The following is a 46335-nucleotide window of genomic DNA, read 5'->3' as shown; positions in this document are numbered from 1 at the left end:
CAACCCTCAACGCTATGGTGCGCACCAACAAACCCTGGAATCCGGCTTCCGTTTGAAGCACGGTTGCTCAACCGTCTTGGCGCTGCGCGCCAATCCACCTTCTCCCACAAGGGGAGAAGGGAAAGCAAAGCCGCGCAAACCTTGTCTTGTCATGCCGGCCATGGTAGCGAACGCCCGATTTCAATCCGGTCAGCAACGCTGCCGAGGCAAAAGGACAAAGGCTTATGGCCAGCAAAGACGACGCGCCGACCGGCGCGGCCAGTGGCAACGGCGACGCGACGCAGCCTTCGCTCAACGTGCTTGCCCAATATGTGAAGGACCTTTCCTTCGAAAGCCCCGGCGCGCCGAATTCGCTGCGCGGCCGCGACAAGGCTCCCGGCATCGCCATCAACGTCAATGTCAACGCCAACCCGCTTTCGGATAAGCAGTTCGACGTCAATCTGACGCTGAACGCCAAGGCGTCCTTCGACAAGGAAGTGCTGTTCAACGTCGAGCTGGTCTATGGCGGTGTGTTCGCCATCAGCGGCTTCCCGCAGGAGCACATGCTGCCGTTGCTGTTCATCGAATGCCCGCGGCTGCTGTTCCCGTTCGCCAGGCAGATCATCGCCGAGGCGACGCGCAATGGCGGCTTCCCGCCGCTGATGCTCGATCCGATCGATTTCGCGCAGATGTTCCAGCAGAAGCTGGCCGAGGACCAGGCCGCCAGCAAGGTCAAGGCGAGCTGAGGCGAGTGCTCGGTGACGTTTGAAAAACCCGGCCTCGCGCCGGGTTTTTCTTTGGGATGCGGCGGGACAGCGAAGGATCGTACGGGTCGGCTGATCCTGAACGCCCCTGCCGCTCCGCCAAAATCGCTATGCCGCAGAACTCGCTTCCCGGGCGACGCGCAGCCAGAGCGCCTTTTCGCCTAATGTGCCGACCATGCTCGCGTGCGCGGCGCGCTCTGCTTCGGTCAGGCGAGACGGCAGCGCTATCGGCCGCGCACCGATGCTGATGTCGATGTCGTCGACGTTTCTCCTGCCGCCGGCCGGCGCCGTGGCGCTGTCGAGGATGAGCGCCGCCTGCTTGCCGCCGATGAGCTCGATATAGACCTCGGCCAGCAATTCCGAATCGAGCAACGCGCCGTGCTTGGTGCGGCGGGCATTGTCGATGCCGTAGCGCCGGCACAGCGCGTCCAGCGAATTGGGCCCCATCGGATGCTTGCGGCGCGCCAGCGCCAGCGTGTCGACGACAAGTCCGGGGTCAACGACCGGGTGGCCAAGCCGGCCGAATTCGACATTGAGGAAAGCGATGTCGAAAGTCGCATTGTGGGCGACCAGCTTGGCGCCGTCGATGAAGGCAAGGAACTCCTCGGCGATGTCGCTGAAGGTCGGCTTGCCCATCAGGTCGGCGGCGCTGATGCCATGAACGGCCTGTGCCTCGGCATGGATCGATCGTCCCTGCGGATTGATATAGTGGTGGAAGGTGCGGCCGGTCGGGAAACGGTTGACCAGCTCGATGCAGCCAAGCTCGATGACGCGGTCGTCGCGGAAATCGAGGCCGGTGGTTTCCGTATCGAAGATGATCTCGCGCATCGAATCAGTCCGTTGGGTCCGGCGTTAGTCCAGCCGAATCATGATGGGAACAAATTGGCAACATATTACGCCGGGCGCAAGCGCCGTTAAGCAGGCTTGCCGGCTTTATCCCCGACCAGTTTCGCGACGATCGCATTGACCGCCGCGCGCGCCGCATCAAAACCTTGTCCGGTGTCGATGATGAAATCGGCGCGCTCACGCTTCTCGGCGTCGGGAACCTGCCTGGCCAGGATCGACGCCAGTTTCTCCTCGCTCATGCCCGGCCGCGCCAGCACGCGGGCGCGCTGGATGTCGGGCGACGCGGTGACCACCACGACCTTGTCGACACGGTCGCGGCCGCCGGTTTCGAACAGCAGCGGGATGTCGAGAACGACAAGCGGCGCGCCGGCGGCCCGGTGTCTGGCCAGGAAAGCGTCGGCGTCGGCGCGGACCAGTGGGTGGATGATCGCTTCCAGCCGTTTCAGTGCAGCTGCATCACCGAGCACCCGCTCGGCCAGCCTCGTGCGATCGACGGAGCCGGATTTCGCCGTTCCGGGAAACGCCGCCTCGACCAGCGGAGCCGCCTTGCCGGCGTAGAGGCGATGCACCGCCTCGTCCGAATCGTGGACAGGCACGCCGGCCTCGGCAAACATCCTGGCCGTCGCCGACTTGCCCATGCCGATCGATCCGGTGAGGCCGAGCACGATCATGTTTTTTTACTCCCTGGCGCGAGATCGGCGACGATCATCTGCCGCAATTCGGCAGTGACCTCAGGCCTGATGCCGAACCAGCACTCGAAGCCGGGCACCGCCTGGTGCAGCAGCATGCCGAGCCCGTCGACGGCTTTCAGGCCGCGCGCCTTGGCGGCGGCCAGCAACGGCGTTTCCAGCGGCACATAGACAATGTCGGTGACGATGGCATGGTCCGGCAGTCTGGTCGGATCGGCCGACAGGCCTTCATTGCCATGCATGCCAAGCGCTGACGTGTTGACCAGCAGGCCGGCATCGGCAAGCAGTTCGCGGGTCGCCGCCGTGCCGTGGGCCGAGACCCCGGCGCCGAAGCGGTGGCGCAGCTCCTCGGCTCGGGCGAGCGTCCGGTTGACGATGCGGATGTCACTGATGCCGCGCTGCTTGAGCGCATGGATGACCGCGCGGGCGGCGCCGCCGGCGCCGAGTACCACCGCTGGGCCGTTTGCGGCCCAGCCCGTCGCATGCTCGTCGAGATTGGCGGAAAAGCCATGGGCGTCGGTGTTGCCGCCGCACAAAATTCCGCCCTCGAGCCAAAGCGTGTTGACGGCGCCGATCTGTTCGGCCGCGTCGTCGCGGCGCGCCGCCAGCGCGAAGGCGGCCTCCTTGTGCGGGATGGTGACGTTGCCGCCACGATAGCCATTCGCCTCGAGTGTTTCGACGAATTCGGCAAAAGCCTCCGTCGCAACGTCGATCGCCCGGTAGCTACCGTCGATGCCGTATTTCGCCAGCCAGTAGCCGTGGATCTTCGGCGACCGCGAATGCGCAACCGGATGACCGGTGACGAAGGCCTTTTTCGCGGCCTCAGCCATCGATGGCTCCGAACTCGCGCAGCTTGGCCAGGACAGGCAGAAGCGGCAGGCCGACAATGGTGAAATAGTCGCCCTCTACTGTTTCGAACAGCTGGATGCCCTCGCCTTCGATTTGGTACGCGCCGACGCTGGACAGCGCCTTGGCGCCGACCCGCGCCAGATGGCGGCCGATGAAGGCCGGATCGAGCTTTCGCATGGTCAGGCTGGCGACGCCGACATGCCGCCACAGAACTGCGCCGTCGCGGGCCAGCACTACGGCGCTGTTGAGTTGATGGGTCCTGCCCGACAGCGCCAGGAGATGGCGGCGGGCGGCTTCCATGTCGGCCGGCTTATGAAACACTTCGTCGCCGAGCGACAGCGTCTGGTCGCAGCCGAGCACCAGGGCGCCCGGCTTTCGCTCGCTGACCTCGGCGGCCTTGGCCTCGGCCAGCACCAGTGCGACGTCCTCGGGCGAGATACCGCTGCCCTGCAAGGGCGCTTCGAGCGCGCGCTCGTCGACTGCCACCGGAACCGCCTCGACCGCCACGCCGGCATGGACAAGCAACGCCTTGCGGAACGGGCTGCCGGAGGCAAGGATGATTTTTTCGGCCATGGTTTTCGCCTGATCTTTCCTTCTCCCCTTGTGGGAGAAGGTGGATTGGCGCGCAGCGCCAATACGGTTGAGGGGTGTTGGAAGGATCGCCGTCGGTGCCAGGCTGGAACACCCCTCATCCGACCTCGCTTCGCGAGGCCACCTTCTCCCACAAAGGGGAGAAGGAAAGGGCCGCCCACAGCACAAGCGCCCGAACCTAGCGTGTCTTTCCCCGCAGGGCAACGATCGCCGCCGCCGTCTCCTCGATCGAGCGGCGGCTGACGTCGATCATCGGCCAGCCGTGCCGGGTGCAGATCTGGCGGGCGTAGGCAAGTTCCTCGCTGATCGCCGCGCGGTCGACATAGTCGGTCGGCTCGTAGGCGCTGGTGTTGCCGAGGATGCGGTTCTGGCGCACCTGCGAGATGCGCTCGGCGGTGGCGATCAGCCCGACGATCAGCGGCTTCGTGGCGTTGACCAGGCTTTCCGGCACCGGCACGCCGATCACAATCGGGATGTTGGCGGTCTTGATGCCGCGATTGGCGAGATAGATGCTGGTCGGCGTCTTCGAGGTGCGCGAAATGCCGACCAGCACAATGTCGGCGTCGTCCATATTGGCAGGCAGCTGGCCGTCATCATGCTCCATGGTGAAGTTGAGCGCGTCGATGCGGCGGAAATATTCGGCGTCCAGCACATGCTGGGCGCCGACGCGGCGGCCGGCCGGCGTGCCGAGATAGGACTGGAACACGGTCAGCACCGGTTCCAGCACCGAGACGCAAGGCAGGCCCATGGCGGCGCAGCGCTCGTCGATGCCGCGGGCGAGCTTCTGGTCGACGACCGTATAAAGGATGATGCCCGGCTCCTCCTCGATGTCCTCGAACACTTTCGTCACCTGCTTTTCGGTGCGGATCAGCGGGTAGATATGCTCGATGGCGCGCGCATCCTTGTATTGCGCCGAAGCCGCGCGCCCGGCCGCCAGCAGCGTCTCACCGGTGGCATCGGAAATCAGGTGAAGGTGAAAGAAGCTCTGGGGTTTGTTCACAGGGGTACGTTCCAAGCTGTGGGCCGATGTGGATAAGGTCGGTCGGAAAGATCGGCCGGTTCGGGGCGACTGTATCAGATGCCGGTTTGTCCACAATTCGATGCGCTGCCGGCTTCGTCGGGCGGCTGGGGACAAGTCCGGGGACGGGCTTTTTCGACTCGGTCTCATCCACAGGGTCATTTTCTCCAGGCGGGCGGTAACGCATTGTTCCCAGTCGGGAATTTCCAACTGTCCCCAAACTCCTCCTATCCGGCAAAAGAAGCACGCGACAATATGCTGGCTGGCCTTTTCCGGGGCAAGGCGGGACAGGAGACAACCACCGATACCAACAGACTCTTAGAATCATAAGATTCCTAGAAATAGAATATTTAATTATAGAGAAGCCTGGAGAGGCGAGCGCTGAATGCCTGAAAACCGCATCATGCTGGACGTGTTGAAGGGCAAGGCTCTGTCTCCGCCGCCGCTCTGGATGATGCGTCAGGCCGGCCGCTATCTGCCGGAGTATCGCGAGACACGCAGGCGGGCCGGATCGTTCCTCGACCTTTGCTATAATCCCGATCTTGCCGTGGAAGTGACGCTGCAGCCGATCGAACGTTTCGGCTTCGATGCTTCGATCCTATTTTCCGATATCCTTGTCGTGCCGCATGCGCTGGGCCGCGACGTGCGCTTCGAGGAGGGCCGTGGGCCGCTGTTGACGCCGATCTCGGCGACGGAGATTGCAGCTCTCGACGGCGAAACGTTTCACGTGAATCTCGAACCGGTCTACGAGACGGTCAGGCGATTGCGGACAAAACTGCCGGATCAAACGACGCTGATCGGCTTTTGCGGCGCGCCGTGGACGGTGGCGACCTATATGATCGCCGGCCACGGCACCTCGGACCAGGCGCCAGCACGGCTGTTTGCCTATCGCGAGCCGGCGGCTTTCCTGCAATTGCTGAAAGTGCTTGCCGATCACTCGGCTGCCTACCTGATCCGACAGATCGAAGCCGGCGCCGATGTGGTGCAGATATTTGACTCGTGGTCCGGCGTGCTCGACGAAGTTTCTTTCGAGGCGTTTTGCGTCAGGCCGGTGGCGGAGATCGTCAGGCAGGTCCGGGCCGTCCATCCCGACATTCCGATCATCGGCTTTCCCAAGGGCGCCGGCGCCCATTACCGCAGCTATCGCCAAAAAACCGGCGTGACCGGGCTGGGGCTCGACTGGACCGTGCCGTTGACGACGGCGAAGGAACTGCAGCGCGATGGTGCTGTGCAGGGCAATCTCGATCCGTTGCGGCTGGTGGCCGGCGGCAAGGCGCTTTCTGACGGTGTCGACGCAATCCTGAAAGCACTGGGCGATGGGCCGCTGGTCTTCAATCTCGGCCACGGCATCACGCCGGAAACGCCGATCGCGCATGTCGAGGCGATGGTGAAGATGGTGCGGGCGCATCGATGACCGACATGAACAACGCCAACAGTGGTGCGGGCAGCAGCGGTGGTGCAGCGATGCGTCGAGCAGCGATCGCCATCGTCATTTTCCTCGTCCTGGCGGCGCTTCTGTTCCTGTTCGGGCCGGATGATTTCTATCCCTGGGCAAAGGCGATCCATGTCATCGCCGTCATCTCGTGGATGGCGGGCATGCTCTATCTGCCGCGGCTGCTGGTTTATCATGCCGATGCGGAAAAAGGCTCCGTCCAGTCGGAGACCTTCAAGGTGATGGAGCGCCGGCTGCTGCGCGGCATCATCAATCCAGCCATGATCATCACCTGGGCGTTCGGCCTCTGGCTGGCCTGGAAAGGCTTTGGTTTTCAGGGTGGCTGGCTGCATGCCAAGATCGCCGCGGTGCTCGGGCTCTCGGCGGTTCATGGCTATCTGGCCGGCGCGGTACGCAGATTCGCCGAGGACCGCAACGAAAAGCCGGCTCGGCACTGGCGGCTCGTCAATGAGATCCCCACATTGCTGATGATCGTCATCGTCGTGCTGGTCATCGTGAAGCCGTTTTGACGATTTGTGTCTGTTTCGGGCGTTTGCGCTGCCCCTCACCTGCCTGCCGGCATCCTCTCCCCGTATAGTGACGGGGAGAGGGGCGCTGTGATTGATGGCTTCGCCAATATCCAGGGTTGCAGTATGTGCGCCAAGATTGCGGCCAAGCCCCTTCTCCCCGTCACTATACGGGGAGAAGGTCCCGGCAGGGGGTTGAGGGGCGGTGCCGACATTCGCAATTGATCGCTTCCAAGCGGCTTGCTCTTTCGGTCGACCAACGATAAAAGACGGGTCTTCCTTCCCGTCATGCGCCGCCCCATTCATCGCTTCGGCCGCGCCCGGCATTTGTCGCATCCCGCCGATATTTTCCCCATACTTACTCACTCAGAGTCCGTCTAATGATGCAAGAAATGAAACTCACAGAGTTCAAGAACAAGAAACCGCCAGAGCTGATCGCTTATGCCGAATCGCTCGAGGTCGAGAACGCCAGTGTCATGCGCAAGCAGGAACTGATGTTCGCGATCCTGAAGCGGCTGGCGACCCAAGATATCGAGATCATCGGTGACGGGGTCGTCGAAGTGCTGCAGGACGGGTTTGGCTTCCTGCGCTCGGCCAATGCCAATTACCTGCCAGGCCCGGACGATATCTATATCTCGCCGTCGCAGATCCGCCGGTTCTCGCTGAAGACCGGCGACACGGTCGAGGGCCCGATCCGCAGCCCGAAGGAGGGCGAGCGCTATTTCGCGCTGCTCAAGGTCAACACGATCAATTTCGACGACCCGGAAAAGATCCGCCACAAGATCCATTTCGACAATCTAACGCCGCTTTACCCGACCTCGCGGCTGAAGATGGAAATGGACGTTCCGACCTCGAAGGACATCTCGGCCCGCGTCATCGACCTGGTGGCGCCGCTCGGCAAGGGCCAGCGCGCCCTGATCGTGGCGCAGCCGCGCACCGGCAAGACGGTGCTGTTGCAGAACATCGCCCATTCGATCACCACCAATCATCCCGAATGCTACCTGATCGTGCTGTTGATCGACGAGCGGCCGGAAGAAGTCACCGACATGCAGCGCTCGGTGAAGGGCGAGGTCGTCTCCTCGACCTTCGACGAGCCGGCGGTGCGACACGTCCAGGTCGCCGAAATGGTGATCGAGAAGGCCAAGCGCCTGGTCGAGCACGGGCGCGACGTCGTCATCCTGCTGGATTCGATCACCCGCCTCGGCCGCGCCTACAACACCGTGGTGCCGTCATCCGGCAAGGTGCTGACCGGCGGTGTCGACGCCAATGCGCTGCAGCGGCCGAAGCGCTTCTTCGGCGCCGCCCGCAACATCGAGGAAGGCGGCTCGCTGACCATCATCGCCACCGCGCTGATCGACACCGGCAGCCGCATGGACGAGGTCATCTTCGAAGAGTTCAAGGGCACCGGCAACTCGGAAATCGTGCTCGACCGCAAGGTGGCGGACAAGCGCATCTATCCGGCCATGGACATCCTCAAGTCCGGCACCCGCAAGGAAGATCTTTTGGTCGCCCGCCAGGACCTGCAAAAAATCTTCGTGCTGCGCCGCATCCTGGCGCCGATGGGCACGACCGACGCCATCGAGTTCCTCATCGACAAGCTCAAGCAGACCAAGACCAACGCGGATTTCTTCGATTCGATGAATACGTAAGGGGCTGGCGCCTCTTGTCTTCTCCCCTGCGGGAGAAGGTGGATCGGCGCAGCATCCCTCTCCTATCCGTGCCGCAACCGACGCTCGAGTTCCTCGGCCTCCGTTATCACCGGCAGGCAGACCTGCCCCGTGCACAGCCAGGCGCCGGGCTCGGTCGTTGGCGGCAAAGCGCCGCCTGGCAGGATAGGCAGGTTTGTCGCCGAGCCGACCGGCACGATCGTGTCGATCCGGCGCGGGTCGGGATTTCGATCCGCTACCGGAACAAGCGTTGGATTCTCATAACTATCCACCAACACCAGCTTCAACGGCTCGAGCACCAAGGCACAGGCATTGACGATGCCGGCCTGGCCATAGGCCTGATGCGCCGCCCTGCCGGCTGCGTGTTCGGCGACCTTCCAGGTCTTTTCCTGTATTTCGAGATCGCCGGAAAGCGACGACAATCGGACCATGGCCTCGATGATCTGGCCAGTGGCTGAAGGAATGGCCTCGTCGGCATCGCCCCTGATGCGGATCGGCACGTCGCTGCTGTCCAACGCGGTCAGATAGTAGCCGGCGTTGTCCTCGTCGTGATGCCATTGGTCGAGCTGCGCGATGAATTGGCCAGCCAGTTCGGCATAACTCGATGTGCCGGTTGCCTCGAATAGCGAGATCGCGGCGTTGGCCATGGCGGCGTAGTCGCTCGACAGCGCCGGAAACAGCTTCTTGGCGCCAAGCATCGAATGCGGCAGGCGACCGTCACGACCGGCGCTGGCAATGGCAGCAAAGGCCTGTTCCGCTGCCTCTATCCAGTCGATCCGTTTCACGGCGCGCCCGGCTTCGGCGAGAGCGGCGATCACCAGGCCGTTCCAGTCGGTCAGGATTTTTCCGTCGCGCCCGGGCCTGACGCGCTGCTCCCTGGCCGCCAGCAGTTTTTCTCTGAGCGGAATGAGCCGGTCGCGATCGGCGACGCTTTGTTTTTGCTGGGCCGCACTCTGGTGGATGATCGGCTTGCCCTCCCAGCCATGCGGGCCGGAAAGCGTGAAGTATCGGAAAAACAAGGCTGATTCGTCGCCGAGAGCGGTTTCGATCTCATCCTTGCTCCAGGTGTAGAACAACCCCTCCTCGCCCTCGCTGTCGGCGTCGAGGCTGGCAGCGAATGCGCTGCCTTCGACGCGCATCTCGCGCAACAGCCAGTCGACCGTGTCTTCGATTCGTATCCGGAACAATTCATTGCCGGTTGCCGCATAAGCCCAGTTGCACAGCCGGATGAGTTGTGCGTTGTCGTAGAGCATCTTTTCGAAATGCGGCACCAGCCATTCGGCATCGGTCGAATAGCGGCTGAGGCCGCCGCCGACATGGTCATAGATGCCGCCTGCCAGCATCTTTTCGAGGCTGAGCAGGACAGCGTCGCGATGGGCTGTGGCGCCGTCGCGCAGCCAGGACAGCCACAGCGTCTGCATGAACGGCGCATTGGGGAATTTGGGCGCGCCGCGCAGCCCGCCCAGATCCCGGTCGATCATACCGTCGATGCCGTTGGCGAGCGTCGCGAGCGTGTCGCGGTCGAGCACCGCCTTGGCATGGCTGCCGGCCAGCCGCGCCTCGACATGCGTGGTCAGGCCGGCGGCGCTTTGGTTAACGCTTTCTTTCTTCCCGCGCCACGCTTTGTCGACCGCCTCCAGCACCTGGACGAAGCCCGGGCGGCCGTAACGGGCTTCGCGCGGAAAATAGGTGCCGCCCCAGAAAGGTTTTCCGTCCGGTGTCAAAAACATGGTCAGCGGCCATCCGCCCTGCTCGCCCATCGCCGACAATGCCGCCATATAGATCTGGTCGATGTCCGGCCGCTCTTCGCGATCGACCTTGATATTGACGAACAGACGGTTCATGACGGCGGCGACGTCGGCGTTCTCAAAACTCTCGTGCGCCATGACATGGCACCAGTGGCAGGCGGCGTAGCCGACCGAGAGCAGGATCGGCCGCTCAAGCGCCCTTGCTTCGGCGAGCGATGCCGGCGACCACGCCCGCCAATGCACGGGGTTGTCGCTGTGCTGCTGCAGATAGGGGCTGGCCTCTTCGGCAAGCAGGTTTTTCGCGGGCAACGTCACTGTTGATAACTTGGCAATCTGTTGGTGAACAAGCGAAGCTAGGGCGGTTGTGCGGGGTCGGCAAATGATTTCAGGTAATTCCATTGTTGCCCTGTCGAGCGGCCGCCTGCCCGCCGGGGTTGCCGTGATCCGCATTTCCGGCCCGCAAAGTCGATTCGTCGTAGAAACGATTGCTGGTCCCAAGGTCAAGAACCGTGTTGCCGCCTATCGCCAGTTCAGGGCGCCGGACGGATCGGTGCTCGACAGCGGGCTGGTCGTTTTCTTTGCCGGCCCAAACAGCTTTACCGGCGAGGATGTCGCCGAATTCCACGTCCATGGCGGGCGGGCCGTGGTGGCGAAGATGCTGGAGGTGATCGCCGGCTTCGACGGCGTCAGACATGCCGAGCCGGGGGAGTTCACCCGCCGCGCCTTTCTCAATGGCAAGGTCGATCTGGTCGAGACCGAGGCGCTGGCCGATCTCGTCAATGCCGAGACCGAGGCGCAGCGGCGCTTTGCCGTGCAGAATGCCGAAGGCGTGCAGAGCGAGCTCTACCTCGCCTGGCGCCGTCGGCTGATACATGCGCGGGCGATGATCGAGGCAGAAATTGATTTTGCCGACGAAGACGATGTGCCCGGTTCCGTTGCAGAGACGGTCTGGTCCGACGTCCGCGCGATGATCGGCGAGATCGAGCGTCATGTCCAAGGCTTCCGGGCCGCCGAAATCATCCGTGACGGCTTTGAGGTCGTCATTCTTGGTGCGCCGAATGCCGGCAAATCGAGCCTGTTCAACGCTTTGGTCCGGCGCGATGCGGCGATCGTCACCGAGGAGCCCGGCACCACCCGCGATCTGCTCGAGGTGGTGCTGGACCGGGAGGGGATGCGCATAAGAGTGACCGATACCGCCGGCCTGCGCGATATGCCCGGCAGGATTGAGGCGATCGGCATCGAAAGAGCAAGGAGCAAGGCCGGCACTGCCGATCTGTTGCTGGTGCTCGAGGATATGGCGGAGCCGGTGGCGATCGGCGCAATACCACCTGATGTCCCGGCCTTGAGGATCGGGACGAAGGCCGATTTGCTGCGGGATGAATCGCTTGTGGCGCGCTACGACGCGGTTATCTCGACCAAGGACGGCACCGGGCTGGCGGAATTGCTGGTCGAGATCGGCCGTCGCGCCGCAGCGCAGGTCGGCCAGGCCGGCGAGATCCTGCCTTCGCGGCTGCGGCACGTCGAACTGCTCAACGAGACGAAGCACTTCCTGCTGGTGGCAGCGGCAGAGCATGGACGCGGGCAGGAACTGCGGGCAGAGGAATTGCGGCTGGCGGCGGATCGGCTTGGCCGCATCATTGGGGCGGTCGATGTCGAGGACATGCTCGACGTCATCTTTGCGCAGTTCTGCATCGGCAAATGACTCACGTGAAACATTGCGGGCCGGCCAGCTCTGGGTGATTCACGTGAAACACCACGCGATTAGCTCGAAGGCATTGTTTCACGTGAAACGATCCACGGTCCCCGAGGCGGGATCGAATTTCAGACTTAGCGCTGCCCTCATTGCCCTGCCGGGCATTTCTCCCCGCCTAGTGACGGGGGGAAAGACACAACCGTCGACGGTTTCCCAATCACCAGCGTTGCAAAAGACCCGTCGTTGCTGCGGCTAGCCCGCTTCTCCCCGTCACTATACGGGGAGAAGGTGCCGGCTTGACACCACGTCCTGACGGGGACATGTGTCGGTCAACCTGAATCTGGAACCCTAAAAATGACCGATCACTATGATGTGGTTGTGGTGGGCGGCGGCCATGCTGGTTGCGAGGCGGCCAGTGCTGCCGCGCGCGCTGGCGCGAAGATTGCCCTGGTGACGCTGCGCTTCGAGACGATCGGCGTCATGTCGTGCAATCCGGCGATCGGCGGGCTCGGCAAGGGCCATCTGGTTCGCGAGATCGATGCCATGGACGGGCTGATGGGGCGCGTCGCCGATGCGGCCGGCATCCAGTTCCGTCTGCTCAACCGCCGCAAGGGCCCGGCAGTTCGCGGGCCGCGGACGCAAGCCGACAGAAAACTCTATCGGCTCGCCATGCAAGCGGCGATACGCGAACAGGCCGGCCTCGACGTGGTCGAGGGCGAGGTCCTGGATTTCGAAATCGCCAATGAGCGCCTGGCGGCGGTGCTGCTGGCGGATGGCCGCCGGTTTGGCTGCGGCGCCGTGGTGCTGACCACCGGCACTTTCCTGCGCGGGCTGATCCATATCGGCGAGAAGAAGATCGTTGCCGGCCGCATGAACGAGCAGGCCAGCCTCGGCCTGTCGGCGACGATGAGCCGCGCCGGCTTCAAGCTCGGACGGCTGAAGACCGGCACGCCGCCGCGGTTGGACGGACGAACGATCGATTGGGCGTCGCTGGAGAGCCAGGCGGCGGATGACGACCCGGTGCCGTTCTCGCTGATGACCGACCGCATCGACAATCCACAGATCCATTGCGGCATCACGCGCACGACGGCGGCTACACATGAGCTGATCCGCGCCAATCTGGGCCGTTCGGCGATGTATTCCCGCTCGATCGAAGGGGTGGGGCCGCGTTACTGCCCGTCGATCGAGGACAAGATCGTCAAGTTCGGCGACCGCGAAGGCCACCAGATTTTTCTCGAGCCGGAAGGGCTGGACGACGATACCGTCTACCCGAATGGCATTTCGACCTCGCTGCCCGAGGACGTGCAACTCGACATTTTGAAGACCATCCCGGGTCTGGAACGTGCAACGATGCTGCAGCCCGGCTATGCCATCGAGTACGATCATGTCGATCCGCGCGAGCTCAAGCCGACGCTGGAAACCAAGCGGATCGCCGGTCTTTTTCTGGCCGGGCAGATCAACGGCACCACCGGTTACGAGGAGGCGGGGGCGCAGGGGTTGTTGGCCGGCCTCAACGCCGCGCGCAAAACGTCGGCAAGCGACCAGATCGTGCTCAGCCGCACCGAGGCCTATATCGGGGTGATGGTCGACGACCTGACCAGCCGTGGCATCGCCGAACCGTATCGGATGTTCACTTCGCGGGCCGAGTTCCGGCTGTCGCTGCGCGCCGACAATGCCGATGAGCGGCTGACGCCGCTGGCGATGAAGCTCGGGATAGCCTCGCAGGAGCGGATGCAACGGTTTAGCGATATCGTGCAGAACCTTGAAAATGCGAGGGACCTTGCGCTTGGCTTCACCATGACCCCGAATGAAGCGGCGCGTCATGGGCTGGAGATCAACCGGGACGGGGTGCGCCGCTCGGCCTATGAATTGCTGGCCTATCCCGGCGTCGACGTCGCTTGGCTGGCCCGGATCGCCCCGCAGTTTGCGGGCATTGACAGCAAAACGGCAGAGCGCCTTGAAACGGAAGCGAAATATTCAGTCTATCTCGACCGCCAGCAAGCCGACGTCACGCAGATCAGGCAAGAGGAGAGCCGATTGATCCCGGCGTCGCTCGACTTTGCTTCCGTTCCGGGCCTGTCCAACGAGCTGAAGCAAAAGATGCTGTCGCGCCAGCCGCGCTCGATCGCCGACGCACAGCGTATGGAAGGCATGACGCCGGCGGCACTGGCAATCATTGTCGCGCATGTCCGCAACGCCGAGGCTGCCACGCGAAGGAATGTTGCGTGAGCGCTGCCTCATGGGCGGGCCTGCAATCGGCTGCCGGTCCGGTTTCACGTGAAACATTCGAACGCCTGGTAGAGTTCGAGACGGTCTTTCAGAAATGGAACCGCCGGATAAACCTGGCGGCGCAGTCGACGCAGGGCGACGTCTGGCGCCGCCACATCCTCGACAGCGCGCAGCTGGCGCGAATCAAACCAGACGCGAAGCGCTGGCTCGATCTCGGCTCCGGTGGCGGTTTTCCCGGCCTGGTGCTGGCGTTCCTGCTTGCCGAGCGCGACGGCGCCAGCATCGACCTGGTTGAAAGCAATCGGAAAAAGGCATCGTTCCTGCAAGCGGTCGTCGGCCAGTTCAACCTGCCGGCCAGGGTCGTCGCACGGCGCATCGACGACGCGTATCCGTTTGTTTCAACACCTCAAATCGTTACCGCCAGAGCGCTGGCGTCGCTTCCGGTGTTGCTCGAACTGGCGGCGCCGTGGCTGACGACGGGCACCTGCGGCCTGTTCCACAAAGGCCGGGATTACCGAACCGAATTGGCAGAAAGCGCTCAACGATGGTCGTTCGATCTGGTAGAACATGCCAGCGCGACCGACGCTCATGGCGTCATCCTCGAACTGTCTGATTTGCGCCAACTGACTTAGATCGGCGACCTCGGCATGAATTTCTGGCATAGACCCATGATGAAGAATGGCCCCCGAATCATCACCGTAGCCAACCAGAAGGGCGGCGTCGGCAAGACGACGACCGCCATCAATCTGGCCACGGCGCTGGCGGCGATCGGCGAGCGGGTGCTGATCGTCGATCTCGACCCGCAAGGCAACGCCAGCACCGGTCTCGGCATCGACCGGCGCGACCGCACCGTTTCCTCCTACGACGTGCTGACCGGCGAGCTCGATCTGGAGGCGGCGGCGATCCCGACGGCGGTGCCGGGACTGTCGATCGTGCCGTCGACGCTCGACCTGCTCGGCATCGAAATGGAGATCGCCTCGGCGCCGGACCGGGTGCTGCGGCTGCGCAACGCCTTGAGCGCCTCGGCCGAGCGCTCGGCGAATTTTGGCTATGTGCTGATCGATTGCCCGCCGTCGCTCAATCTGCTGACGCTGAACTCGATGGCGGCAGCCGATTCGGTGCTGGTGCCGCTGCAATGCGAGTTCTTTGCGCTCGAGGGCCTGAGCCAGCTTTTGGAGACGGTCGAGCAGGTCCGCCGCTCGATCAATCCCGAGCTGACCATCCAGGGCATCGTGCTGACCATGTTCGACGGGCGCAACAACCTCGCCAACCAGGTGGTGCAGGACGTGCGGGCGCATATGGGCGACAAGGTCTATGAAACCGTCATCCCGCGCAATGTGCGCGTCTCCGAGGCGCCGTCCTACGGCAAGCCGGCGATCCTCTACGACCTCAAATGCTCCGGCAGCCAGGCCTATCTGCAGCTTGCCTCCGAGGTGATCCGCCGCGAGCGCAAACTGCGCGCCGCTTAGAAGCCGAATTGATACCGAAACGATCTGGACAGACGATGAGCGAAGACCTTTCGAGAAAAAGACTGGGCCGGGGACTGGCGGCGCTGATCGGCGAAATCGATCGTCCGGCAGTAGTGGAAAAGCCGGGCATGAATGCCGACGGCAAGGCGCCGATCGAGTTCCTTAGCCCGAACCCAAAGAATCCACGCCGGCATTTCGGCGACGCCGACCTGACCGATCTTGCCCAGTCGATCCGCGAACATGGCGTGGTGCAGCCGGTGGTGGCGCGGCCATCGCCGACGCAGGCTGGCCGCTACGAGATCATCGCCGGCGAGCGGCGCTGGCGCGCCGCGCAGCGCGCCGGGCTGAGCGAGATCCCGATCATCGTGCGCGATGTCAACGATCGCACCGCGCTCGAGCTGGCGATCATCGAAAACGTCCAGCGCACCGACCTCAATCCGGTCGAGGAGGCGATGGGCTACCAGCAGCTGATCGACGATCACGGCTACACCCAGGCCGATCTCGGCCAGGTGATCGGCAAGAGCCGCAGCCATGTCGCCAACACGCTGCGGCTGTTGAAGCTGCCGGACGTGATCCGCGACATGCTGGTCGACGGCGCGCTGTCGGCCGGCCATGCCCGTACATTGGTGACGGCGCAGGATCCGGCGGGCCTGGCCAAGCGCATCGTCGAGGACGGGCTTTCGGTGCGCCAGGCCGAAGCGCTGGCGCAGATGCCGGCGGGTGCGCCGACGGTGAAGCGACAGCCTGCAGCACCGGTGCAAAAGGATGCTGATACGCGGGCGCTGGAAAAGTTCATGACCGACACGCTCGGCATGTTCGTCACGATCGAGCACAACGAGCGCGGCGGCGTGATCAGCGTCGCCTATCGGACGCTGGAGCAACTCGACGAGCTTTGCCGGCGGCTGAAGCAGGAGCAGTAGTTAGCCGGCAAAGAGCCTAGGGGGTCCCGCTTGCTTTAGACGAGGATCGGCGACCTTATAGGCTACCTGCTCCAGCGTTTGCGCCGCCCCTCACCTGCCTGCCGGCATCCTCTCCCCGTATAGTGACGGGGAGAGGGGGCTGTCATCGACGGCTTCGCCAATCACCAACGTTGCAGATAAGAGGCCGGCAGGGCAATGAGGGGCGGCGATTGCCAGCCCTTCCCTTTTCTAGCGCCGGTGATTGGCGAAATCGTCGAGGCTGCTGATCTCCCTCCCTGAGGGGGAGATGGCCGGCAGGCCAGAAGGGGTCGCCTCACATCAAGCGCCGGCACCTTGCTGAAGCGAAGAAGATGTCGGCGCTCCACGCGCTGCGACCCCCTCTGTCGCCTTCGGCGACATCTCCCCCTCAAGGGGGGAGATCAGGTGCGCGCCAGTCTTGCGCTCTCCACGGCGATGCCGAGCAGCGCCTGTCGGGCCAGCGCGACCGCGAGGTCCGGCCGGCGCCGGGTCTGCAGCACCGCCGTCTGCAGGCGGTTGAGCGCGCGGGCGAGCGCCTCGCTGCTCCAGCGTTCGAGGGCTTTTTCGACCAGCTTGCGCCGCGCGAAAAAAACCGGCGGGCGCGCCGCGGCGACGACCGAAGCGGCGTTGCGGCCGCCGGCGTCCATCAGGCCGCGCATTGCCTGGATCGCCTGCAGCTGCCGCATCGCCGACGACAGCACCAGAAATGCCTGGCCGCCGGACTGGCAGTGACGGGTGAAGGCTATGTCGAAGTCGCCGACCTTGCCGTCGAGCAAAGCATCGACGGCGTCATCGAAGGACAGGCCAGAGACGTCGCCCGACGTCGCCTTGACGTCATCGAGGCCGATTTCGCTCTGGCCGTGGGCATAGAGCACCAGCTTTTCGATCTCGCCGCGCGAGGCCAGCCGGTCACCACCGAGGTTGCGGCGCAGCGCCTGGCGGGCTTCCAGCGTCATCGACATGCCGGCCTTGCGCAATTCGTCGTCGATGACCGTATCGATGTCCCGCGCCTCGTCGGTGTAGCACGGCAGCGCCATGGCAATGTCCGCCGCCTCGACAATGGCGCGCAGCCCGACGCCCTTCTTCAGGTCGCCGGCCTCGATCAGGATAATGGCGTCACGCGGCGGCTCCGCGGTCAGCGCCTTGACGTCGTCGGCAAGCGCCTTCTGGCCGGACGCATTGCGCACCCAGAGCAGGCGCCGGTCCGAAAACATCGGCACGGTGCGGGCCTCGTCGAGCAGGCGGCCCTCGTCGCGATCGACTTCCGAACCGTCCAGCCTGACCACGGAGAACGGATCGTCGAGCGGCAGGCCGGTCTTGCCGGCAAAGGCGCGGGCGCGCTCGGCGACCAGCCCGCGGTCGGGCCCGTAGAGCAGGACGATCGAGACACGCGGGTCCGGCCGCGCCAACCACGAATCGACCTCGTAACCTTTCTTCTGTGCCATGGGTTATGGGTTAGCATGATGCGGGCGCCGGGTGAAACGATAGGTGGGCAATCGCTGCGGACAAACGTTGAGGAGCGTGATCCCCCCACAAGGGGGAAGATTGGCAGCTCCGGCCGCCGTGCTCAGCCTCAATCCGAGGCCTTGTCCAATCTGGCGGGAAACCCGGCGCAATCATGCGCCAAATTGCGCGCAGAGCCGCAAGATCGACAAGAAATTTCGCTGACATATCTTCATCCTGGCTAGTGCTGCTGACGGCGCGGTGGTTGGCCGGAAGCCTTGCCCGACGAATTGGCACTGGTCTCCCGGTGTGCAAGTATCTTGGCCGGGCAACATGGGAGGACGAAGGTCATGGCCGATGCGGGAATGTTGCGCTTCCATGTGCCGGAGCCCGAGGTGCGACCGGGCGGAACGCCGGATTTTTCTGATGTGACCATCCCCAAGGCCGGCTCGGTGCCGCGTCCCGAGATCGATGTCGATCCGCGTGATATCCGCGACCTGGCGTTTTCGATCATCCGCGTGCTCAACCGCGCCGGCGAGGCCGTCGGGCCGTGGGCCGGGCTGCTTTCCGACGACGAGTTGCTGGAAGGCCTGCGCCACATGATGACGCTGCGCAGCTTCGACGCGCGCATGCAGATGGCGCAGCGCCAGGGCAAGACTTCCTTTTACATGCAGCACCTCGGTGAAGAGGCGGTGAGCTGCGCCTTTCGCAAGGCGCTGGCGCCGGGCGACATGAACTTTCCGACCTATCGGCAGGCTGGCCTGCTCATCGCCGACGGCTATCCGATGGTTACGATGATGAACCAGATCTATTCGAACGAGGCCGACCCGCTGAAGGGCCGGCAGCTGCCGATCATGTATTCGTCGAAGGAGCATGGTTTCTTCTCGATCTCCGGTAATCTGGCGACGCAATATATCCAGGCAGTCGGCTGGGCGATGGCTTCGGCGATCAGCAATGATTCGAAGATCGCCGCCGCCTGGATCGGCGACGGCTCGACGGCCGAGTCCGACTTTCATTCGGCGCTGGTCTTCGCCTCGACCTACAAGGCGCCGGTGGTGCTCAACGTCGTCAACAACCAGTGGGCGATCTCGACCTTTCAGGGCATTGCCCGCGGCGGCTCCGGCACATTTGCCGCCCGCGGCCTCGGCTTCGGTATTCCGTCGCTTCGGGTCGACGGCAACGATTATCTCGCCGTCCACGCGGTGGCCAAATGGGCGGCGGAGCGGGCGCGGAAAAATCTTGGGCCGACGCTGGTCGAATATGTCACCTATCGCGTCGGGGCGCATTCGAGTTCCGACGATCCGTCGGCCTACCGGCCGAAGGCCGAATCCGACGCCTGGCCGCTCGGCGACCCGATCGTCAGGCTGAAGAACCATCTCATCCAGCGCGGTGTCTGGTCGGACGAGCGCCACACCCAGGCCGAGGCGGAAATCCTCGAAACGGTGATCGCGGCGCAAAGGGAGGCCGAGCGCCACGGCACGCTGCATGCCGGCGGCAAGCCTTCGACGCGTGACATGTTCGAGGGCGTCTATGGTGAGATGCCGCCGCATCTCAGACGCCAGCGCCAGCAGGCGGGGGTCTGACCATGCCAAGACGGACCATGATCGAGGCGATCCGCGACGCCATGGACGTCTCGATGGGGCGCGACGAACGCGTCATCGTGTTCGGCGAGGATGTCGGTTTTTTCGGCGGCGTGTTTCGCTGCACCCAAGGCCTGCAGGCGAAATACGGCAAGAGCCGCTGCTTCGACACGCCGATCAGCGAAGCCGGTATCGTCGGCTCGGCCATCGGCATGGCCGCCTACGGCCTGAAACCTTGCGTCGAGGTGCAGTTTGCCGACTATGTTTATCCGGCCTATGACCAGATCGTCTCGGAGGCAGCGCGGCTGCGCTACCGCTCGAACGGCGATTTCACCTGCCCGATCGTGGTCAGGATGCCGACCGGCGGCGGCATTTTTGGCGGCCAGACCCACAGCCAGAGCCCGGAGGCGCTGTTCACGCATGTCTCCGGCCTGAAGGTCGTCGTGCCGTCCAATCCGCATGACGCCAAGGGTCTTCTGATCGCGGCGATAGAGGATCCCGATCCGGTGATCTTCCTCGAGCCGAAGCGGCTCTACAACGGCCCGTTCGATGGCCATCACGAGCGCCCGGTGACGCCGTGGTCGAAGCATGAGCTCGGCGAGGTCGCCGACGGGCATTATACGGTCCCGCTCGGCCGGGCGGTGATCCGCCGGCCGGGCGCCGCTGTCACCGTGCTGGCCTACGGCACGATGGTCTATGTCGCGCAGGCGGCGGCCGAGGAGACCGGCATCGACGCCGAGATCATCGATCTGAGGACGCTGCTGCCACTCGATCTCGAGACGATCGTCGACTCGGTCAACAGGACAGGTCGCTGCGTGATCGTGCACGAGGCGACGCTGACATCCGGCTTCGGCGCCGAGCTGTCGGCGCTGGTGCAGGAAAACTGCTTCTACCATCTGGAAGCGCCCGTGGTGCGGGTCGCCGGCTGGGACACGCCCTATCCGCATGCGCAGGAGTGGGACTATTTCCCCGGTCCGGCCAGGCTCGGCCGCGCGCTCGTCGAAACGATGGAGGCCTGACGATGGCAGGCAGAGCCTCGGACCAATTGCCAATGGTGGCGCCGCCCCTCATCCGCCTGCCGGCACCTTCTCCCCGTGCAGAACGGGGAGAAGGGACTGGTCGCCACGCCGGCGATCCCCAACTCCCCGTTTTTCACGGGGGTCCGAAGGACGGGCGAGACAAGCGGCTCGCCCCGGAATGGGCAGGGGTGAGGGGCAGCGCAAACGCTTCGGTAGAGGGGACCTGACGATGGGCGAATATGTGATCAAGCTGCCCGATGTCGGCGAAGGCGTCGCCGAGGCCGAACTGGTCGAATGGCAGGTCAAGGTCGGCGATCTCGTGCGCGAGGACGCGGTGCTTGCCGCCGTCATGACCGACAAGGCGACGGTCGAGATTCCTTCGCCAGTCGACGGCGAGATCGTCTGGCTGGGTGCGGAGATCGGCGACACGGTGGCGATCGGCTCGCCCATTGTACGCTTGAAAGTGGCCGGCGAGGGCAATGTGAAGGCAGCTGCGGAGCCGGGTGGCGAGGCGGCCGCCAAGAGCACCGACCGCAGTACCCCAACCCCTGGCCCCTCCACACAAGGGGGAGGGGGACGCGCCCAGGCCGAAGCCAGTGCCAAATCGGCACCGCCCCCGCCCCCGCCCGGAAAAGTCTCTGAGCGTGAGGTTGCATCGGCGACGGAATCCCCCTCCCCCTTGTGGGGAGGGGTTAGGGGTGGGGGTGCTGCGGTCGATCGAGGTCCTGCATCCGTCGCCGCGCCGCGCCCCGAAGGTGAAAAGCCGCTGGCGTCGCCGGCCGTCCGCCTCAGGGCAAAAGAGGCCGGCGTCGATCTCCGACAGGTCAGGGGAAGCGGCCCGGCCGGCCGCATTCTCCACGAGGACATCGACGCCTTCCTGGCGCGCGGACCGCAGCTTGCGAAGGTCTCCGGCCTCGCCCGCAACGAGGCCGTCGAGGACATCAAGATCATCGGGCTCAGGCGCAAGATCGCCGAGAAGATGGCGCTGGCCAAGTCGCGCATCCCGCACATCACCTATGTCGAGGAGATCGACGTTACGGCATTGGAGGATTTGCGCGCTGCGCTCAACAAGGAGAAGCGCGGCGGCGTGGAGCGGCCGAAGCTGACGCTGCTGCCGTTCCTGATGCGGGCGATGGTCAAGGCGATCGCCGACCAGCCCAAAATCAACGCGCTGTTCGACGACGAGGCCGGCATCGTCCACCAGCATGGCGGCGTCCATATCGGCATTGCCGCGCAGACGCCTTCGGGGCTGGTGGTGCCGGTGGTCAAGCACGCCGAGGCACGCGACATCTGGGACTGCGCCGCCGAGGTTTTCAGGCTCGCCGAGGCGGCCAGGTCAGGCACGGCGGCGCGCGACGAACTGTCGGGATCGACGATCACCATCACCTCGCTCGGCGCCATGGGCGGGGTGGCGACGACGCCGGTGATCAATCATCCGGAAGTGGCGATCCTCGGCGTCAACAAGATGATGGTGCGGCCGGTGTGGGACGGCACCCAGTTCACGCCGCGCAAGATGATGAACCTGTCCTCCAGCTTCGACCACCGCGTCATCGACGGCTGGGACGCGGCGGTGTTTATTCAACGGATCAAGACGCTGCTGGAGACCCCGGCGCTGATTTTTGTGGATTGAGATGATGAACAGGGGATCGCAGGGGCGCAGAATGAGAGCAGTAGCGATCCTTCGCGCCCCCCTCTGTCCTGCCGGACATCTCCCCCTCAAGGAGGGAGATCGGCTGTCATCCCGACTTTCGCTAATCTCCAGCGTTGCAGGACCAAGCGGAGCGCCAAAGCTGCCAATCTCCCCCCTTGAGGGGGAGATGGCCGGCAGGCCAGAGGGGGGTGCTGTCCCGCCGGCTCGACCAACCAGGGTGCCATGATGAAGGAAATATCCTGCAAGCTGCTCGTCATCGGCGCCGGTCCGGGCGGCTATGTCTGCGCCATCCGCGCCGGCCAGCTCGGCATCGACACGGTTATCGTCGAGTTCGGCAAGCCGGGCGGCACCTGCCTCAATGTCGGCTGCATTCCGTCCAAGGCGCTGATCCATGCGGCCGAGGAGTTCGAGAAAATCTCGCACATGGCGAGCGGCAAGAGCCCGCTCGGCATTTCAATCGCCACGCCGTCGATTGATCTCGAAGCGACCATCGCCTGGAAGGACGGTATTGTTAGCCGGCTTAACAGCGGCGTTGCCGGCCTGCTCAAGAAGGCCGGGGTCAAGACCGTGCATGGCTGGGCGAAATTCCGTGACGGCAAGACCGTCGAGGTCCAGACCGAGACTGGCATGCAGGTCGTCCGCGCCGAGATGGTGGTGATCGCGACCGGCTCGGCGGCGGTCGAGCTGCCGTCACTGCCGTTCGGTGGGCCGGTAATCTCGTCCACCGAAGCGCTGGAGCTGAGCGAAGTGCCGGAAAGGCTTGCCGTCGTCGGTGGCGGCTATATCGGGCTCGAGCTCGGCATCGCCTTCGCCAAGCTGGGCGCCAAGGTGAGCGTGGTCGAGTCCTTGCCGCGCGTGCTGGCGCAATATGATGCCGAGCTGACCCGGCCGGTGGTGAAGCGGCTCACCGAGCTCGGCATCGAGGTGCTCGTGAACGCCAAGGCCAAGGGCCTGTCGGGCAAGGGCGATGCCTTGCTGGTCGAAACGACGACCGGCAAGAATGCCAAAATCGCCGCCGACAGGATCCTGGTCACCGTCGGGCGCAAGCCGGTGGTCGAAGACTGGGGGCTGGAGCAGATCGACCTCGACATGGCGGGCAAATTCATCCGCATCGACGACCAGTGCCGCACCTCGATGCGCGGCATCTTTGCCATTGGCGACGTCACCGGCGAGCCGATGCTGGCGCACCGGGCGATGGCGCAAGGCGAAATGGTCGCCGAGATCGTCGCCGGCCACAAGCGCAGCTGGGACAAGCGCTCAATTCCCGCCATCTGCTTCACCGATCCGGAGCTGATCACCGCCGGCCTGTCGCCGGAGGAGGCCAAGAGGCTCGGCGGCGAGATCAAGGTCGGGCTGTTTCCGTTCGCCGCCAACGGCCGCGCGATGACCAAGATGAGTGAGGATGGCTTCGTCCGAGTTGTCGCCCGCGCCGACAACCATTTGGTGCTCGGCATCCAGGCGGTGGGCCAGGGCGTGTCGGAACTGTCGACGGCGTTTGGCCTGGCGCTGGAAATGGGCGCGCGGCTGGAGGATATCGCCGGCACCATCCATGCCCATCCGACACAAGGCGAGGGTTTTCAGGAGGCGGCGCTGAAGGCGATGGGGCATGCCTTGCATGTTTGAGGGCTGGCTGGCCTCACGGCGGATTCGAACCTCGTTCGGTCGAGTTCCTTCGCGCCCCCCTCTGTCCTGCCGGACATCTCCCCCACTTGGGGGGAGATCGGCAGCCTCGCCGTCCCGCCCTACTTTAAGCGTTGGAGATTGGCGAAAGCGGAGATGCCGGCCAATCTCCCCCCAAGTGGGGGAGATGCCCGGTAGGGCAGAGGGGGGCGCTGTCCCACCGATCTCTGGTCAGCGAGCACCTAACCCGCAAGCCGGCTAACCATCTCGTGCTGCGCATAGGCGCGGCCGAAGCGGTTGGCGAGGAACGCGTCGAGCGCGATGTCTTCCTGCTTGATAAAACCCTGCGCCGGCAAGCTGCCGTCGGCCAGCATGTCGAGCACAGCGCAGATGGCGGAGGCGGTGGTGATCTGGATGGCGCTGCGCACCTTGTCGCCGACGCGCTTGGCGTAGATCTTGTTGGCGTAGGTTTCCTGGAGCAGGCGGCCGTTCTTGCGGCCGCTGACGGTGACGAAGACGATGACGACGTCCTGCAGCGTCGCCGGCAGGGCGCTCTCAAAAATGTCTTTCAGCACGTCGCGGCGGTGGCGCAGGCCGAGATCGTTGAGCAACGCCTTCATGATCGCGGCGTGGCCGGGGTAGCGGATGGTACGATAGTTCAGCGTGCGCACCTTGCCCTTCAGGGTTTCGGCCAGTGTGCCGAGCCCGCCCGAGGTGTTGAACGCCTCGTAGGTGACGCCGTCGAGCGAGAATTCCTCGCGCTCCTCCAGCGGCGGTACCTCGATCAGTTCGCCTTCGACGATCGCCTCGCAAGGCTCGCAATATTCGTTGATGACGCCGTCCGTGCTCCAGGTCAGATTGTAGTTCAGCGCATTCGACGGGTATTGCGGCAGTGCGCCGACCCGCATGCGCACGCTCTCCAGCGTGTCGAAGCGGCTGGCGAGATCATTGGCGACGATCGAGATGAAGCCCGGCGCCAGCCCGCATTGCGGGATGAAGGCGCTGTTGGCTGTACGCGCCAATTGCCTGACGCGCCGGGTCGCGACGACGTCCTCGGTCAGGTCGAGATAATGCACATCGGCACTGGCCGCCGCTTCGGCGATGCGCGTGGTCAGGTGGAAGGGCGCGGCGCTGAGCACCGCGAACTTGCCGGCAAGGGCCGCTTCGAGCGTGCCGGCGGCTTCGATGTCGAGTTCTAACGTCTCGACCGTTTCAGGCAGTTCGGCCGCGCCGAGCTGTGCGGCCGAACGGTCGGCGAGGGTTATGTGATAGTCGCCGGTGGAAACCAGCATCTCGGCGATGGTCGAGCCGATCTTGCCGGCGCCGACAATTATGATGTTCTTCATGACAGTTCCCTCGCCTTGCCTTTCACAGAGCGGACAGAATCGCAGCTTGCCTGTCGAAAGGAAGTGTTGAACTGTCCAAAACGAAGTGCCAAATTGGACAGTATGCTGATGAGGTTCGTCGAAAGTGCTTAGCAACGCCGAACAGGCCCTGCTCTCCCTGCTGCGCGCGAATGCGCGCGCCTCGACGGCCGAACTGGCGCGGCGGCTCGGCGTGTCGCGGACGACGGTGCAGAGCCGGATCGAGCGGCTGGAACAGCGCGGCATCATCACCGGCTATGGCGTCAGGCTTTCACCCGACTACGAACAGGGACTGGTGCGGGCGCATGTCCTGCTCACCGTCACGCCCAAGCTTGCCGACAAGGTGGTGCGCAGCCTGCAGGCGCTGCCGCCGGTGCGGACGCTGCATTCGGTGAGCGGCAATTTCGACATGATCGTCATCGTTGACGCGCCCTCGATCAAGGATCTCGACACGCTGCTTGATGAGATTGGCGCGATGGACGGGGTCGAGCGGACATCGTCGTCGATCATCCTGTCGACGCGGATCGACCGGTGAGTGCCTTGGCGGAGCATGGCACCGCTTCCCTCCTTCCAAAATGCTGCTGCCGGGCAGAACCTTGCGGAAAGTCGGCGGGACAGCGCCCCCCCTCTGTCCTGCCCTCTTTGCCAAAACTTGGCATCTCCCCCACTTGGGGGGAGATCGGCAATTTTTGGCGCTACGCTTACGCTTGCGACGCTCCTGTAACAAAGCAACATGAAGTCCGAAAAAATGTTGCTTTCTGACATGGCCTGTATGAGAATTGCGCGGACAACGAGAACAGACAGGAGCCGGACGCCGATGCAATTTGATCTCCTGCTGAAGGGCGGCCGCCTCATCGATCCGGCATCCGGCCTCGATGCGCAACGCGATCTGGCCATCGCCAACGGCCGCATCACCGCGATCGATCCCGACATTCCCTTCGAGCGCGCCGCGCGCGTCATCGATGCGACGGGGTCCATCGTCGCGCCCGGCCTCATCGACCTGCACAGCCACGTCTATTGGGGCGGCACCTCGCTTGGCGTCGATGCCGACCGCCTCGCTGCAAAAAGCGGCACCACAACCTTCATCGACGCCGGAAGCGCTGGCGCCGGCAACCTCCTCGGCTTTCGCCGCCACGTCATCGAGCGCTCGAAGCTCCGCATCCTGGCCTATGTCAACATTTCCTTTGCCGGCATTTTCGGCTTCTCGCAGACCGTTTCGGTTGGCGAGTGCAGCGATCTGCGGCTCTGCGAACCGCGCGAGACGGTGGCGGCGGTGCGCGAGCACGCAGACGTGGTCGTCGGCGTAAAGGTACGCTCGGGTCGCCATGCCGGCGGCAGCAGCGGCATCGCGCCGGTCGATCTGGCGCTCGAGGCTGCCGACCAGGCCGGCCTGCCGCTGATGGCGCATATCGACGAGCCGCCGCCAGGCCGTTCGGAAGTGCTGCCGCGGCTGCGCAAGGGCGACATCCTCACCCACTGCTTCCGGCCGTTTCCCAACGCGCCGGTCTTCGCCTCGGGCGCGGTCCGGCCCGACATGCGGCTGGCGCGCGAGCGCGGCGTCATCTTCGACATCGGCCACGGCATGGGCTCGTTCGATTTCTCGGTTGCCAGGGCGATGCTCAGCGAAGGGCTGGCGCCTGACGTGATCAGCAGCGACGTGCATCTCTACTGCGTCGACGGCCCCGCCTTCGACATTCTGGTCTGCATGTCGAAATTGATGGCGCTCGGCATGCCGCTGGTCGAGGTGCTGCGCGCGGCGACACAACGGCCGGCCGAGGCGATCGCAAGGCCCGAGCTTGGCACGCTTAAGGTCGGTGCCGTCGGCGACATCGCGGTGCTGCGGCTGCGTCCGGGCCGTTTTACCTTTGTCGACGCGGTCGGTGCCTCGCTGACCGCCGAGCAGAGACTGGTCTCGGACGGCATCGTGGTCGGCGGCACCTGGTGGCCGAACGAAGCGGCTAACGATTTTGGCGATACCGACCGCTACGAAGCGCATGCGCATCAGACGCATGTCGATGTGGTGAGCCGGCATTTCGGGCGTGGGTGAAGGCTGGGCAGCTCTTCCTTCTCCTTTGTGGGAGAAGGTGGCCGAGCGAAGCTCGGTCGGATGAGGGGTGCTCCAGAGAACACCAACGCCTCACTCCGTCCAACACCCCTCATCCGTCTTGGCGCTGCGCGCCAATCCACCTTCTCCCACAAGGGGAGAAGGAGAGATGCGCTGCTACCCATAGACCGGCGTCGCCATTCCTTCCATCCGCGCCTTGATCTGCAGCGCCACATATTTCGAATAGAAGCGCGACAGCGCCAGATTGCCGCCGTGGAACCATAGCGCTTCCTGCGCCGTCGGCTTCCACATGTTGCGCAATTCGCCTTGCCATGGTCCGGGGTCACCTTTCACGCCCGAGCCAATCCCCCAGCACGGCCCGACCTCGTCAGCGACGTCGCGCGAGACGATCGCCGCTACGGTTTCGTTCATCGACTGATAGCCGGTGCAGGAGATAATCGCATCGGCCGCCAATTCGCTGCCGTCGTCGAACAGGATTCCGGTCGGCGTCAGCGACTTGATCTCGACGCCGCTGCGGACGCCGATCGCGCCCTCGATGATCAGATCGGAAGCGCCGACGTCGATATAGTAGCCCGAGCCGGTGCGGTAGGCCTTCATCAGCAGCCCGGTCTCGTCGTCGCCGAAATCGATGGCGAAGCCGGCACCGCGCAAGCGGTCGTAGAAGGCCGCGTCACGCGCCTTGATGATGTCGTACAGCGCCCGCTGGCTTTGCGGCAGCAGCGCGAACGGCGTCGAGGCGACGATCATGTCGGCCTTTTCGGTGGTGATGCCGCGGGCCAGCGCCTTTTCCGAAAAGATCTCGAAGCCGACTTCCATCAGCGTGTCTGACTTGACCACCGTCGTCGGCGAGCGCTGGATCATGGTCACCGCAGCGCCGCTCTCCCAGAGGTCGACGGCGACATCGTGCCCCGAACTCGCCGCGCCGATGACCGCGACGCGTCTGTCGCGGAATGTCTCGCCGCTAAAATACTGGCTGGAATGCAGGATTTCGCCCTGGAACGCAGCGGCGCCCGGCAGGTCGATCTGCCGCGGCGGGCCATAGGCGCCGGTCGCAAAGACGATGTGTTTTGGCATCAGCGTGATGCGCTCGCCGGCGCGATCGACCTCGACCGTCCAGATTTTTTTGGCTTCGTCGTAGGACGCGCTGATGCATTCTGTGGAGGTCCAGTAATTGAGCTCCATGACGCGCGTGTACATTTCCAGCCAGTCGCCCATCTTGTCCTTGGGCGTGAACACCGGCCAGTTCTCCGGAAACGGGATGTAGGGCAGATGGTCGTACCAGACCGGATCGTGCAGCACGAGCGAGCGATAGCGGTTGCGCCAGGAATCGCCGGCCTGCGCATTCTTCTCGATGACGATCGCCGGCACGCCGAGTTGCCGCAGCCGTGCGCCCAGCATGATGCCGCCCTGGCCGCCGCCGATGACCAGGCAATAGGGCTGCTCAATGGCACCGAGATCACGCGTCTCGCGCGCCCTCGCCTCGGCCCAGGTCTCGCGGTCCGGGTCGGCCTTGTGGCGGACACCCAGCGGCCGCGCCGGTCCCCTGCGCTCCTCAAAACCCCTGAGGTCGCTCATCGCCGTGAACAGCGTCCGGCATCTGCCGTCCTGCAGGCGCATGATGCCTTGGCCCCAGGCCGACGACGTCTCGAAGCTGAACCAGGCCTCTATCATGCCTTCGTGCGAGCTTGCCTCGCCACTGAGCTGCCAGGCGGTCGGCTTGGTCGCCGCCAGAGTGGCATCCAGCATGTCGCGGATCGCCGCGCGGCCTTCCATCGTCTTGATGTTCCAGGTGAAGGTCAGCAGATCGCGCCAGTAGCAGTCCTCGACGAACAGATTGGTCGCGGCCGCGGCGTCGCCCGCCTCGAGGGCGCGGGAAAGAGAGGAAAGCCAGCAGGCCGCCTGTTTTGAGGGTGCCATGTCGAGCATTTTTTCTCCTTCGATTCGCCGCAGCTTCTTTCCTTCTCCCCTTGTGGGAGAAGGTGGATTGGCGCGTATGCGCCAAGACTGTTGAGGGGTGTTGGCCGAAGTGCCGTTGGTGCCAAGCTGGAGCACCCCTCATCCGGCCGCTTCGCGGCCACCTTCTCCCACAAGGGGAGAAGGCAAGAAGCCGCGCTGCTCAATCCCCCAGCGGCTCCATCTCCTTGCCCGTCCTGTGGATCTGGGCGTTGTATTTGATGCGGCGGACGGTTTCGCGGGCCGAGCCGTCGAGCTTGTATGCGGCCGCCACCGCCATCAGGTCGATCGCGGCCAGAAAGGCGAAGCGCGAGGCGGTCGGCTTCAGCGTGTCGGGATATTCGGGCACCGCCACCGTCAGCCTGACGTCGCAGGCGCGGGCAAGCTCGGTGTCGGGCGCGGTCAAGCCGATCGCATCGGCGCGGTAATGCTTGGCCAGCTCGACGGCCTCGATCACTTCGCGGGTGCGTCCGGTCGCCGAAATGGCGATCACCAGGTCGCCGGGCTTCAGGGTCGAGGCGGTCATCCGCATCAGATAGGGGTCGCATTGGGCGACGACGGTGATGCCGTAGCGGAACAGCCGGTACTGGGTTTCCTGCGCCAGCGCCGACGAGCTGCCGCCGAGGCCGAACACCGTGACCTGGCGCGCCTTGGCGATGAGCTCGGCGGCCTTCACCAGCTGCGCCGGATCAAGCTGCCGTTCGGCTTCCTGCAGTGCCCGGCGCGCCTCGCCGAACACGGCATTCCAGAACGGCATGCCATTGTCGCTGCTCACCGGCGGCGGCTTGCTCAGATAGAGCGCGCCGACGACCAGGCTCTGCGCCAGCTTCAGCTTGAAATCGCGAACCCCCTCGCAGCCGATGGCGCGGCAGAACCGGGTCACCGTGGGTTCGCTGACCTCGGCGCGCTGGGCGAGCACGGCGTTGGAGGCGTCGACCGCGAACCTGACATCGTCGAGCACGACATCGGCGACGCGCCGCTCCGCCGGGCGCAATTCACCGTAAGAGTCCTTCACCAGCGAAATGATGTCGGGGATGCGCCTGATATGATCGCGTCCATCCGGGTCGTCGCCCGAGGTCAATCGTACATGGCCTTCAGCTTCGGTCATGACTCATCCCCGCCGTTCGTGGAACTCGATCTCTACCATGTTTGCGCGGTCGGTTTGCGAAGTATGTAGGAAAGAAACAAGCTTTTCAAGAAATAGAAAAGCTAATTCAAACAACACTGTAGTCGCGGTGCGAACGATCCCGATGATTAGCGCCGTGGTCGCCGTTCGACCGCAAGTCGGAGAGTTACGGGACACGCGACTCCCCTTCTCCCCCTGTGGGAGAAGGTGTCGCCGAAGGCGACGGATGAGGGTGCTCCAGCTTGGCACTGACGCACTCCGTCCAGCACACCTCATCCGTCTCGGCGCTGCGCGCCGATCCACCTTCTCCCACAAGGGGAGAAGGAAAGGGCAGCGATGCCCCCCTCAGCCCGTGCGTCGATGCTGATCCGAACCGCCATCCAGCCACGCGATGTCGTCGGGCGAAAGCGCAATGTCGAGGGCCTGCAGACTGTCCTCCAGTTCGTCGAGCGTGCGCGGTCCGATCAGCGGGACGGACGGGAACGGCTGGGCCAGGACATAGGCGAGCGCGACATGGATCGGGCTCTTGCCCAGCCTGTTGGCGAGCTCGATCGCCCGGTCGCGACGGCCGAAATTTTTCTCGGAGTACCAGACCCGGACCAGCTCTTCATTGTCACGCTGGTCGCGCCCGGCGCGGCCGGTGAAGAAACCCCTTCCCTGGCTCGACCAGGCGAAATTGGGCATCTGCCGGGCGGTCAGCCAGGCCTTCCATTCGTCGCTGGACGAGGTGACGCAACCCGGCCAGATCGGCACCAGCATCTCGGCCAGCGAAAAATTGTTCGAAAGCGCGCCAGGCTTCTGCTTGCCGGTCCGCTCGGCATAGGCAATCGCCTCGTCCATGCGTTCCTTCGTCCAGTTCGAGCCGCCGAACGGACCGCGAATGCGGCCAGCCCTGACCTCCCGGTCCATCGCGTCGACGAATTCGTCGACCGGCACGTCGGGATCGTCGCGGTGCATGAAATAGACATCGACATGATCGGTCTGCAGCCGGTCGAGCGACTGGGTGAGCTGCTTGCCGATCACATCGGGATAGCAGAGCGGGGTGTGCGCGCCCTTGCCGATGACCACCGAGTGCTCCCGTACGCCGCGGTTCTTCAACCATTGGCCGAGCAGCGTTTCGGTGTAGCCGCTGCCGTAGATGAAGGCGGTGTCGAAGACGTTGCCGCCGGCTTCGAAATAGGCATCGAGCAGGATCATGCCGGAGGAGAAGGTGCGAAAATCCTCGAAGCCGAGCGCCAGGCACGAGGCCGGCCGCGGCAGGCCCGGAATTTCGCGCTTCGCAATGATGGTGCCGCCGGAGCGCAGCCGCCGGCCAGAAATGGTGTCGACGCGTTTTTCGGGTTTTTCGATCTCGTATTCGAGCCCGATGGCGGCACGCCATTTGTCGAGCACACGCAGATTGCCGAGACTGTCGGCCCAGCCCATGCCCGGCCAGGCAAACTCCTGCTTTCCGGCCAGGATCGCCTCGCCGGCGGCGTCGACCTCGAAAGCGTAGAGCCAGCGGTCTTCCCTGACCTCGACCACCTCCTCACCGCCTGAACGGATGATGCGGATCTCGCCGGTGCCGCCTTCCCTGCCGCTCGCATACCAGAAATCCGCGACCTCGATGCGGCCTTTGGTACCAAGGATGCGCAGGACATTGTCCTGGGCGAGCGAGATCCCGCAGGAGACTTCGGCGACGATGCCGTTGGGAAAATGCAGCAGCGCCGAAGCCCATTCGTCGACGCCGGACTGGCCGAGATGCGCCGCACCCGCCACCTTGTCCGGCTCGGCGAAAGGCTTTCCTGATGCGGCCCCGGCAATCAGCCGCGCCATCGAAACGGGGTAGCCGCCGACGTCGAGAATGCCGCCGCCGGCGAGATCGTTGGCATAAAGCCGGTGCTCCGGCATGAAGCCAGGCATGGCGAAGCCGAAGCTCGATTTCAGCATGCGCACCTCGCCGATCGCGCCGGACCTGACGAGGTCGACCAGCTTTGCCGTCTGCGGATGCAGCCGGTACATGAAGGCCTCGCCGAGAAAGGTGCCGGCCCTGCGCGCCGCATGGATCATCGCGTCCGCTTCGAAAGCGGTCAGCCCCATCGGCTTTTCGCAAAGCACATGTTTTCGGGCCTCGGCCGCCCTGATCGCCCATTCGGCGTGGCTGGGGTGCGGCGTCGAAATGTAGACCGCATCGACGTCCGGGTCGGCGAGCAGAGCCTCATAGCCGTCGAGGATGCGGGCGCCGGGGAAGTTTTCATTAAGGCCCGATTTGCCGGGATTGCGCGCACCAATGGCGACCAATGTGCCGGTGCGCGAATGGGCGACGCCGCCGGCAAAGGCCTTGGCGATGGTGCCGGGCCCGAGAATGCCCCAGCGGATTTTTTGTGGTTCGGACGTCATTCCTGGATCTCCTTGGGGTCGCCTCGGCGTCGCGAGTTGGTGAAAGAAAATTGCGTGTCTTGGTGTGCATGGCGTTGTCCCAAACCGCTGCGCACCCTCGGTTCACGCCCGAGGGCATGCTTTTGGGCACTAGCGAATGCGAGCACCTGACTTGTCGAAGAGAAGCGATTGGCCAGCCTTGATCGACACCACCATGTGGTCGCCAGTCGCCCGCTGCCGCGACGCCTCGCGCTCGATGATCAGTTCCTCTGGTCCGGCATTGGCATAAATGTAGCTCACCGATCCGAGGTGCTCGGCGACATCGGCCTTGACGGCGATGTCGCAATCGCCTTCGCCGGCCTCGAAGAAATGCTCCGGCCGCACACCGAGCACGACCTCGGCGCCGGCCGCAGGCGGGGCGCCCGACAGCGGTTTCTGCAGCCGAGCGCCGCCATGGTTGGCGAGTTCGAGGAGCGTTGCATTGCCGTCGTTGCCGACCACTTGTGCCGCCAGAAAATTCATCTTCGGCGAGCCGACGAAACCGGCGACGAAGCGGTTGGCGGGGTCGTCATAGAGATCGAGCGGCGCGCCGATCTGCTCGATATTGCCGGCGTTGAGCACGACAATCCTGTCGGCCAGCGTCATTGCTTCGGTCTGGTCGTGCGTCACATAGATCATGGTGACGCCGAGCTCCTTGTGCAGGCGCGAGATCTCGACCCGCATCTGCACCCTGAGCTCGGCGTCGAGATTGCTCAGCGGCTCGTCGAACAGGAACACTTGCGGCTCGCGCACGATGGCGCGGCCGATGGCGACGCGCTGGCGCTGGCCGCCCGACAATTGCCGCGGGCGCCGCTTCATCAGCTCGGCGATGCGCAGGATCTCGGCGGCCCGCTTCACCCGCCGCTCGGTGTCAGCTTTCGGGTTGCCGTTCATTCTCAGCCCGAAGCTCAGATTCTGCTCGACGCTCATATGCGGATAGAGCGCGTAGGACTGGAACACCATGGCGATGCCGCGGTCCGCCGGCTCGACATTGGCTTGCCGCCGATGGCGATCTCGCCGCCGCTGATGTCCTCGAGCCCCGCGATCATCCTGAGCAGCGTGGACTTGCCGCAGCCGGAGGGGCCGACGAAGACGACGAATTCGCCGTCCTCGACGCCGATGTTCGCGCCGTGAACGATCTCGAAGACGCCGAAGCGCTTGACGACATTTTTGAGTGTGACCGCTGCCATGCTGATCCTATTTGATGGCGCCGGCGGCAATGCCGGCGACGAAATGGCGCTGCAAGAGCACGAAGACGACGAGCATCGGCACCGTGAGCATCACGGCGCCCGCCATGATGCCGCCCCACGACACTTTGGTGAGGCCGATCAGCGTGCCGAGCGCCACCGGCGCCGTCATCGCGCCGGGCTTGGAATTGATCAGCAGCGGCCAGAGATAATTGTTCCAGGAGGCAAGGAACAGGATGATGGCGAGCGCCGCCAGCATCGGCCGCGCCAGCGGCAGCGCTACGAACAGGAAGATCCGCCATTCCTTGACCCCCTCGACGCGTGCGGCGTCGAACAGATCGCCCGGCATCATCGAGAAGCTCTGCCGCATGAACAGCACGCCGAGCGAATTGAACAGCGGTGGCACGATCAGCGCCACCCAGGTGTTGGCGAGCTTGAAGTCGCGCGCCACCATGATGAATTGCGGGATCAGCACGACAGCATAGGGAAGCGTGATGGTGCCGAGGATGATGGCGACGACGACGCCCTTGCCGAAGAACTGGTAGCGCGCCAGCGCCCAGCCGGCCATCGAGGTGAGCAGCACCGACAGGAAGGTGTAGGTCACCGCCACCGAGACGGAGATGCCGATGGCGCCGATGAAATTGGTGTCGCGCTGCAGATTGTTGACATTGTCGAGGAAGCTGCCGTGCGGCAAGAGCTCGATACTGGGGCTGAAAATGCCCCTGTCGGGCATGGTCGAGAAGATCACCATCATCCACAGCGGAAACAGCCAGATCAGCGCCAGCGGCGTCAGGAAGAGATGCAGCGCGATGCTGCGTCCCAATCTGGATGAGGAGCGGCTGGAGGAGGAACGTGAGCTCATTTCGGCTCCCTCGTCAGCCACAGTTGCACCAGCGAGATGGCGATCGCCAGCCCGGCCATGGTGTAGGCGATGGCCGAGGCGTAGCCGAAATTGAGCGACCTGAAACCCTGGCGGTAAAGCAGCAGCCCGAGCGTTTCGGTGCCGCCGCCCGGCCCGCCGCGCTCGGTGATCAGGAACGGTTCGGTGAACAGCTGCATGGTGCCGATGATCGATAGCACGGCGCAGAACACGATGATCGGCTTGAGCAGCGGCAGGGTGATGTAGAAGAACTGCTTGAGCTTGCTGACGCGGTCCAGCGTCGCCGCCTCATAGACATCCTGGGGGATGGACTGCAGGCCGGCGAGCAGGATGATGGCGTTGTAGCCGGCCCAGCGCCAGGTCACCGCGATCATGATCACCGCCATTGCCGGGGTGACGTTGGAAAACCAGTCGATACGCGGCAGGCCGACGCCGTTCAGCAGCTTGTTGATGATGCCGTAGTCGAGATTGAACATCAGCCGGAACACCGCCGAATACGCGACTTCGCCGACCACGACCGGGGCGAAGAAGGCGAAGCGGAACAGGCCACGGGCCTTGAGCAGCGGCGAATTGAGCAGCACCGCCATGATGATCGCCAAAGTGATCATCACCGGCACCTGGATGACGAGGATGAGCAGCGTGTTCTTCAATGCGTTGAAAAAGGCCGGGTCGCCGATCAGCCGGCCCCAGTTGAAGGTCGGCGCGAACCGCCACGGCACGGTGCGCGTCGCCTGGAAGGAGATCAGGAAGGAGTTGATGATCGGCCACAGCCAGAAGATCGAGAAGATCAGCAGATAGGGCGCGAGGAAGCGGTACGCCGTGGCGTTCTGATAGCGCATCGTTGCCTCCTTCGCTTCCCGTTTCTAGGTTTACCGGCCTGCTTTGCCTTCTCCCCTTGTGGGAGAAGGTGGATTGGCGCGCATGCGCCAAGACGGATGAGGGGTGCTGGACGGGATGAGACGTTGGTGTTCCCTGGAACACCCCTCATCCGACCTCGCTTCGCGAGGCCACCTTCTCCCACAAGGGGAGAAGGGGAGTCGCGTTCAGATCACTCCTCGACCGGCAGGCCGGTCGCCGAGGCGATCTGGCTTGCGGCATCATCGAGCGCCGCCTTGGCGTCGGGGTAGCCGCCGCCGAGATATTTGGTCTGCACTGCGCGGACGATGATTTCCGCGTCGCTCTGGAACGGCGTGCCGCGGCTGGGGACGACTTTCGGCAAGGTCCCAAGAATGTCCTTCCACACCGCCTGGCCGCCCCAATAGGGCTGTCCTTCGGAGACATAGGGGTCGTCGAGCGCCGAGATCAGCGACGGCACCAGGCCAAAACCCTTCAGCATCGCTATCTGGCCCTCATTGGTCGCGAGCGAATATTTCAGGTAGGCGTAGGCGGCTTCCTTGTTGTTCGACACCGAGGTGATGGCGAGCGAGGAACCGCCGAGATTGGCGGCGCGCGGGCCGTCGGCGGTGAGGCTCGGCATCAGGTAGACGCCCCATTTGCCGCTGCCGTCGGGCGATTCGGTGCGTATGGTGCCCTCGTACCAGCCGCCATACATCTGGCTGGCGACCTTGTCGGCGGTGTTGTTGGTGATCTTGGTGCCCCAATCGGCCGAGGTGATGATGCCGGCGTCCTTCATCTCCTTGATCTTGGTCATCGACGCCACGCAGCCCGGCTGGTTGACGGTGATCGACTGCCCGTCGGCGGCGAAATAGGCGCAGCCCTGCTCGTTGGCGATCATGCGGAAGAATTCGGAGTCGCCGTTGAAATCGGCGTTGGTCATGGTCACGCCGGGATTGGCCTCCTGGATCTTCTTGCCGGCGGCAATGAAATCGTCCCAGGTCTTGATCGAGGTCGGGTCGACGCCGGCCTTCTCATAGAAGTCGCGGCGATAGTACATCGCCACCGGGCCGGAATCCCACGGCATCGCATAGGCCCTGTCTTCCACTTCGAGCTCGGTGCGCTTGAAATCGGGGAATTTTGCCTGGTCTTCGGCGGTATAGCCGAGCGTATGGAGGTCGACGAAGCAGTCCGGGAACTGGCTCCAGTAGTTCTCGGCCTCACCGTTCTCGATCGTCACGATGTCCGGCAGCCCCTCTCCGCCGGCGGCGCAGCCGGCGATCGACTTGTCATAGGTCGGCTGGTTGCCGAGATCCTGGACCGTGACCTTGATGTCGGGGAACTGCTTGTTAAAACCTTCTATGGTGGCCTTCAGCGACGAAGCGGCGACGTTCCAGCTCCAGATCGTGATTTCGCCGGATTGCGCAAAGGCCGGGGCTGAGCCCAGGGCAAGCGCGAACGCGGCGCAGGTCAGTGTGATGCGCATTGAAATCCTCCCATTTCATTTGCTCTCTCTTCGCGAGCATGGCTAGACTAGGCGCTGGCGAAGGCTTGTCCGCGACAAAGGGAATAAAGAATGGGCGGAAAGTAAGATGCCGGAAAGGCCATTTTACCAGCCCGGCGCCAGCAGCGTGGAGGGTCTGCCGCTGCTGCTGCAGATGTTTCACACCCAGCCCCTGGTGATGCTGAAGCCGCATTGGCATGCCCAGGTCGAGGTGAATTTCATCGTCCGCGGCGCCGTGCACTACCGCATGGACGAGCACGAGATCGCGCTTTCGGCCGGCGACATGTGCCTGTTCTGGGGCGGCCTGCCGCACCAGATGGACGATGCGTCGGACGATGCCGTCTATGCCGGCGCGCATCTGCCGCTGGTGCACTTCTTCCGGCTGCACCTGCCCGCCGACGTCCGCAACCGGCTGATGACCGGCGCGACATTGGTGACCAATGCCACCGACCGGTCCGACAGCGACAATTTCGAGCGCTGGAACCGCTACGTCCGCTCGGGCGATGCGGGCAAGGCCGAGCACGCCGTCAACGAACTCTTGCTGCGGCTGGAGCGGGTGCGCTTCGAACCCTACCGGCTGGTACCCGAAACGCCGATCGAGCAGGAAGCAGGCAGCCCCTTCGACCAGCAATCGCTGCGCAATGTCGGGCGCATGTGCGACTTCATCGCCGAGAATTTCCTCTACGACATCGACTGCGTCGACATCGCGGCGGCGGCCGACATCCATCCCAAATACGCGATGAGCATTTTCAAGAAATCGACCGGCATGACGCTCAACGAGTATGTCAATTTGTTGCGGCTCAGCTACGCCCAGGCGCTGCTGATGCACCAGGACGCCAACGTGCTGCGCGTCGCCATGGACTCCGGTTTCGGCTCGCTCAGCGCCTTCAACAAGTCGTTCCGCAAGCTGGCCGGCATGTCGCCGTCGGATTTTCGCAAAGGCGCCGGCGCCAGATAGCAATGCGCAGGGCATTTCGAGGTCGATGCCGGCGCGCTCGATCCATTCGCACCGGCCAACCTCCCGATCCCGTGCCCTGCCTGCTGCTCGGACAGCTGGCCACCGACGCCGGCTGGGCCGGCCGCGGCATCGGAACCGGCCTGGTCAAGCACGCGCTGCAGCGCTGCGTAATGGCTGCGGAGCTCGTCGGCGGCCGCGCGCTCCTGGTCAACGCCATCGATCCCGAAGCCGCCGCGTTCTGGCAGCGGCGTGGTTTCATTCCGCTAAGGGATGATTCGCTCGTGCTGTTCCGCTCGATTGCGGCGATTGCCGCTTCGTTGGCCAACGCGCATGGATGAAGATCGGCCGGAAACGGCCACGGCTAGCGCCAGTCGAGCCCGCGCCCCAAGAACGCACCACCGGCCCGAGGCCGGTGGTGCTCGCTGGACCGTCTGTAGGGGCAGGACCGTTCCAGGGGATCCCTTAGGATCGGACTCGAATGTCGGCTGTTTCTTGACCCACGGCATCGGCCGAACAGATGAAGCAGCCCGGCAAGTGACCAAGAATCTCGATGCTAGGATGCGCCGCCGCGCAGCGCATGATTTGCGATTTTTATTCGGCTGCGTCAGGAATTTCGCCGGAGGTATCGTCGGCCGGATCGGCCTTTCTTGCCAGGAACTTGTCCAGGGCTGCCTGCAAGGACAGGGTGGCCTGCGGCGAGGCCGGCGTCGTCGAAACGACAGCCATTGCATGAGCAATTCCCCGCGTGGACTTATCCCTAGCCGCCGCAGACGTTGCGGCTCCGTGGCCCTGCGATCCGGCTGCAGCCGAGTTTCCGCCGTTGCCGTTGCTTGCGCCATTACCCTTCCCGCCACCATTGCCGCCGGGGCCGGCGAGGACTGGAGACGCGACAAGGGCGAGAGCGGCGACCGTTGCGAACAGACTGGTTCGAGTTTTCATAATTCCTCCTTCGAGCCGCCCTCCCGCCAGGATGGTTCCAGACTATAAATAGGAGGACTCTCTAATATGATGGTCCACTACTTCGCCAGTTTGGTTTAAATACACCTGTCCGCAAGGGACCTTGGTCCGAAATTGAAAAGCAAAAGTCCTAACTCTATTGGGGGTATTCCGAGCGGCGAACAAAGCGCCTGAAGGCCACAGGCAGCCGGCAAGTGACAAGCTCGCTCCGTCTGCTGGGTGATGCCGTGCTGCCCAAAAACGAAAAAGCCGCGGTGGACCGCGGCTTTTCGATGCTTGATTCCCTTAGAGGACACTGGAGCGGGTGAAGCGATTCGAACGCTCGACCCCGACCTTGGCAACCCATTGATTCCACGAAACTTATCGTCGCAAACCGTAACCTATTCAGCCAGAAAACGATTGTCCAGCGCTCCGGGAGCGGAACACTCTGTCCCACGGAGTTCCGTCGAAAACCGCGCCTTGCGGCTCCCCCTCGGAAACCCGGCAAACGATCGACTCAAGCAACCCGAACACCCAGGGGAGCAAATGGCTAGGACGAGTAAGAAGCGACTGACGAACCAGGTACTTGAACGCATGACGCCGCCCAAAACAGGGCGGCTGGAAGCCCGGCCTTGCGATTGCGTGGCACGGTTCTTGCTTCTACAGCTTCAGACATGCCGGGCGGCGAAGACCCTGTTCCACATCAATACCGGCGTGTGAGGTAGGGACAATGATGTCGCGTAAGCTTCTGTTCGGCCCTCCAGCAGCGTTTTTGGCCGCCGCCCTGGGGGTAGGCCTCTTGTCGTCCGTCACCTCGTGGGAATTTTTGACTGCGACCCAATCCGATTCGGTCTTTTGTTCAAGCGGCCGATCAACCGAGACCGTATCGACGTCGGCGTCGCGGACTTTGCCACCATGTCCGCCGGCCGTCACAAGGTCATAAGGAGCGCCTCGATGGCCGCGAGACTGTGGATGTGGTCGCACATAGCATTCCTGAAAGATGCGGCCGCCGCCGGTACATCCGCGGTCGGCGGAAAAGGCGTCGTAGCGCAGACAAAAATCGGGAACGAACAGCCTCCCGCGGCGGCGGCTTGCGGTTACAGGAATCGGCTACGAGTGCGCCCAGGGAAAGTTGTCATGGATCGTTCGACTCGGTTGGCATCAGCCTTTCGCGAACTCGTTGCACCGCGCTACCGGCCGGAGCTCCACTATATGCGCGGCCCGGGGCCAGCCTCCGCGCGCCGCGAGAGCGCACTGAAGGCCGGCCCTCATCCCTCCTGATCTGATCTCTTGCAGTGCCGCATGCCCCAGCAACCGCGCGCCTCGCTGACCGTGCACTGCGTCTTCCGGCTTGGCGCCCAGGCACTCGGCAAAACATTTCCGGTCCGGTCGGTCCGGTATGTCTCCAATTCTCCTGCTGCCTTCGCCACTAACGGTTCTTGGTTGCCGTTCGCGCTTAGAATTAGAAAGAGATCGGACCGACCGGACCGTTTCGAGTCCGAAAACCACGTTCCTCTGGCGCGAGTGCAGCATGGCGTGCCTGATCTGTCTGGATGACCATGGACCCGAGTGGATTAGCAAGAGACTGGTGTTGGTTCTTCCTCTAATTTTGGTCTGAGAAACCTGACCGGAGGAATCGCCATGACTGCCCCACGTCCGTCCAAGACGCATATTGGAAATCATCGGCTGCATCCGGAAACGTTGATGCTGAGCTACGGCTTCGACCCTCAGCTGTCGGAAGGTGCGGTGAAGCCGCCGGTGTTCCTCACCTCGACCTTCGTGTTCCGATCTGCCGAAGAGGGCCGCGATTTCTTCGATTTCGTATCCGGACGCAAGGAACCGCCGAGCGGAACCGGAGCCGGGCTGGTCTATTCCCGCTTCAATCATCCCAACAGCGAAATCGTCGAGGATCGCCTGGCAATCTACGAAGGGGCCGAGGCCTGCATCCTGTTCTCGTCCGGCATGTCGGCCATCGCCACCACTCTGCTTGCCTTCGCCCGTCCGGGTGACGTTATCGTGCATTCGCAACCGCTTTATGGCGGCACCGAAACTTTGTTAGCCAAGACCTTGGCCAATTTTGGCGTCGGCGCTGTGGGTTTCGCCGATGGCGTCGATGAGTCAGCCATTCGCACAGCGGCGGATGAAGGCTGCAGGAAAGGCCGCGTATCGCTCATCTTCATCGAAACGCCCTCCAACCCCACCAACTCGTTGGTCGATTTCGTGGCGGTCGACCGCATCGCCGACGAGATCGCCGCCAAACAGGGACAGCGCCCGGTCGTCGTGTGCGACAATACTTTGCTCGGACCGGTTTTTCAGCGTCCGCTTGACCACGGCGTGGACGTTTCCGTTTATTCCCTGACCAAGTATGTCGGCGGCCATTCCGATCTGATCGCCGGCGCGGCACTTGGCAGCAGGGCCGTCACCAAATCCATCAAGGCGCTAAGGGGGGCGATCGGCACGCAGCTCGATCCGCACTCGTGCTGGATGCTCGGCCGCTCACTGGAAACGCTGAGCATTCGCATGGAGAAAGCCAACGCCAATGCCCGCATCGTCGCCGAATTCCTGGCCGACCACCCGAAGGTCGCAAGGGTGGCATATCTGCCGTTCCTCGGCGACGACACTCCGGCCGCAGGCGTATTCAGGACGCAATGCACGGGCGCCGGATCGACATTTTCGTTCGACATTCGCGGTGGTCAGGTCGCGGCGTTCGCGTTTCTCAATGCCCTTCAGATATTGAAACTTGCCGTCAGCCTTGGCGGCACGGAATCGCTGGCTAGCCATCCTGCCGCCATGACCCATTCGGGCGTGCCCAAGGACGTTCGGGAACGGATCGGCGTTCTTGAGTCGACAATAAGGCTGTCGATCGGCGTCGAGCACCCCGACGATCTTGTTGCCGATATCGCCCAGGCGCTTGCCCTCGCCTGAAATATGCCTGACCGCTGGTGGGCGGACTGGCGTCCATCTCGTCGCGATTGCCGCGTCCAGGAGTCACCCTGACCCCACCGGTTTTTTTTAACCGGGAGGGGGCATCTCCGCTGAAAAAAGCGCGGCGGCTCCCCCGACGCTCCCCGCGACCGGTCCAGCGCTGGCAAGAAGCCCGCACCAACAAGCTTCGCGGCCCGGCACCCTAACCCTTGCAGGAGTATGCTGGAGCTGATTGGCGCGCAGCTCCAACCTTAAAGTCAAACGCTCCGCTCCCTGGTGTTTTCTCGTCAGTCGTGGCTTATTACAAGAACCCGCGTCCAGTAAGATTACCGGCATGCCCCCCGAGATTATTGGTTTGATCGAAGAGCCACATCTGCTGATCGCCGTTCTCTTGGTCGGCGCCTTTGGTGGTATGGCCGTCGAGCGGTTCTGTTCAAAGATACGACGGCAGGCGTGGCGGGAAAAGAACCGTTGGCGCTGGGACAGGAAGCGCGATTGGAGCAAAATAGATAACAGGCCGTTAGCGCCGAAGCCTGATCCAGTCACTCCAAAACAACCCGACGCTGCTGACCAATTACGCATCGTTATGGGGGCTCACTTCACGATACAGCCGCTCCTCAACAAGAGCGAAGCGCGCGTATTCCGGGAGCTCGACACCATAGTGATAGGCTGCAATCCCGGATGGCAGGTGATGGCACAAGTATCGTTAGGCGAAATTCTGCGCAGCAAGGACGCGGACGCCTACCGTTGCATCAACTCGAAACGGGTCGACCTGCTTCTGGTGAACGAGGACTGCCAGCCCCGACATGCGATCGAATACCAAGGCGGCGCCCATCACCAAGGTCTCGCCGCAGCGCGCGATGCTGTCAAGAAGGAGGCCCTACGAAGGGCAGGGATCGGTTATCACGAGGTTGTTGCCGGGCACACCACTCCTTCCGAGCTCAGGCGGCTGGTCGAGAAACTCGTAGACAAGCCAAAGGACGGCTGAGTATCTGCTACGCCAGGCTGAGTAGAGCTAAACACTATGTGCCCTGAAATCATTATCGCGGGAGATCGATCCGTTGCCAGCGATGCCGATCGGCGACGTACCGCCCTGTGCGTTAGCGAAGGCAGCGAGCGTCTCTATGGTTACGCCTTCCGGGACCCTAGTACGCATCAAACCGTTCAATCACACGTGCACCGTGACGTCGTGTCTCAAAGAACGCAAAGCCTTACTTGTACGGCCGTTGCGCGGTGGAAATTGGTTCGGCAGGGCCCAGCCTACTAGCTCGCCCATCGCGCTAATGCCGAAGTTTTCAATTCTTAACTTTGGGTCGTGCAAAGCATCCCACATGCGGCTAGGCAGTTCCTTCGCAGGGCCGCCGTAAAGTACATAATTCAAGGTCGCCACCGGTGACGGCCCACCTCTCTCTGGCTGCTTATAGATGTGTTTGGCCAAAGCGATCACTTTTTCGGACATGTTGTAAGGAGGGCCCTCCTGAAGACCCACCGCCCGGTTTGACACTCGGCGCGCGTATTCTATTGCAGCGTGGATGTGGGACAGAATCTCAGCAAATTCGCCCTCCGTAGTCGCCATGATGCGCTCGGCGCTTAGCATCTGACGAAGATATGGTGCCCACTTGTTAAGAGTGAGGTCTTCACCGTTTGGAGCTGACTTAAGAGATCGCCACCGAGACAAGGCTGTCTCTTCAGCCAAGCCGGGGTTTGTTTGGTGGCTTTTAAAATGCGTCTCGTAATCGGCTCGCCGACCATCGAACGTATTTTGATAGTAGTGCGCATGGAGAAACTGGTCAGCCTGAGCGCCCCAAGGTGCATCCTTGGCGACCCAACTTGGTCTATTCTCATCGGCGGAAACTTTTGCGGCCAGATCGCGGAGGAGTTGAAGCGTCTGCATCCACTCATTCAGAAACGCATCTCTCCTGAGGTCGAGGGCGGCTTTGCCTGAAACGTTCCCAAGCCCCTCCCATGGCTGCACGTAGTCGGTGTTCCAAAATTTCTTTGCAGCTTCGCGATCAATTGCGGCCTGTTTGTCCAAGGCGGCAGATCGTTGCTCGATCAAAGCGTAAAGCTCGTCGGTAAGTGGAGACGAGTGGGCATGAACAGCTTGGAAAAACAATTCAAGTTCCAGAGCCTTGTTGTCGCCTACCAACTCGTCGCCGTGAGGAAAACACCGACTTCGACATTCTTCCACCAAGCAGACTGGCTTAGATTAGCAGAACCGATGTAGACTCCAAATCCTCTCCACCAAATCACCTTTGGATGAAACTGTCTGACGAGTCTGCAAACGTAGTTTGGGGATTTGCGATCAAGGAAACGTTTAAGGATGTGTGGACTGATCGGGACGCCCTCATCAAAGCGCCCCCAAAACCGAAGAGGAATATCTCGCTTCCAACACCACTCAAAAAGAAGATCTTGGTCTGAAACATACGCTACGGCCGCGTCCACCCGTTCGGTCAGATTGGAGCCGTTTTTCAGTTCGGCCGCCGCGCTTTCAAGAATGTTTCGCAGGTAGCTCCCGTTGAGCCCGTTTAAAACCATCTTCAATTTGTCGTCCCCCGCCATCGCTTTCGTAGGACGCTAACCTTTACAAGTATAAGTTAATGGTCCGCCCATGCGACCGACATAAGTCGGACAGCGGCTGATCGCCGAGGCGGGTATGTTCAACTTCGAGGGTGCGATACGATGCCTGCCGATTACAGATTGTCGAAAGTCGTAATCAAAAATTTTCGCGGAATCGATTATTTTGAGCTCGAACTGCAACCAGGGTTTCCAACTGTCCTAATCGGAACTAACAACGCCGGTAAAACTACAGTGCTTAACGCCATTGCTTTGACGTTTCACCAAGCCGAGTTCTACAATTGGTCGCCCGCCGAAACTGACTACTCTGCGATTCGACGGGCAGCCGGTCAAAAGAATTTTTGGTTCAAGTCCATTTTCAAGCTGGCGGTGAACTGGCGCTGCCTGCCGTCCGGACAATCGGTGATGCAACGTTCGTTCACGGAGTCCAAGTCGTAGGTAAGACCAGCAGGGACGGCATTTTCAGCCATACTCGAACGCTGTTGGGAAAGGACGGTAAGTCCATCACGCTCAATCTTCGAACAAAGCAATCTGAGGCCGATAAGAAGGCCCTGGTCGATCAAAATGTCGGCTGGAAAACAGTGAACGCGAAGATAGACGAAGTCCGCGACCATCTGCCGGAAACCTGGTTCTTCAAGCCGGAGGACATAGAGGCTTCCCTTTACATCTGGAAGACCGGCCCGCTCGCGAAGCTGTCGAGGCATTTGGCAGAGCGGTTCATGAGCGACAGTTGGGAGATGGAGACCGTGAACGGTGATAAGCGGGAGATGCCAGCTACATTGGAGAATGGGTATCGGTTCTTCCAGAAAATTGTTGAGGCATTTCCCTTCTGGAAGGATGTCATGAAACCGGATCTGGAGAGGGTCTTCAGCGGCTACGTCGGGGGGCAGCCCGCATTGATCTTAAGACCAGCACTCAGTCGATCAAGGATTGGCTAGCGCAGCAGCTAATGATCTCGATGGCAACGGATCCGGAGAGCGCTCCAACGCCATTGCGAAGTATGGGCGACGGTTGGCAGAGTGTTATCCGTCTCGCTGCCCTGGAAGCCTTAACTCTTTACCCCGAGCTGATCCGAGAGCGAGTAGTTCTTTTGCTCGAAGAGCCAGAGACGCACCTGCATCCGCACCTTCGTCGAAAAATACGGAAAACCCTCGGCGACCTGGCGACGAAGGGATGGACCATTATCTACACTACGCACTCTTCCGAGCTTGTGTCATTCGAGGACAAGATGGCTATAACCCGCCTCGTCCGCACCAAAGGTAGCGTGTCGATGAGGACCGTCTACACGGACAAGATTGAAGCGCCGGCCAAACTTCAGTCCAAGCTTGACGACAATGGCTCCCACGACTTCCTTTTTGGAACGGCAGCAGTGTTCTGCGAAGGTCCATCCGATACCTTCAGCTTGAAATACGGAATGGAAAAGCTGGGCTTTGATCTTGATGGCCATGCGGTAAGCATCACCTTTTGTGGCAGCTGCACCGCCATTCCCTCGTTCGCCTACATCGCGTCCGCGCTGGGGATTCGCTGGTGTGCCTTGACTGACGAGGACCGGCTGCCCGACCAAACCGTTAAGCCGCAGATGGTGCGGCAGCGCGCGAATATTGAGAAGCACCGCACATCCTCTGACGCGCAGGTCATGTGGAAAGTCGATCTTGAAACTAGCCTGGGGATACTCAAAGGCGGAGCAAACTCTCGAATATCTTCGAGAAGCTGAACCTACCTGGATGGACGACGGACTTCCCAAAGTTCAAAGCGACACTGTCTGAGATCGCGACCTGGGTCGATCCTGAGATAAGGGTGTAGCTGAGGCAGCCGCGGATAGTTGCCCTTCTGCGCAGGCTCAGGTCCAGGCTGCCGGCAAAAGGTTCGGACACAAG

Annotated in this window: 40 protein-coding genes and 1 pseudogene; 23 read left to right on the top strand and 18 right to left on the bottom strand. The window is 63.0% G+C overall.

Annotated elements, in window-relative coordinates:
• Window positions 1-224 precede the first annotated feature (224 nt).
• Window positions 225-725 (top strand): protein-export chaperone SecB, encoded by a 501-nt coding sequence (gene secB / locus AC0L2M_RS27240; RefSeq protein ID WP_023802681.1) that lies wholly within the window; start codon window positions 225-227, stop codon window positions 723-725.
• Between the two features lie 126 nt (window positions 726-851).
• Here the strand turns inward: secB and dnaQ are convergent, their stop codons facing one another.
• The 5 genes from dnaQ to AC0L2M_RS27215 all read right to left on the bottom strand — a co-directional run bounded on the left by dnaQ (window position 852) and on the right by AC0L2M_RS27215 (window position 4718).
• A complete protein-coding gene (gene dnaQ, locus AC0L2M_RS27235) occupies window positions 852-1571 on the bottom strand; it encodes a DNA polymerase III subunit epsilon (protein WP_023802682.1) in 720 nt (239 codons plus the stop codon).
• Between the two features lie 86 nt (window positions 1572-1657).
• Entirely contained in the window at window positions 1658-2260 is a 603-nt protein-coding gene (gene coaE / locus AC0L2M_RS27230) for a dephospho-CoA kinase (protein ID WP_473536373.1), read from the bottom strand.
• A complete protein-coding gene (locus AC0L2M_RS27225) occupies window positions 2257-3108 on the bottom strand; it encodes a shikimate dehydrogenase (RefSeq protein ID WP_473536372.1) in 852 nt (283 codons plus the stop codon). The genes coaE and AC0L2M_RS27225 overlap by 4 nt, the downstream gene beginning before the upstream one ends.
• The gene (locus AC0L2M_RS27220; protein WP_473536371.1) at window positions 3101-3700 is read right to left on the bottom strand and encodes a Maf-like protein; all 600 of its coding nucleotides are present in this window, start codon (window positions 3698-3700) and stop codon (window positions 3101-3103) included. Before AC0L2M_RS27220 ends, AC0L2M_RS27225 begins: the two co-directional genes overlap by 8 nt.
• A 196-nt stretch (window positions 3701-3896) precedes the next feature.
• Window positions 3897-4718, bottom strand: coding sequence for a pyruvate, water dikinase regulatory protein (locus AC0L2M_RS27215; protein ID WP_023802686.1), 822 nt, complete (start codon window positions 4716-4718; stop codon window positions 3897-3899).
• 403 nt (window positions 4719-5121) lie between these two features.
• On the opposite strand from AC0L2M_RS27215, the gene hemE reads away from it, so the two are divergent.
• The 3 genes from hemE to rho all read left to right on the top strand — a co-directional run bounded on the left by hemE (window position 5122) and on the right by rho (window position 8344).
• The gene (gene hemE / locus AC0L2M_RS27210; protein ID WP_473536370.1) at window positions 5122-6150 is read left to right on the top strand and encodes a uroporphyrinogen decarboxylase; all 1029 of its coding nucleotides are present in this window, start codon (window positions 5122-5124) and stop codon (window positions 6148-6150) included.
• Complete coding sequence (gene hemJ / locus AC0L2M_RS27205; protein ID WP_473536369.1) at window positions 6147-6698, top strand: protoporphyrinogen oxidase HemJ; 552 nt, start codon at window positions 6147-6149, stop codon at window positions 6696-6698. Before hemE ends, hemJ begins: the two co-directional genes overlap by 4 nt.
• A 380-nt stretch (window positions 6699-7078) precedes the next feature.
• A complete protein-coding gene (gene rho / locus AC0L2M_RS27200) occupies window positions 7079-8344 on the top strand; it encodes a transcription termination factor Rho (RefSeq protein WP_027153631.1) in 1266 nt (421 codons plus the stop codon).
• A gap of 62 nt (window positions 8345-8406) precedes the next feature.
• Here rho and AC0L2M_RS27195 read toward each other — a convergent pair whose 3' ends face one another.
• The gene (locus tag AC0L2M_RS27195) at window positions 8407-10425 is read right to left on the bottom strand and encodes a thioredoxin domain-containing protein (RefSeq protein ID WP_473536368.1); all 2019 of its coding nucleotides are present in this window, start codon (window positions 10423-10425) and stop codon (window positions 8407-8409) included.
• Between the two features lie 64 nt (window positions 10426-10489).
• Here AC0L2M_RS27195 and mnmE point away from each other — a divergent pair, with 64 nt between their 5' ends.
• The 5 genes from mnmE to AC0L2M_RS27170 all read left to right on the top strand — a co-directional run bounded on the left by mnmE (window position 10490) and on the right by AC0L2M_RS27170 (window position 16421).
• Window positions 10490-11812 (top strand): tRNA uridine-5-carboxymethylaminomethyl(34) synthesis GTPase MnmE, encoded by a 1323-nt coding sequence (gene mnmE / locus AC0L2M_RS27190; RefSeq protein ID WP_473536367.1) that lies wholly within the window; start codon window positions 10490-10492, stop codon window positions 11810-11812.
• A gap of 345 nt (window positions 11813-12157) precedes the next feature.
• A complete protein-coding gene (gene mnmG, locus AC0L2M_RS27185; protein WP_473536366.1) occupies window positions 12158-14032 on the top strand; it encodes a tRNA uridine-5-carboxymethylaminomethyl(34) synthesis enzyme MnmG in 1875 nt (624 codons plus the stop codon).
• On the top strand, window positions 14029-14664 hold the full coding sequence (rsmG, locus tag AC0L2M_RS27180; RefSeq protein WP_128171034.1) for a 16S rRNA (guanine(527)-N(7))-methyltransferase RsmG: 636 nt from the start codon (window positions 14029-14031) through the stop codon (window positions 14662-14664). Before mnmG ends, rsmG begins: the two co-directional genes overlap by 4 nt.
• Before the next feature lie 36 nt (window positions 14665-14700).
• Window positions 14701-15501: a ParA family protein gene (locus tag AC0L2M_RS27175; RefSeq protein WP_473536365.1), complete on the top strand. Its 801-nt coding sequence runs from the start codon at window positions 14701-14703 to the stop codon at window positions 15499-15501.
• Window positions 15502-15536: 35 nt separating this feature from the next.
• Window positions 15537-16421, top strand: coding sequence for a ParB/RepB/Spo0J family partition protein (locus AC0L2M_RS27170; protein WP_473536364.1), 885 nt, complete (start codon window positions 15537-15539; stop codon window positions 16419-16421).
• A gap of 419 nt (window positions 16422-16840) precedes the next feature.
• Here the strand turns inward: AC0L2M_RS27170 and holA are convergent, their stop codons facing one another.
• Window positions 16841-17884, bottom strand: a complete 1044-nt coding sequence (holA, locus tag AC0L2M_RS27165) for a DNA polymerase III subunit delta (protein WP_473522975.1) — start codon at window positions 17882-17884, stop codon at window positions 16841-16843.
• A gap of 348 nt (window positions 17885-18232) precedes the next feature.
• Here holA and AC0L2M_RS27160 point away from each other — a divergent pair, with 348 nt between their 5' ends.
• From AC0L2M_RS27160 to lpdA, 4 genes are all read left to right on the top strand, one after another.
• Complete coding sequence (locus tag AC0L2M_RS27160; RefSeq protein ID WP_128176560.1) at window positions 18233-19465, top strand: 3-methyl-2-oxobutanoate dehydrogenase (2-methylpropanoyl-transferring) subunit alpha; 1233 nt, start codon at window positions 18233-18235, stop codon at window positions 19463-19465.
• Window positions 19466-19467: 2 nt separating this feature from the next.
• Window positions 19468-20481: an alpha-ketoacid dehydrogenase subunit beta gene (locus AC0L2M_RS27155; protein ID WP_027153639.1), complete on the top strand. Its 1014-nt coding sequence runs from the start codon at window positions 19468-19470 to the stop codon at window positions 20479-20481.
• A 229-nt stretch (window positions 20482-20710) separates the two neighbouring features.
• Entirely contained in the window at window positions 20711-22111 is a 1401-nt protein-coding gene (locus AC0L2M_RS27150) for a dihydrolipoamide acetyltransferase family protein (RefSeq protein WP_473536363.1), read from the top strand.
• Window positions 22112-22357: 246 nt separating this feature from the next.
• Entirely contained in the window at window positions 22358-23755 is a 1398-nt protein-coding gene (lpdA, locus tag AC0L2M_RS27145) for a dihydrolipoyl dehydrogenase (protein WP_128175393.1), read from the top strand.
• 239 nt (window positions 23756-23994) lie between these two features.
• On the opposite strand, the gene AC0L2M_RS27140 is transcribed toward lpdA, so the two are convergent.
• Window positions 23995-25098, bottom strand: coding sequence for a saccharopine dehydrogenase family protein (locus tag AC0L2M_RS27140; RefSeq protein WP_473536362.1), 1104 nt, complete (start codon window positions 25096-25098; stop codon window positions 23995-23997).
• 124 nt (window positions 25099-25222) lie between these two features.
• Between AC0L2M_RS27140 and AC0L2M_RS27135 the strand changes: the two genes are divergently transcribed.
• Window positions 25223-25651, top strand: coding sequence for an Lrp/AsnC family transcriptional regulator (locus AC0L2M_RS27135; protein WP_027153643.1), 429 nt, complete (start codon window positions 25223-25225; stop codon window positions 25649-25651).
• Window positions 25652-25933: 282 nt separating this feature from the next.
• The gene (locus AC0L2M_RS27130; protein WP_473536361.1) at window positions 25934-27163 is read left to right on the top strand and encodes an amidohydrolase/deacetylase family metallohydrolase; all 1230 of its coding nucleotides are present in this window, start codon (window positions 25934-25936) and stop codon (window positions 27161-27163) included.
• A gap of 174 nt (window positions 27164-27337) precedes the next feature.
• Here AC0L2M_RS27130 and AC0L2M_RS27125 read toward each other — a convergent pair whose 3' ends face one another.
• The 7 genes and pseudogenes from AC0L2M_RS27125 to AC0L2M_RS27095 form a co-directional block, all read right to left on the bottom strand.
• Window positions 27338-29107 carry a flavin-containing monooxygenase gene (locus AC0L2M_RS27125; RefSeq protein WP_473536360.1) on the bottom strand — a complete coding sequence of 590 codons (1770 nt, stop codon included), beginning with the start codon at window positions 29105-29107 and terminating at the stop codon, window positions 27338-27340.
• A 190-nt stretch (window positions 29108-29297) separates the two neighbouring features.
• Window positions 29298-30242: a MurR/RpiR family transcriptional regulator gene (locus tag AC0L2M_RS27120; RefSeq protein WP_473536359.1), complete on the bottom strand. Its 945-nt coding sequence runs from the start codon at window positions 30240-30242 to the stop codon at window positions 29298-29300.
• A 363-nt stretch (window positions 30243-30605) separates the two neighbouring features.
• The gene (locus AC0L2M_RS27115; protein WP_473536358.1) at window positions 30606-32639 is read right to left on the bottom strand and encodes an aldo/keto reductase; all 2034 of its coding nucleotides are present in this window, start codon (window positions 32637-32639) and stop codon (window positions 30606-30608) included.
• 129 nt (window positions 32640-32768) lie between these two features.
• A pseudogene (locus AC0L2M_RS27110) lies at window positions 32769-33847 on the bottom strand (ABC transporter ATP-binding protein).
• A 7-nt stretch (window positions 33848-33854) separates the two neighbouring features.
• Entirely contained in the window at window positions 33855-34706 is an 852-nt protein-coding gene (locus AC0L2M_RS27105) for a carbohydrate ABC transporter permease (protein ID WP_236371043.1), read from the bottom strand.
• A complete protein-coding gene (locus AC0L2M_RS27100; protein WP_473536357.1) occupies window positions 34703-35563 on the bottom strand; it encodes a carbohydrate ABC transporter permease in 861 nt (286 codons plus the stop codon). The genes AC0L2M_RS27105 and AC0L2M_RS27100 overlap by 4 nt, the downstream gene beginning before the upstream one ends.
• A 209-nt stretch (window positions 35564-35772) precedes the next feature.
• Window positions 35773-37044 carry an ABC transporter substrate-binding protein gene (locus tag AC0L2M_RS27095; RefSeq protein ID WP_473536356.1) on the bottom strand — a complete coding sequence of 424 codons (1272 nt, stop codon included), beginning with the start codon at window positions 37042-37044 and terminating at the stop codon, window positions 35773-35775.
• 106 nt (window positions 37045-37150) lie between these two features.
• Between AC0L2M_RS27095 and AC0L2M_RS27090 the strand changes: the two genes are divergently transcribed.
• Together AC0L2M_RS27090 and AC0L2M_RS27085 are read left to right on the top strand one after the other, a co-directional pair.
• A complete protein-coding gene (locus tag AC0L2M_RS27090) occupies window positions 37151-38020 on the top strand; it encodes a helix-turn-helix domain-containing protein (RefSeq protein WP_287240059.1) in 870 nt (289 codons plus the stop codon).
• 71 nt (window positions 38021-38091) lie between these two features.
• Complete coding sequence (locus AC0L2M_RS27085; protein WP_287240060.1) at window positions 38092-38358, top strand: GNAT family N-acetyltransferase; 267 nt, start codon at window positions 38092-38094, stop codon at window positions 38356-38358.
• Between the two features lie 253 nt (window positions 38359-38611).
• Here the strand turns inward: AC0L2M_RS27085 and AC0L2M_RS27080 are convergent, their stop codons facing one another.
• Window positions 38612-38746, bottom strand: a complete 135-nt coding sequence (locus tag AC0L2M_RS27080) for a hypothetical protein (protein WP_287068147.1) — start codon at window positions 38744-38746, stop codon at window positions 38612-38614.
• Window positions 38747-40093: 1347 nt separating this feature from the next.
• Here AC0L2M_RS27080 and AC0L2M_RS27075 point away from each other — a divergent pair.
• The 3 genes from AC0L2M_RS27075 to AC0L2M_RS27065 all read left to right on the top strand — a co-directional run bounded on the left by AC0L2M_RS27075 (window position 40094) and on the right by AC0L2M_RS27065 (window position 42869).
• The gene (locus tag AC0L2M_RS27075) at window positions 40094-40237 is read left to right on the top strand and encodes a hypothetical protein (protein WP_287068146.1); all 144 of its coding nucleotides are present in this window, start codon (window positions 40094-40096) and stop codon (window positions 40235-40237) included.
• A 360-nt stretch (window positions 40238-40597) separates the two neighbouring features.
• Window positions 40598-41881, top strand: a complete 1284-nt coding sequence (locus tag AC0L2M_RS27070) for a cystathionine gamma-synthase family protein (RefSeq protein ID WP_287123496.1) — start codon at window positions 40598-40600, stop codon at window positions 41879-41881.
• Between the two features lie 334 nt (window positions 41882-42215).
• A complete protein-coding gene (locus tag AC0L2M_RS27065) occupies window positions 42216-42869 on the top strand; it encodes a DUF2726 domain-containing protein (protein ID WP_473530548.1) in 654 nt (217 codons plus the stop codon).
• Between the two features lie 180 nt (window positions 42870-43049).
• On the opposite strand, the gene AC0L2M_RS27060 is transcribed toward AC0L2M_RS27065, so the two are convergent.
• Together AC0L2M_RS27060 and AC0L2M_RS27055 are read right to left on the bottom strand one after the other, a co-directional pair.
• Entirely contained in the window at window positions 43050-44030 is a 981-nt protein-coding gene (locus AC0L2M_RS27060) for a phospholipase D family protein (protein WP_473536355.1), read from the bottom strand.
• On the bottom strand, window positions 44024-44419 hold the full coding sequence (locus AC0L2M_RS27055; RefSeq protein WP_473536376.1) for a phospholipase D family protein: 396 nt from the start codon (window positions 44417-44419) through the stop codon (window positions 44024-44026). Before AC0L2M_RS27055 ends, AC0L2M_RS27060 begins: the two co-directional genes overlap by 7 nt.
• A gap of 144 nt (window positions 44420-44563) precedes the next feature.
• Here AC0L2M_RS27055 and AC0L2M_RS27050 point away from each other — a divergent pair, with 144 nt between their 5' ends.
• Genes AC0L2M_RS27050 through AC0L2M_RS27040 form a run of 3 tightly spaced genes read left to right on the top strand, consistent with a single transcriptional unit; the run spans window position 44564 to window position 46172 of the window.
• Entirely contained in the window at window positions 44564-44896 is a 333-nt protein-coding gene (locus tag AC0L2M_RS27050; protein WP_473536354.1) for an AAA family ATPase, read from the top strand.
• Window positions 44897-44940: 44 nt separating this feature from the next.
• Window positions 44941-45396, top strand: coding sequence for a hypothetical protein (locus AC0L2M_RS27045; protein ID WP_473536353.1), 456 nt, complete (start codon window positions 44941-44943; stop codon window positions 45394-45396).
• Window positions 45397-45407: 11 nt separating this feature from the next.
• Window positions 45408-46172, top strand: coding sequence for an ATP-dependent nuclease (locus AC0L2M_RS27040; RefSeq protein ID WP_473536352.1), 765 nt, complete (start codon window positions 45408-45410; stop codon window positions 46170-46172).
• Window positions 46173-46335 lie beyond the last annotated feature (163 nt).

Source organism: Mesorhizobium sp. WSM4806, from assembly GCF_055811635.1.
The sequence above is the reverse complement of the archived record's forward strand: the minus strand, read 5'-3'. Positions and strand labels throughout refer to the sequence as shown.

Bases quoted from the DNA above. Each gene is read 5' to 3' on its own strand.
- secB (WP_023802681.1), top strand. From the start codon at position 225: ATGGCCAGCAAAGACGACGCGCCGACCGGCGCGGCCAGTGGCAACGGC.
- dnaQ (WP_023802682.1), bottom strand. From the start codon at position 1,571: ATGCGCGAGATCATCTTCGATACGGAAACCACCGGCCTCGATTTCCGC.
- coaE (WP_473536373.1), bottom strand. From the start codon at position 2,260: ATGATCGTGCTCGGCCTCACCGGATCGATCGGCATGGGCAAGTCGGCG.
- AC0L2M_RS27225 (WP_473536372.1), bottom strand. From the start codon at position 3,108: ATGGCTGAGGCCGCGAAAAAGGCCTTCGTCACCGGTCATCCGGTTGCG.
- AC0L2M_RS27220 (WP_473536371.1), bottom strand. From the start codon at position 3,700: ATGGCCGAAAAAATCATCCTTGCCTCCGGCAGCCCGTTCCGCAAGGCG.
- hemE (WP_473536370.1), top strand. From the start codon at position 5,122: ATGCCTGAAAACCGCATCATGCTGGACGTGTTGAAGGGCAAGGCTCTG.
- hemJ (WP_473536369.1), top strand. From the start codon at position 6,147: ATGACCGACATGAACAACGCCAACAGTGGTGCGGGCAGCAGCGGTGGT.
- rho (WP_027153631.1), top strand. From the start codon at position 7,079: ATGCAAGAAATGAAACTCACAGAGTTCAAGAACAAGAAACCGCCAGAG.
- mnmE (WP_473536367.1), top strand. From the start codon at position 10,490: ATGATTTCAGGTAATTCCATTGTTGCCCTGTCGAGCGGCCGCCTGCCC.
- mnmG (WP_473536366.1), top strand. From the start codon at position 12,158: ATGACCGATCACTATGATGTGGTTGTGGTGGGCGGCGGCCATGCTGGT.
- AC0L2M_RS27175 (WP_473536365.1), top strand. From the start codon at position 14,701: ATGATGAAGAATGGCCCCCGAATCATCACCGTAGCCAACCAGAAGGGC.
- AC0L2M_RS27170 (WP_473536364.1), top strand. From the start codon at position 15,537: ATGAGCGAAGACCTTTCGAGAAAAAGACTGGGCCGGGGACTGGCGGCG.
- holA (WP_473522975.1), bottom strand. From the start codon at position 17,884: ATGGCACAGAAGAAAGGTTACGAGGTCGATTCGTGGTTGGCGCGGCCG.
- AC0L2M_RS27160 (WP_128176560.1), top strand. From the start codon at position 18,233: ATGGCCGATGCGGGAATGTTGCGCTTCCATGTGCCGGAGCCCGAGGTG.
- AC0L2M_RS27155 (WP_027153639.1), top strand. From the start codon at position 19,468: ATGCCAAGACGGACCATGATCGAGGCGATCCGCGACGCCATGGACGTC.
- AC0L2M_RS27150 (WP_473536363.1), top strand. From the start codon at position 20,711: ATGGGCGAATATGTGATCAAGCTGCCCGATGTCGGCGAAGGCGTCGCC.
- lpdA (WP_128175393.1), top strand. From the start codon at position 22,358: ATGAAGGAAATATCCTGCAAGCTGCTCGTCATCGGCGCCGGTCCGGGC.
- AC0L2M_RS27140 (WP_473536362.1), bottom strand. From the start codon at position 25,098: ATGAAGAACATCATAATTGTCGGCGCCGGCAAGATCGGCTCGACCATC.
- AC0L2M_RS27130 (WP_473536361.1), top strand. From the start codon at position 25,934: ATGCAATTTGATCTCCTGCTGAAGGGCGGCCGCCTCATCGATCCGGCA.
- AC0L2M_RS27125 (WP_473536360.1), bottom strand. From the start codon at position 29,107: ATGCTCGACATGGCACCCTCAAAACAGGCGGCCTGCTGGCTTTCCTCT.
- AC0L2M_RS27120 (WP_473536359.1), bottom strand. From the start codon at position 30,242: ATGACCGAAGCTGAAGGCCATGTACGATTGACCTCGGGCGACGACCCG.
- AC0L2M_RS27115 (WP_473536358.1), bottom strand. From the start codon at position 32,639: ATGACGTCCGAACCACAAAAAATCCGCTGGGGCATTCTCGGGCCCGGC.
- AC0L2M_RS27105 (WP_236371043.1), bottom strand. From the start codon at position 34,706: ATGAGCTCACGTTCCTCCTCCAGCCGCTCCTCATCCAGATTGGGACGC.
- AC0L2M_RS27100 (WP_473536357.1), bottom strand. From the start codon at position 35,563: ATGCGCTATCAGAACGCCACGGCGTACCGCTTCCTCGCGCCCTATCTG.
- AC0L2M_RS27095 (WP_473536356.1), bottom strand. From the start codon at position 37,044: ATGCGCATCACACTGACCTGCGCCGCGTTCGCGCTTGCCCTGGGCTCA.
- AC0L2M_RS27090 (WP_287240059.1), top strand. From the start codon at position 37,151: ATGCCGGAAAGGCCATTTTACCAGCCCGGCGCCAGCAGCGTGGAGGGT.
- AC0L2M_RS27080 (WP_287068147.1), bottom strand. From the start codon at position 38,746: ATGGCTGTCGTTTCGACGACGCCGGCCTCGCCGCAGGCCACCCTGTCC.
- AC0L2M_RS27075 (WP_287068146.1), top strand. From the start codon at position 40,094: ATGGATCGTTCGACTCGGTTGGCATCAGCCTTTCGCGAACTCGTTGCA.
- AC0L2M_RS27070 (WP_287123496.1), top strand. From the start codon at position 40,598: ATGACTGCCCCACGTCCGTCCAAGACGCATATTGGAAATCATCGGCTG.
- AC0L2M_RS27065 (WP_473530548.1), top strand. From the start codon at position 42,216: ATGCCCCCCGAGATTATTGGTTTGATCGAAGAGCCACATCTGCTGATC.
- AC0L2M_RS27055 (WP_473536376.1), bottom strand. From the start codon at position 44,419: ATGGTTTTAAACGGGCTCAACGGGAGCTACCTGCGAAACATTCTTGAA.
- AC0L2M_RS27050 (WP_473536354.1), top strand. From the start codon at position 44,564: ATGCCTGCCGATTACAGATTGTCGAAAGTCGTAATCAAAAATTTTCGC.
- AC0L2M_RS27040 (WP_473536352.1), top strand. From the start codon at position 45,408: ATGATCTCGATGGCAACGGATCCGGAGAGCGCTCCAACGCCATTGCGA.